Source organism: Streptomyces sp. NP-1717, from assembly GCF_022695985.1.
Classification (GTDB): Bacteria; Actinomycetota; Actinomycetes; order Streptomycetales; family Streptomycetaceae; genus Streptomyces.
The window spans coordinates 1-53,358 of sequence record NZ_JAAPBF010000011.1 but is presented as its reverse complement, the minus strand read 5'-3'; the positions used below and the strand labels follow the sequence as shown (position 1 = coordinate 53,358).

At 71.3% G+C, this 53,358-nt stretch carries 60 protein-coding genes (1 of these 60 only partly in view); 20 read left to right on the top strand and 40 right to left on the bottom strand.

Translation table 11 applies throughout. From position 1 onward, the window contains the following. From GXP76_RS04285 to GXP76_RS04255, 7 genes are all read right to left on the bottom strand, one after another. Positions 1-1,625 carry the 5' portion of a DoxX family protein gene (locus GXP76_RS04285; protein ID WP_242570051.1) on the bottom strand. The gene continues 118 nt to the left of window position 1, outside the view, so the window shows 1,625 of its 1,743 coding nt (coding positions 1-1,625); it begins with the start codon at positions 1,623-1,625; its stop codon lies off the left edge, out of view. A gap of 151 nt (positions 1,626-1,776) precedes the next feature. Next, on the bottom strand, positions 1,777-2,727 hold the full coding sequence (rlmB, locus tag GXP76_RS04280; protein WP_242570050.1) for a 23S rRNA (guanosine(2251)-2'-O)-methyltransferase RlmB: 951 nt from the start codon (positions 2,725-2,727) through the stop codon (positions 1,777-1,779). 165 nt (positions 2,728-2,892) lie between these two features. After that, the gene (gene cysS, locus GXP76_RS04275) at positions 2,893-4,311 is read right to left on the bottom strand and encodes a cysteine--tRNA ligase (RefSeq protein ID WP_242570049.1); all 1,419 of its coding nucleotides are present in this window, start codon (positions 4,309-4,311) and stop codon (positions 2,893-2,895) included. A gap of 193 nt (positions 4,312-4,504) precedes the next feature. Then, positions 4,505-4,909 (bottom strand): PPOX class F420-dependent oxidoreductase, encoded by a 405-nt coding sequence (locus tag GXP76_RS04270; protein WP_242570048.1) that lies wholly within the window; start codon positions 4,907-4,909, stop codon positions 4,505-4,507. Positions 4,910-5,049: 140 nt separating this feature from the next. Next, complete coding sequence (ispF, locus tag GXP76_RS04265) at positions 5,050-5,562, bottom strand: 2-C-methyl-D-erythritol 2,4-cyclodiphosphate synthase (protein WP_242570047.1); 513 nt, start codon at positions 5,560-5,562, stop codon at positions 5,050-5,052. Continuing rightward, complete coding sequence (gene ispD, locus GXP76_RS04260) at positions 5,552-6,298, bottom strand: 2-C-methyl-D-erythritol 4-phosphate cytidylyltransferase (RefSeq protein WP_242570046.1); 747 nt, start codon at positions 6,296-6,298, stop codon at positions 5,552-5,554. The genes ispF and ispD overlap by 11 nt, the downstream gene beginning before the upstream one ends. A 473-nt stretch (positions 6,299-6,771) precedes the next feature. Further along, positions 6,772-7,254 carry a CarD family transcriptional regulator gene (locus GXP76_RS04255; RefSeq protein ID WP_003953493.1) on the bottom strand — a complete coding sequence of 161 codons (483 nt, stop codon included), beginning with the start codon at positions 7,252-7,254 and terminating at the stop codon, positions 6,772-6,774. A 659-nt stretch (positions 7,255-7,913) separates the two neighbouring features. Between GXP76_RS04255 and GXP76_RS04250 the strand changes: the two genes are divergently transcribed. Then, positions 7,914-8,642 carry a DUF461 domain-containing protein gene (locus GXP76_RS04250; protein ID WP_242570045.1) on the top strand — a complete coding sequence of 243 codons (729 nt, stop codon included), beginning with the start codon at positions 7,914-7,916 and terminating at the stop codon, positions 8,640-8,642. Between the two features lie 97 nt (positions 8,643-8,739). Here the strand turns inward: GXP76_RS04250 and GXP76_RS04245 are convergent, their stop codons facing one another. Continuing rightward, positions 8,740-9,420 (bottom strand): response regulator transcription factor, encoded by a 681-nt coding sequence (locus tag GXP76_RS04245; protein WP_030353388.1) that lies wholly within the window; start codon positions 9,418-9,420, stop codon positions 8,740-8,742. Beyond that, a complete protein-coding gene (locus tag GXP76_RS04240) occupies positions 9,417-10,679 on the bottom strand; it encodes a cell wall metabolism sensor histidine kinase WalK (RefSeq protein ID WP_242570044.1) in 1,263 nt (420 codons plus the stop codon). Before GXP76_RS04240 ends, GXP76_RS04245 begins: the two co-directional genes overlap by 4 nt. A gap of 278 nt (positions 10,680-10,957) precedes the next feature. Between GXP76_RS04240 and phoU the strand changes: the two genes are divergently transcribed. Both phoU and GXP76_RS04230 read left to right on the top strand, forming a co-directional pair. Continuing rightward, entirely contained in the window at positions 10,958-11,638 is a 681-nt protein-coding gene (phoU, locus tag GXP76_RS04235; protein ID WP_078076550.1) for a phosphate signaling complex protein PhoU, read from the top strand. 177 nt (positions 11,639-11,815) lie between these two features. After that, the gene (locus GXP76_RS04230; RefSeq protein WP_242570043.1) at positions 11,816-11,965 is read left to right on the top strand and encodes a hypothetical protein; all 150 of its coding nucleotides are present in this window, start codon (positions 11,816-11,818) and stop codon (positions 11,963-11,965) included. 68 nt (positions 11,966-12,033) lie between these two features. On the opposite strand, the gene GXP76_RS04225 is transcribed toward GXP76_RS04230, so the two are convergent. Beyond that, the gene (locus GXP76_RS04225; RefSeq protein ID WP_078076549.1) at positions 12,034-12,795 is read right to left on the bottom strand and encodes a phosphoglyceromutase; all 762 of its coding nucleotides are present in this window, start codon (positions 12,793-12,795) and stop codon (positions 12,034-12,036) included. A 133-nt stretch (positions 12,796-12,928) separates the two neighbouring features. On the opposite strand from GXP76_RS04225, the gene GXP76_RS04220 reads away from it, so the two are divergent. Further along, entirely contained in the window at positions 12,929-14,338 is a 1,410-nt protein-coding gene (locus tag GXP76_RS04220; protein ID WP_242570042.1) for an MFS transporter, read from the top strand. 6 nt (positions 14,339-14,344) lie between these two features. On the opposite strand, the gene GXP76_RS04215 is transcribed toward GXP76_RS04220, so the two are convergent. The 3 genes from GXP76_RS04215 to mshA all read right to left on the bottom strand — a co-directional run bounded on the left by GXP76_RS04215 (position 14,345) and on the right by mshA (position 18,040). Beyond that, positions 14,345-15,976: a N,N-dimethylformamidase beta subunit family domain-containing protein gene (locus GXP76_RS04215; protein WP_242570041.1), complete on the bottom strand. Its 1,632-nt coding sequence runs from the start codon at positions 15,974-15,976 to the stop codon at positions 14,345-14,347. Between the two features lie 143 nt (positions 15,977-16,119). Then, entirely contained in the window at positions 16,120-16,704 is a 585-nt protein-coding gene (locus GXP76_RS04210; protein ID WP_242570040.1) for a YbjN domain-containing protein, read from the bottom strand. Further along, positions 16,697-18,040 (bottom strand): D-inositol-3-phosphate glycosyltransferase, encoded by a 1,344-nt coding sequence (mshA, locus tag GXP76_RS04205; protein ID WP_242570039.1) that lies wholly within the window; start codon positions 18,038-18,040, stop codon positions 16,697-16,699. The genes GXP76_RS04210 and mshA overlap by 8 nt, the downstream gene beginning before the upstream one ends. 241 nt (positions 18,041-18,281) lie before the next feature. On the opposite strand from mshA, the gene GXP76_RS04200 reads away from it, so the two are divergent. From GXP76_RS04200 to GXP76_RS04190, 3 genes are all read left to right on the top strand, one after another. Then, a complete protein-coding gene (locus GXP76_RS04200) occupies positions 18,282-19,133 on the top strand; it encodes a class I SAM-dependent methyltransferase (protein WP_242570038.1) in 852 nt (283 codons plus the stop codon). A gap of 201 nt (positions 19,134-19,334) precedes the next feature. After that, the gene (locus GXP76_RS04195) at positions 19,335-20,483 is read left to right on the top strand and encodes a C40 family peptidase (protein ID WP_242570037.1); all 1,149 of its coding nucleotides are present in this window, start codon (positions 19,335-19,337) and stop codon (positions 20,481-20,483) included. A gap of 314 nt (positions 20,484-20,797) precedes the next feature. Beyond that, entirely contained in the window at positions 20,798-22,081 is a 1,284-nt protein-coding gene (locus GXP76_RS04190) for a PP2C family protein-serine/threonine phosphatase (protein WP_242570036.1), read from the top strand. Between the two features lie 36 nt (positions 22,082-22,117). Here the strand turns inward: GXP76_RS04190 and GXP76_RS04185 are convergent, their stop codons facing one another. From GXP76_RS04185 to GXP76_RS04165, 5 genes are all read right to left on the bottom strand, one after another. Continuing rightward, positions 22,118-22,462, bottom strand: coding sequence for a DUF2516 family protein (locus GXP76_RS04185; protein ID WP_242570071.1), 345 nt, complete (start codon positions 22,460-22,462; stop codon positions 22,118-22,120). A 97-nt stretch (positions 22,463-22,559) separates the two neighbouring features. Next, positions 22,560-23,255 (bottom strand): hypothetical protein, encoded by a 696-nt coding sequence (locus GXP76_RS04180; protein WP_242570035.1) that lies wholly within the window; start codon positions 23,253-23,255, stop codon positions 22,560-22,562. A 17-nt stretch (positions 23,256-23,272) separates the two neighbouring features. Then, the gene (locus GXP76_RS04175) at positions 23,273-23,755 is read right to left on the bottom strand and encodes a helix-turn-helix domain-containing protein (protein WP_242570034.1); all 483 of its coding nucleotides are present in this window, start codon (positions 23,753-23,755) and stop codon (positions 23,273-23,275) included. Between the two features lie 97 nt (positions 23,756-23,852). Continuing rightward, positions 23,853-24,572 (bottom strand): ABC transporter permease, encoded by a 720-nt coding sequence (locus GXP76_RS04170; protein ID WP_242570033.1) that lies wholly within the window; start codon positions 24,570-24,572, stop codon positions 23,853-23,855. A 36-nt stretch (positions 24,573-24,608) separates the two neighbouring features. Continuing rightward, entirely contained in the window at positions 24,609-25,493 is an 885-nt protein-coding gene (locus tag GXP76_RS04165; protein WP_242570032.1) for an ABC transporter ATP-binding protein, read from the bottom strand. A gap of 162 nt (positions 25,494-25,655) precedes the next feature. Between GXP76_RS04165 and GXP76_RS04160 the strand changes: the two genes are divergently transcribed. Both GXP76_RS04160 and GXP76_RS04155 read left to right on the top strand, forming a co-directional pair. Beyond that, a complete protein-coding gene (locus tag GXP76_RS04160; protein ID WP_242570031.1) occupies positions 25,656-26,810 on the top strand; it encodes a sensor histidine kinase in 1,155 nt (384 codons plus the stop codon). Next, a complete protein-coding gene (locus GXP76_RS04155; RefSeq protein ID WP_242570030.1) occupies positions 26,807-27,409 on the top strand; it encodes a response regulator transcription factor in 603 nt (200 codons plus the stop codon). The genes GXP76_RS04160 and GXP76_RS04155 overlap by 4 nt, the downstream gene beginning before the upstream one ends. Positions 27,410-27,473: 64 nt before the next feature. Here the strand turns inward: GXP76_RS04155 and GXP76_RS04150 are convergent, their stop codons facing one another. Together GXP76_RS04150 and GXP76_RS04145 are read right to left on the bottom strand one after the other, a co-directional pair. Then, positions 27,474-28,388 carry a slipin family protein gene (locus GXP76_RS04150; RefSeq protein ID WP_242570029.1) on the bottom strand — a complete coding sequence of 305 codons (915 nt, stop codon included), beginning with the start codon at positions 28,386-28,388 and terminating at the stop codon, positions 27,474-27,476. Between the two features lie 119 nt (positions 28,389-28,507). Continuing rightward, positions 28,508-29,287: a sigma-70 family RNA polymerase sigma factor gene (locus tag GXP76_RS04145; RefSeq protein ID WP_308354092.1), complete on the bottom strand. Its 780-nt coding sequence runs from the start codon at positions 29,285-29,287 to the stop codon at positions 28,508-28,510. A 98-nt stretch (positions 29,288-29,385) separates the two neighbouring features. Here GXP76_RS04145 and GXP76_RS04140 point away from each other — a divergent pair, with 98 nt between their 5' ends. The 3 genes from GXP76_RS04140 to GXP76_RS04130 all read left to right on the top strand — a co-directional run bounded on the left by GXP76_RS04140 (position 29,386) and on the right by GXP76_RS04130 (position 32,346). Next, positions 29,386-30,159: an SDR family oxidoreductase gene (locus tag GXP76_RS04140; protein WP_242570028.1), complete on the top strand. Its 774-nt coding sequence runs from the start codon at positions 29,386-29,388 to the stop codon at positions 30,157-30,159. Positions 30,160-30,238: 79 nt separating this feature from the next. Next, entirely contained in the window at positions 30,239-31,399 is a 1,161-nt protein-coding gene (locus GXP76_RS04135; RefSeq protein WP_242570027.1) for a DUF4037 domain-containing protein, read from the top strand. 176 nt (positions 31,400-31,575) lie between these two features. Further along, entirely contained in the window at positions 31,576-32,346 is a 771-nt protein-coding gene (locus tag GXP76_RS04130) for a GNAT family N-acetyltransferase (protein WP_242570026.1), read from the top strand. Here GXP76_RS04130 and GXP76_RS04125 read toward each other — a convergent pair. Continuing rightward, positions 32,325-32,819, bottom strand: a complete 495-nt coding sequence (locus tag GXP76_RS04125) for a GNAT family N-acetyltransferase (RefSeq protein WP_242570025.1) — start codon at positions 32,817-32,819, stop codon at positions 32,325-32,327. The genes GXP76_RS04130 and GXP76_RS04125 overlap by 22 nt on opposite strands. Positions 32,820-32,966: 147 nt before the next feature. Here GXP76_RS04125 and GXP76_RS04120 point away from each other — a divergent pair, with 147 nt between their 5' ends. The 3 genes from GXP76_RS04120 (at position 32,967) to GXP76_RS04110 (ending at position 35,111) form a co-directional block, all read left to right on the top strand. Beyond that, positions 32,967-33,416, top strand: coding sequence for a cytidine deaminase (locus GXP76_RS04120; protein WP_242570024.1), 450 nt, complete (start codon positions 32,967-32,969; stop codon positions 33,414-33,416). Then, positions 33,416-34,321 carry an aminoglycoside phosphotransferase family protein gene (locus GXP76_RS04115; RefSeq protein ID WP_242570070.1) on the top strand — a complete coding sequence of 302 codons (906 nt, stop codon included), beginning with the start codon at positions 33,416-33,418 and terminating at the stop codon, positions 34,319-34,321. Before GXP76_RS04120 ends, GXP76_RS04115 begins: the two co-directional genes overlap by 1 nt. 145 nt (positions 34,322-34,466) lie before the next feature. Then, positions 34,467-35,111: a dihydrofolate reductase family protein gene (locus GXP76_RS04110; protein WP_242570023.1), complete on the top strand. Its 645-nt coding sequence runs from the start codon at positions 34,467-34,469 to the stop codon at positions 35,109-35,111. Between the two features lie 67 nt (positions 35,112-35,178). On the opposite strand, the gene GXP76_RS04105 is transcribed toward GXP76_RS04110, so the two are convergent. From GXP76_RS04105 to GXP76_RS04095, 3 genes are read right to left on the bottom strand one after another with little or no spacing between them, the layout of a single operon-like run. Continuing rightward, entirely contained in the window at positions 35,179-35,712 is a 534-nt protein-coding gene (locus tag GXP76_RS04105) for a GNAT family N-acetyltransferase (protein WP_242570022.1), read from the bottom strand. Positions 35,713-35,733: 21 nt separating this feature from the next. Next, positions 35,734-37,278 (bottom strand): carboxylesterase/lipase family protein, encoded by a 1,545-nt coding sequence (locus GXP76_RS04100; RefSeq protein WP_242570021.1) that lies wholly within the window; start codon positions 37,276-37,278, stop codon positions 35,734-35,736. A gap of 9 nt (positions 37,279-37,287) precedes the next feature. Further along, positions 37,288-38,130, bottom strand: a complete 843-nt coding sequence (locus tag GXP76_RS04095) for a TetR/AcrR family transcriptional regulator (RefSeq protein ID WP_242570069.1) — start codon at positions 38,128-38,130, stop codon at positions 37,288-37,290. Between the two features lie 153 nt (positions 38,131-38,283). Between GXP76_RS04095 and GXP76_RS04090 the strand changes: the two genes are divergently transcribed. Beyond that, positions 38,284-39,273, top strand: coding sequence for an ATP-binding cassette domain-containing protein (locus GXP76_RS04090; RefSeq protein ID WP_242570020.1), 990 nt, complete (start codon positions 38,284-38,286; stop codon positions 39,271-39,273). Between the two features lie 10 nt (positions 39,274-39,283). Beyond that, on the top strand, positions 39,284-40,054 hold the full coding sequence (locus GXP76_RS04085) for an ABC transporter permease (protein WP_374359795.1): 771 nt from the start codon (positions 39,284-39,286) through the stop codon (positions 40,052-40,054). A 61-nt stretch (positions 40,055-40,115) separates the two neighbouring features. Here the strand turns inward: GXP76_RS04085 and GXP76_RS04080 are convergent, their stop codons facing one another. Together GXP76_RS04080 and GXP76_RS04075 are read right to left on the bottom strand one after the other, a co-directional pair. Continuing rightward, the gene (locus GXP76_RS04080) at positions 40,116-41,051 is read right to left on the bottom strand and encodes a GntR family transcriptional regulator (RefSeq protein ID WP_242570018.1); all 936 of its coding nucleotides are present in this window, start codon (positions 41,049-41,051) and stop codon (positions 40,116-40,118) included. Between the two features lie 154 nt (positions 41,052-41,205). Next, the gene (locus GXP76_RS04075) at positions 41,206-41,916 is read right to left on the bottom strand and encodes an HAD family hydrolase (RefSeq protein WP_242570017.1); all 711 of its coding nucleotides are present in this window, start codon (positions 41,914-41,916) and stop codon (positions 41,206-41,208) included. 86 nt (positions 41,917-42,002) lie between these two features. On the opposite strand from GXP76_RS04075, the gene GXP76_RS04070 reads away from it, so the two are divergent. Next, on the top strand, positions 42,003-42,176 hold the full coding sequence (locus tag GXP76_RS04070; RefSeq protein ID WP_242570016.1) for a hypothetical protein: 174 nt from the start codon (positions 42,003-42,005) through the stop codon (positions 42,174-42,176). 37 nt (positions 42,177-42,213) lie between these two features. Here GXP76_RS04070 and GXP76_RS35805 read toward each other — a convergent pair whose 3' ends face one another. The 5 genes from GXP76_RS35805 to GXP76_RS04050 form a co-directional block, all read right to left on the bottom strand. Continuing rightward, positions 42,214-42,681, bottom strand: coding sequence for a hypothetical protein (locus GXP76_RS35805; protein ID WP_308354091.1), 468 nt, complete (start codon positions 42,679-42,681; stop codon positions 42,214-42,216). 47 nt (positions 42,682-42,728) lie between these two features. Continuing rightward, complete coding sequence (locus tag GXP76_RS35800) at positions 42,729-43,049, bottom strand: GntR family transcriptional regulator (RefSeq protein WP_308354090.1); 321 nt, start codon at positions 43,047-43,049, stop codon at positions 42,729-42,731. A gap of 146 nt (positions 43,050-43,195) precedes the next feature. Further along, on the bottom strand, positions 43,196-44,443 hold the full coding sequence (locus tag GXP76_RS04060; RefSeq protein ID WP_242570015.1) for a GNAT family N-acetyltransferase: 1,248 nt from the start codon (positions 44,441-44,443) through the stop codon (positions 43,196-43,198). Positions 44,444-44,518: 75 nt separating this feature from the next. Then, the gene (locus GXP76_RS04055) at positions 44,519-45,550 is read right to left on the bottom strand and encodes an asparaginase (protein WP_242570014.1); all 1,032 of its coding nucleotides are present in this window, start codon (positions 45,548-45,550) and stop codon (positions 44,519-44,521) included. Positions 45,551-45,596: 46 nt separating this feature from the next. Next, entirely contained in the window at positions 45,597-46,193 is a 597-nt protein-coding gene (locus GXP76_RS04050; RefSeq protein ID WP_242570013.1) for an ABC transporter substrate-binding protein, read from the bottom strand. Positions 46,194-46,328: 135 nt separating this feature from the next. On the opposite strand from GXP76_RS04050, the gene dtd reads away from it, so the two are divergent. Beyond that, entirely contained in the window at positions 46,329-46,766 is a 438-nt protein-coding gene (gene dtd, locus GXP76_RS04045) for a D-aminoacyl-tRNA deacylase (RefSeq protein WP_242570012.1), read from the top strand. 27 nt (positions 46,767-46,793) lie between these two features. Here dtd and GXP76_RS04040 read toward each other — a convergent pair whose 3' ends face one another. Genes GXP76_RS04040 through GXP76_RS04030 form a run of 3 tightly spaced genes read right to left on the bottom strand, consistent with a single transcriptional unit; the run spans position 46,794 to position 48,864 of the window. Further along, positions 46,794-47,774, bottom strand: a complete 981-nt coding sequence (locus GXP76_RS04040; protein ID WP_242570011.1) for a folate-binding protein YgfZ — start codon at positions 47,772-47,774, stop codon at positions 46,794-46,796. Positions 47,775-47,795: 21 nt separating this feature from the next. Next, positions 47,796-48,236: a Fur family transcriptional regulator gene (locus GXP76_RS04035; RefSeq protein ID WP_242570010.1), complete on the bottom strand. Its 441-nt coding sequence runs from the start codon at positions 48,234-48,236 to the stop codon at positions 47,796-47,798. Positions 48,237-48,291: 55 nt separating this feature from the next. Beyond that, positions 48,292-48,864 (bottom strand): FABP family protein, encoded by a 573-nt coding sequence (locus tag GXP76_RS04030; RefSeq protein WP_242570009.1) that lies wholly within the window; start codon positions 48,862-48,864, stop codon positions 48,292-48,294. 308 nt (positions 48,865-49,172) lie between these two features. On the opposite strand from GXP76_RS04030, the gene GXP76_RS04025 reads away from it, so the two are divergent. After that, positions 49,173-49,535 carry a DsrE family protein gene (locus tag GXP76_RS04025; protein ID WP_242570008.1) on the top strand — a complete coding sequence of 121 codons (363 nt, stop codon included), beginning with the start codon at positions 49,173-49,175 and terminating at the stop codon, positions 49,533-49,535. Positions 49,536-49,568: 33 nt separating this feature from the next. Here the strand turns inward: GXP76_RS04025 and GXP76_RS04020 are convergent, their stop codons facing one another. The 6 genes from GXP76_RS04020 to GXP76_RS04000 all read right to left on the bottom strand — a co-directional run. Next, positions 49,569-49,835 carry a DUF3099 domain-containing protein gene (locus GXP76_RS04020; protein ID WP_242570007.1) on the bottom strand — a complete coding sequence of 89 codons (267 nt, stop codon included), beginning with the start codon at positions 49,833-49,835 and terminating at the stop codon, positions 49,569-49,571. A gap of 131 nt (positions 49,836-49,966) precedes the next feature. Beyond that, positions 49,967-50,254, bottom strand: a complete 288-nt coding sequence (locus tag GXP76_RS04015; protein WP_143621054.1) for a DUF1416 domain-containing protein — start codon at positions 50,252-50,254, stop codon at positions 49,967-49,969. 60 nt (positions 50,255-50,314) lie between these two features. Beyond that, a complete protein-coding gene (locus GXP76_RS04010; RefSeq protein ID WP_023540668.1) occupies positions 50,315-51,154 on the bottom strand; it encodes a sulfurtransferase in 840 nt (279 codons plus the stop codon). A 145-nt stretch (positions 51,155-51,299) separates the two neighbouring features. Further along, entirely contained in the window at positions 51,300-51,407 is a 108-nt protein-coding gene (locus tag GXP76_RS35975; protein ID WP_355186991.1) for a putative leader peptide, read from the bottom strand. Positions 51,408-51,692: 285 nt separating this feature from the next. Then, positions 51,693-52,439, bottom strand: coding sequence for a DUF2993 domain-containing protein (locus GXP76_RS04005; RefSeq protein WP_242570006.1), 747 nt, complete (start codon positions 52,437-52,439; stop codon positions 51,693-51,695). Positions 52,440-52,561: 122 nt separating this feature from the next. Then, on the bottom strand, positions 52,562-53,358 hold a 797-nt coding region (locus GXP76_RS04000), incomplete at its 5' end, for a hypothetical protein (protein ID WP_242570005.1).

The window sequence follows — 53,358 nt, the reverse complement described above, 5'->3', positions numbered from 1 at the left end:
CCGCCGCCACCCGTCGAGCCGCCGCTCGTGGCGGGGCCCTGGCTGCTGGACGGCGGCGGTGCCTGCTGCTGCTGAGACGTCTGCGGGGGTGCCTGGCCGGTGCCCTGGGACTGGCTGGGCCGGCCGCTCGCACCGGTCTGGCCGGGCTCGCGGGCGGGGTTGCGGCCCGGCGTCGACTGCTCGGCCGACGGACCGCTGGTCTGGCCGGCCGTCGGCGCGGCGCTGCCGCCGTTCTGCCGGGCCTCGCCGGTGGGCGAGCCGGACGCGCTGCTCCTGCCGGACTTCTGCGGGAGCGGCGAGCCGGGGAGCTGGTTGACCGGGTTGTTCGGGCCGGGCACGGTCACCATCTCCGTGGACCGGACGGCGCCGCCGAGCATGGAGCCGATGAGCAGCGTCAGACCGATGACCACGGTCGCGACGACCGCGCCGCGGCGCAGGACGCGGCGCCGCAGTTCCCTGAGCGGGGAGCGCGGGCCGAGCTTGCGCCAGGCCTCGCCGGCCAGGCGTCCGTCCAGGGAGTAGACGGGGGCGCCCGCGATGATCAGCGGGGACCAGGCGGCCAGGTAGATGATGTCGGGCGCGTCGTAGACGGGAACGGTGCGCCAGCTGACGGTGAGGATCAGCGCGGCCGAGAGCAGCGCCCCGAAGCAGGCGGCGAGGCGCTGCCAGAGGCCGAGGACGGTGAGGACACCGGCGACGACCTGGAGGAACGCGACGCTGAGTCCGGCGCCGACGGGGTGGGAGAGGGCGAAGTCGCGCAGCGGTTCGGCGAGTGCCCACGGCTGGAGCGAGGTGAGCCAGGTGACCATGGAGCCGCGCTTGCCGCCGTCGAAGTAGACGGGGTCGCAGAGCTTGCCCATGCCCGCGTAGATGGAGATGAGGCCGAGGAAGACGCGGAGCGGCAGGAGCACCACGCCGAGGTTCATGCGGCGGCCGGGGTAGTAGGCGTGCCGTACGGCGGCCTCCGACGCCGAGAGGTCGCTGCGCTCTCCGCGCGGGTCGTCGTCGTAGTCGGGGCCGTCGTGGCCACGGCGTTCGCGTTCGTGGTCGCGCTCGTACTCGAAGTCGTCGCGGTCGTCGTGCCCGCCGCGGTGGCGCGCGCCGCCGGTGCCGTAGGTGTCGTACTCCGGTGCGTCGTACGCGCCGACGGCCTGCCGCATGGGAGGCAGCAGGGGGGCGTCGGTCCCGCCGCCGGGGTGCGGTACGCGGGGGGTCGGCATCGTGTCGTCGCCCAGGTCGATGCGCGGGATGACCTGGGTGGAGCCGGCGACGCCCGCCTCGTAGGGGCCGCGCGGTGCTTCGGCGAGGGCCGCGCCCGCTGCTGTCGCGGAGGAGTTCCGTACGGCCTGGAGGAGCCCGGTGGCTCCGAGGTCGCCCGGTTCCGACCTGCCGCTCCAGACGACGGGGGCCCGGCGGCGGGCCGCGCCTCGGGGGCGGCTCATCGCGGGGATCCGCGCGGTGTCCGCCGTGGCGCGTACGGGGCTGGGGCGCTGGCTCGTTGCGAGCTTCACCCGAAAGCTGGCGTGGTTCACGATGACCTGCGCGGGATCGCAGTCCACCTTGACCATGCTCAGCGGGGGCTGTTCGTCGAACCCGGGCCGGGGCGTTCTGGTGTCCACACTCATCTAACCGAGTGACTTGTGTTTAGGACACTGCCTTGACGGCCGGGAAATGTCCGAGACCCGTCAAGAGTGGCGGGACGGGGACATCTGTACGAAGGGTGCGTCGTACCGCCCCGGCGCGGTGCCCGTCGCCGGGCCCGCGCCGCCGGGCCGCTCAGCCGCGCCGGCGGGCCGCCTCGTACAGCACCACTCCGGCGGCGACGCCCGCGTTCAGGGATTCGGCGCCGCCCGGCATCGCGATGCGCACCCGGTAGTCGCAGGTCTCGCCGACCAGCCGGGACAGGCCCTTGCCCTCGCTGCCGACCACGATCACGACGGGGCCGCCGAGCGCCGGGAGGTCGCCGACCTCGGTGTCGCCGTCGGCGGCCAGACCCACGACGGTCAGACCGGCCTTCTGGTAACCCTCCAGCGCGCGGGTGAGGTTGGTGGCGCGGGCGACGGGCGTACGGGCGGCGGTGCCGGCCGAGGTCTTCCACGCGCCGGCGGTCATGCCGGCCGCGCGCCGCTCGGGCACGACGACGCCGTGACCGCCGAAGGCGGTGACGGAGCGGACGACGGCGCCGAGGTTGCGCGGGTCGGTGATGCCGTCGAGCGCGACGATCAGCGGGTCCTCGCCGTCGTCGAAGGCGGCGGCGGCCAGGTCCTCGGGGTGCGCGTACTCGTACGGCGGGACCTGGAGCACCATGCCCTGGTGGTTGAGGCCGTTGGTCATGCGGTCGAGCTCGGGCCGGGGGGCTTCCATCAGGTGGATGCCACCGCGGTCGGCGGCGAGCTGAAGGGCCTCGCGCACGCGCTCGTCGTTGTCGATGTACTGCTGTACGTAGAGCATCGTCGCCGGTACGCCGTCGCGCAGCGCCTCGAAGACGGGGTTGCGGCCGACGACCATCTCGCTGGTGCCCTTGCCGCCGCGCCGGGTGACCTGGCGGCGTGCGGTCAGCTTGGCCTTGGCGTTGGAGACACGGTTCTGCACATGGCCCTTGCGGGCGGACGCGGGCGGCGTCGGGCCCTTGCCCTCCAGGCCGCGGCGTCGCTTGCCACCGCTGCCGACCTGCGCGCCCTTCTTGTTGGACGTGCGGCGGTTCCTGCGTTGGCTGTTCCCGGCCATGACCTACCTGTTTCGTTGCTTCCGTCGGTTCGTGAGAACTTCACTTCGTTCACGCGAGTGTGCCGCCCGGCGGCCGGACAGCACAATCGGGGCCCCCGGTCGAGGCCCCGCGGCACCCGGACCGCCCGGCGCCTCCTCTTCAGGAGGCCGTGGTGTTCGCCCCGCTCAGCGGGGGCCCAGCGTCCACCGCGGGCCGGCCGGGCCGTCCTCGATGACGAGTCCGGACTGCTGGAGCCGGTCCCGGATGGCGTCCGCCGCGGCCCAGTCCTTGCGGCCGCGTGCCGACTCGCGCTGGTCGAGCACCAGCCGTACGAGGGTGTCGACGACTCCGTGCAGGCTCTCGCGCCCGTCGGGGCCGTCCCCGCCGGCGCCCGCTCCCGTCCAGTGTGCGTCCAGCGGGTCCAGACCGAGAACTCCGAGCATCGCGCGGACCTCGGCGAGGCGGGCGACCGCCGCTTCCTTGTCGTCGGCGGCGAGTGCCGAGTTCCCCTGCCGGACGGTGGTGTGGATGATCGCGAGGGCCTGCGGTACGCCCAGGTCGTCGTCCATCGCCTCGGCGAAGGCGGGCGGCACCTCGTCGGCGGGCTCCACGGTGTGGCCGGCCAGTTCGATGACGCGCTGGACGAAGCCCTCGATCCGCCCGAAGGCGGACTCGGCCTCGCGCAGGGCCTCCTCGCTGTACTCGATCATCGAGCGGTAGTGCGGTGTGCCGAGGTAGTAGCGCAGGACGATGGGCCGCCAGTGCTTGACCATCTCGCTCACCAGGACCGAGTTGCCGAGCGACTTGGACATCTTCTCGCCGCTCATGGTGACCCAGGCGTTGTGCACCCAGTACTCGGCGAACTCGTCGCCGTACGCCTTGGCCTGCGCGATCTCGTTCTCGTGGTGCGGGAAGACCAGGTCGAGGCCGCCGCCGTGGATGTCGAAGGCGCTGCCGAGGTACTTGTGCGCCATGGCGGAGCACTCCAGGTGCCAGCCGGGGCGGCCGGGACCCCAGGGGGTCTCCCAGTACGGCTCGCCGGGCTTGACGGCCTTCCACATCGCGAAGTCGCGCTGGTCACGCTTGCCGGTCTCGCCCTCGCCGGAGGGCTGGCGCAGATCGTCGATGTCCTGGTTGGAGAGCTGGAGGTACTCCGGGAAGGACCGCACGTCGAAGTAGACGTTGCCGTCGCTCGCGTAGGCGTGACCGCGCTCGATGAGGACGCGCATCATCTCGATCATCTCGGGGACGTGCCCGGTGGCGCGCGGCTCGTAGGTGGGCGGCAGGCAGCCCAGCACGTCGTAGCCGTCGTTGAAGGCGCGCTCGTTCTCGTACCCGATCGCCCACCAGGGGCGGTTCTGCGCGGCCGACTTGGCGATGATCTTGTCGTCGATGTCGGTGACGTTCCGTACGAAGGTCACGTCGTAGCCGCGGTGGGTGAACCAGCGCCGCAGGATGTCGAAGTTGAGCCCCGACCTGATGTGTCCGATGTGCGGTGCGGCCTGCACGGTGGCACCGCAGAGGTAGATCGAGACACAGCCCGGGACGAGCGGGGTGAAGTCACGGATCTGCCGGGCGCCGGTGTCGTACAGCCGAATGGTCACCCGACAAGGGTAGTGCTCCGGAGGCAGTGCACCGGGCCCCTTGGGGAGACGGGACACCGAAGCGTGACGTTGGAACCGTCCGACGGCCCTCGTCAGGGGCTGTTCGGACGGCTGTCGTGGAACACCACCGGGCACTGTCCGATGACGGACAGTGCCCGGTGGTCGCCCGGAGGGCGTCGGACGCGGCCGGCGGTCAGATGCGGCCGACGACCTTGCGCGGGGTTATCCGGACGACCACGCGCTCGTCGTCCTGGGCCGCGTTCGCGTTGAACTCGCCGTACGTCTTCCCGACGTACTTCACGGCCAGCTCGTCGATGAGTTCCTGTCCGCCCTCCGTGGTGAGGGTGGCCGACCCGCGGATCTCGGCGTACGAGTACGGGGCGTCGAAGGGCTGGAGCATGACCGTCACTCGGGGGTCGCGCCGCAGGTTCTCCTCCTTACGACGGCCGACGGTCGTCGAGATGAGGATGTCGTCGCCGTCGCGCTTCACCCATACCGGCGACACCTGGGGGCTGCCGTCGGGCTGGATGGTGGCGATCGCGACGAAGACGGGGCTGTCGAGGAGCTCCTTGAGCTTCTCGGAGAGAGCGACTGCCATCGATGCTGCCTTCCTGAGGAGGGGTGCGCGGGAGGGGTACGCCGTGGTGCGCGTACCCCTCGATGACTTCTCAACCGATGCCGGCCTCCCGGTATTTCGGGTCGGGGCACTCGGTGTGGGCGGATCTGCCCGCCCGCGGGTCAGCGGGCGCGCACGAGCAGCGCCGTGGCGATCGCGGCCAGGCCCTCGCCGCGCCCCGTCAGCCCGAGCCCGTCGGTGGTCGTGCCGGACACGGAGACGGGCGCGCCGACGGCCTCCGACAGCACCTTCATGGCTTCGTCGCGGCGCTTGCCGATCTTCGGCCGTACGCCGATGACCTGGACGGCGACGTTCCCGATGACGAAGCCCTCGGCGCGGACGATCCTGGCCGCCTCCTTGAGGAGGGTGACGCCGGAGGCGCCGGACCATTCGGGCCGGGAGGTCCCGAAGTGCGCGCCGAGGTCTCCGGCGCCGGCCGCGGAGAAGAGCGCGTCACAGGCGGCATGGGCGGCGACGTCGCCGTCGGAGTGGCCGGCGAGGCCCTGGCCGGCGTTCTCGGGGCCGTCCCAGAGCAGACCGGCGCACCACAGCTCGCGCCCGGCCTCGAAGGCGTGCACGTCGGTGCCGATGCCGATCAGCGGCAGACCGGCGGGCGGTACGGACTCAGAACCCATCGTTGGCCCTCCTGCGGGCGAGTACGGCCTCGGCGAGCACCAGGTCCAGCGGGCGGGTCACCTTGAACGCCTCCTCGTGGCCCGGCACGACCACGACGGGCGCGCCGAGCTGTTCGACGAGCCCGGCGTCGTCCGTCGCGCCCTGGCCGGCGAGCGGCACGGTCAGGTGCGCGCGTACGAGCGTGTCCCGGTCGAAGCCCTGCGGGGTCTGTACGGCGCGCAGCCTGGCCCGCTCGGGGGTGGCGACGACGGGCTCGGGCTGGTCCTTCTCCCCGGGCTCGACCTCTTTGACGGTGTCGGCGAGCGGCAGGGCGGGGACGACGGCGGGCGCTCCGGCCCGTACGGCGTCGACCACCGCGTCCACGGTGTCGACCGGCACGAGCGGCCGGGCCGCGTCGTGGACGAGGACGGTGGTGATGTCGTCCGGCAGGGCCTCCACGCCGAGCCGTACGGACTCCTGGCGGGTCTCGCCGCCCGGTACCACGAGGTAGTCGGTGCGCGTGGGCAGTGAGTGCTCGTCGAGGAGCAGCTTCACCGCCGCCGCGTCGTCGGGCGGGGCCACCACGACCACGAGGGAGACCGCGCGGGAGGCCGCCATGGCCCGTACCGCGTGGACCAGCATCGGGGTGCCGCCCAGGGTGCGGAGCGCCTTGGGGGCGCCGGGGCCGAGCCGTATGCCACGGCCCGCCGCGGGGATCACGGCGGCGGTGCGGTGTGGGCTCGATTCGTCTGACATCGGTTGCACTCCGGCAGGTTTGTTTCCTCGGCCGACATGGGTATGGCCACAGCGTGCCGGGCGCGGCGCCTTGACCGGACCCTTCCGTGACACTGGTTGAGACCAGCTGCGCCAGCTGCCCGGGCCCGGCACACCAGGATCGGGCGCAGGCGCGTGTGTCGGATTCGAGTACGGATACGGGGACTGCGGGGAATATTCGGTTGTGACGTGGTGTCACATCCGAGTAGATCCTAGGGCCGGACGAGGCTCGTGAAGAGGTCCCGCCGAAGAGATTTTCATTTCCCGGGATCTGCTGACTCCTCCGGGCATGCCGCAGTGCCCGGCGACACAGCGTGTGAATCACTGCTGGTCAGCGGGCACCGCGGCATTGATGCCTGGTCCTGCTTCACGCCCGGCTGCTGCTCCGCGTCCGTGCGCGCGTGGCGCGCACATCGACCGCGTACGACAGCCGGGGCGTCCGGGTCAGGCCCCGGTCAGGACGCGAGGACCTCGTCGAGCAGAGCCTCGGCCTTGTCCTCGTTCGTGTTCTCCGCGAGAGCCAGCTCGCTCACCAGAATCTGGCGCGCCTTGGCGAGCATGCGCTTCTCACCTGCGGAGAGTCCGCGCTCTCGCTCCCGACGCCAGAGGTCACGGACCACTTCGGCGACCTTGATGACATCGCCGGAGGCGAGCTTCTCAAGATTTGCCTTGTAGCGCCGGGACCAGTTCGTCGGCTCTTCGGCGTACGGTGCCCTGAGCACCTCGAAGACCCGGTCCAGCCCATCCTGACCGACCACATCGCGCACTCCGACGAACTCCGCATTGTCCGCCGGGACACGAACCGTCAGGTCGCCCTGGGCGACCTTGAGCACCAAGTAGGTCTTGTCCACGCCTTTGATCTGACGAGTTTCGATAGCCTCGATCAGCGCGGCCCCGTGATGGGGATAGACCACGGTGTCGCCAACCTTGAACGTCATGTGACAGGTACCCCTTCCGTGGCTATCCAGGGTAACACGGGAACGGCTTCTTCTGAATGGCGTTTTCGCAGGTCAGGGCGCATCTCGGGGCTTGACAACAGCAATGGGAACGTGCTGCGAGCGGCTTCCGGAACGAGGTATTCGCAGGTGGGAGCGGCTGCGAAGCCGGACAGAAACACACGTGTTCCACCGCCCCGAACCCCGCCACGATGGGCCGAACGTCCACATATGTCTGGTTCCGAAGGCTGAACTTCCCCTGCTCCGTTCGGATGTCGGTCACACGTGCGGACGGAAGTGCGAACGCAATCCGAATTTGATCACCGGCGGTTTACGAAGCTATCCGGCGCTATTCGTAAGGAATGTGTGTCGGGTCGGGGAATTGATCACCGGACTTATGTGAACGGCGTACTAAACATGCCGTGGCCACTTACTTTCGCCACGCTTAGCACCCCGCCCCGGACCTCACCGCGGACCTCACCCCGGTCTCACTGCCATCTCACTCCGGTCCCACCACCCGTCGCCCCCGCCGCGGGCCGGGTGCCGTAGAGGGCGGGTCGGGTGCGGGGCCGTGACAGGGGCTCGGTAACCTGGGCCGCTGAACCAGCGTTGAGCCGTCCTCAGCCCGTCCGCACGTACAAGTCCAAGGAGTTGCCGCCGCCGTGAGCCGCAGCCTTCGACGCGGCACCCTCGCCGCGTCTGCCATCGCGTTCTCGATCGCCTCGCTCGCCGCGTGCGGTGCCGGCAACAACGCGCAGACGCTCGGCGTCCGACCTGGCAACGCCTCGACCTCGATCGGCGACATCAGCGTCCAGAACGCCACGGTCGTCACTCAGCCCAAGGCCGCCACCGATGGCCCCGCCGTCATCACGGCGACGCTCTTCAACAACGGCGGTACCCAGCAGACGCTGGACGCCATCACGCTGCCGGGCAGCGGCAACACGGTGAAGATCACCCCGGTCAAGGGCAAGGGACCGCTCACGGTGCCCGCGGGCGGCTCGGTCCTGATCGGTGGCGAGGGCAACGCCTCCGCCGTGATCGAGACCGGCAACGAGCCGGCGCGCAACGGCGAAGCCCAGCGGGTCGTGTTCCAGTTCAGCGAGACCGGCGACGTCGCACTCGACGCCTTCGTGGTCCCCGCGACCGGCCCCTTCACGGGCTTCGGACCGAGCGCGCCGCCGTCGCCGACGACCGGCCCCTCGGAAGGGCCGAGCGGCACCCCGACCGACGGCGCGTCCGGCGCCCCCGGTGACGGGGGGGCGGACGACGGCGCCAACGGCGAGTCCGAGGCGCCGGGTGGCACCGCCGAGGGCGCGGACCAGGGCACCGAGGAGGGCGAGCAGTCGACCCCGACGGACTCCGCCTCGGCGTCCTCGGACACCGAGCACTGAGCGCCGGCCACCGGCCGTACGCGTGAGGGCGCCCACCGGAGTTCCGGTGCGGCGCCCTTACACGTGTGACCGCGGGTGAAACGTGGGGTTCGGCGGTCTACGGCTCGAACTTGTAGCCGAGACCGCGCACCGTCACCAGATACCGCGGCGCCCCCGGATCCGGCTCGATCTTGGCGCGCAGCCGCTTGACGTGGACGTCGAGGGTTTTGGTGTCCCCCACGTAGTCCGCGCCCCAGACCCGGTCGATGAGCTGCATACGGGTCAGCACCCGGCCCGCGTTGCGCAGCAGCATCTCCAGGAGGTCGAACTCCTTCAGCGGCAGGTCGACCTTGCCGCCGGAGACCGTCACGACGTGGCGGTCCACGTCCATCCGGACCGGCCCCGCCTCCAGGGCGGCCGGCGTGACCTCCTCCGGCTCGCCCCTGCGGCGCAGCACCGCGCGGATGCGCGCCACCAGCTCCCGTGAGGAGAACGGCTTGGTCACATAGTCGTCGGCTCCTATTTCCAGGCCGACGACCTTGTCGATCTCGCTGTCCTTGGCGGTCACCATGATCACCGGGACGTTGGACTTCCCGCGCAGCTGGCGGCACACCTCGGTGCCGGGCAGACCGGGCAGCATCAGGTCGAGGAGGACGAGATCGGCGCCGTTGCGCTCGAACTCGTCGAGCCCCGCGGGCCCGGTGGTCGCGATCGCGACCTCGAAGCCTTCCTTGCGGAGCATGTAGGAAAGGGCGTCGCTGAAGGATTCCTCATCCTCGACGACGAGCACTCGGGTCACGGAAGGACCTCCGGGGCAGGGATCTCAGTCGATTGTTCAAGATCGTTGACGTCGTGGTGAAAGCGGCGCTGGGCGTCTTCGTCCGGGCCGGTGGGTGTGCGGTCCCGTCCGGCGCCCGCCTCGGGGAGCCTCAGGGTGAAGGTGGAGCCCTGGCCTTCGGAGCTCCACATCGTGACCTCCCCGCCGTGCGAGGCGGCCACGTGCTTGACGATGGCCAGGCCGAGGCCCGTACCACCCGTGGCTCGGGAGCGGGCCGGGTCGACGCGGTAGAACCGCTCGAAGACGCGTTCCCGGTCCTTCTCGGAGATGCCGATCCCCTGGTCGGTGACGGCTATCTCGATCAGATCCCCGCCGGGCGCGGCCACGCGCCGCGCCGCGATGCCCACGCGGGTGCGGGCGGGGGAGTAGTTGACGGCGTTCTCGACGAGATTGCCGAGGGCGGCGGCGAGCTGGCCGCGGTTGCCCCAGACCCGCAGATCGGCGGCGCCTCCGGCGGCCATGGTGATCTGCTTGGTGGAGGCGGCGTGCCGGGACCTGTCGATGGCCTCGGCGACCAGTTCCTCCACCCGTACGGGCTCGGCGTCCTCCAGCGGGTCGTCGTTCTGCACGCGCGAGAGGTCGATGAGTTCCTGTACGAGATTGGTGAGCCGGGTCGCCTCGATCTGCATCCGCCCGGCGAAGCGGGTGACCGCCTCGGGGTCGTCGGAGGCGTCCATGACGGCCTCGGAGAGCAGGGAGAGCGCCCCGGTGGGGGTCTTGAGCTCATGGCTGACGTTCGCCACGAAGTCACGCCGGACCGCTTCGATCCTGCGCGCCTCCGTGAGGTCCTCGACCAGGAGCAGTACGAGACGGGAGCCGAGCGGCGCGACCCGGGCCGAGACGGCCAGGGCCTCGCCGCGGCCGGTGCCGCGCCGGGGAAGATCGAGCTCCACCTGGCGTATCTCGCCGTCGCGGCGGGTGTCGCGCGCCATGTGCAGCATCGGGTCGACGGCCAGCTTGCCGCCTCTGACGAGTCCCAGCGCGTACGCGGCCGAGCTGGCCTTGACGACCGAGTCGCTCTCGTCGAGCACGACGGCGGAGGAGCGGAGGACGGAGAGCACGGTGTCGACACCGGGCGGGAGGCCGGCTTCCGTATGCAGTGAGCTACGGGTGGGCCTGGCCTGGTCGCGCTCGCTCCAGCGGAACGCCAGCATGGCGATCACGCCGGTGCACGCCCCGGCGATCGCTGCCACTGCGGCGACTGCCGCGTTCACGTCCATGTATCCAGGTTATGCGCGGTCAGCGACACTCTCCCAGCCGTACAGGTGTCTTCTCGAACACTCGTCGCCCAGAGTTCACCGTGGAGAAAGTGCCGGTTCACTTGGGAGGGAGCATCCGGACTCCTGACGGCCCGAACGTGGGACCGTGGGGGTTCGACAGCCCCTACCCCTGACGGTCCGTCGCCGGTCCGTGCGACGAGGACGGTGCTGTTCGGGGGCCATTTCGACGTACTCGGACACCCCGGACCACCAGCAGGAAAATCCAGAGAGGGACACCCATGCGGGACGCGTACCACGAGGAACTTGACTCGATCGGCGAGGGCCTGGTCGAGATGGCCCGGCTGGTCGGGTCGGCGATCGGGCGCGCCACCACGTCCATGCTCGACGCCGATCTGAAGCTCGCCGAGAGCGTGATCGCCGGCGACCAGAAGGTCGACGACCTCCAGCACGACCTGGAGGCCAGGGCCATCGCGCTGCTGGCGCGGCAGCAGCCGGTCGCCACCGATCTGCGGATCGTGGTCACGTCGCTGCGGATGAGCGCGGACCTGGAGCGCTCGGGCGACCTGGCGCAGCACGTCGCCAAACTGGCCCGGCTCCGTTTCCCGGTCAACGCCGTGCCGCACGACCTGCACGCGACCATCCTGGAGATGGGGCAGCTCGCGCAGCGGCTGATGGCGAAGGCGGCCGAGGTCATCATCACCAAGGACGTCGATCTGGCGCTTCAGCTGGAGCAGGACGACGACGAGATGGATCTGCTGCACCGCACGCTCTTCCAGCACCTGATGGACGACCGCTGGAAGCACGGCATCGAGACGGCGGTGGACGTGACGCTGCTCGGCCGGTACTACGAGCGGTTCGCCGACCACGCGGTGTCGGTGGCCAAGCGTGTGGTCTACCTGGTGACGGGTGAGCACGCGGACGAGATCCAGCAGGCGGAGGCTCCGGTCGAAGGGGCCTGACGGCCGGGTGTGCCGCATGGGCTTCGTGGGACGGGGCCGTGGGGGGCGCACGGGGGCGTGCCGGGGTGGCATTGGGCGGCGCCTGCGCGCATGCGCCGTTGATGCGCCCGCCCCGGTGCCGGTGCAATGAACGGACACGCACCCACGTTCGCCCGTGCACACCTTCGAGGAGGAACCATGGCCAAGTCCCCCATGACCGATACCCAGCAGGAAGCGCCCGTCGAACGGGCGCGGCTGCCGATCCTCGGCGCCTGCGGCTGCGGCTCGGGCTGCGGCTGCGGCTGCCAGTCGGGCGCTCCGTGCGCCTGCGGGGGCAGCTGCGGCTGACACTGACAAGGGCCCGGTCCGGTGGTGAAGACCTCCACCCGGACCGGGCCCTGCTAATGGCTCGCGTACTACTTCTTCTTGCCCTGGTTCTTCACGGCCTCGATCGCGGCCGCCGCCGCGTCCGGGTCCAGGTAGGTGCCGCCCTGCTTGAGGGGGCGGAACTCTGCGTCGAGGTCGTAGGAGAGCGGGATGCCCGTGGGGATGTTGAGGCCCGCGATGTCCGCGTCCGAGACGCCGTCCAGGTGCTTGACCAGCGCGCGCAGGCTGTTGCCGTGGGCGGCGACCAGGACGGTGCGGCCCGTCAGCAGGTCCGGGACGATGCTGTCGTACCAGTACGGCAGCATGCGGACGACGACGTCCTTGAGGCACTCGGTGCGCGGGCGCAGCTCCGGCGGGATCGTCGCGTAGCGCGGGTCGTCGCTCTGCGAGAACTCGGTGCCGTCCTCCAGCTCCGGCGGCGGGGTGTCGTACGAGCGGCGCCAGAGCATGAACTGCTCCTCGCCGAACTCGGCGAGCGTCTGCGCCTTGTCCTTGCCCTGGAGCGCGCCGTAGTGGCGCTCGTTCAGGCGCCAGGAGCGGCGGACCGGGATCCAGGAGCGGTCGGCGGACTCCAGCGCCAGCGTGGCGGTGCGGATCGCGCGCTTCTGCAGGGAGGTGTGCAGGACGTCGGGGAGCAGACCGGCGTCCTTCAGCAGCTCACCGCCGCGCACGGCCTCCTTCTCGCCCTTGTCCGTGAGATTGACGTCCACCCAGCCGGTGAACAGGTTCTTCGCGTTCCATTCGCTCTCGCCGTGGCGGAGGAGGATCAATTTGTACGGTGCGTCGGCCATGGGTCCGAGCCTAATCGAACGTTTCCGATTGACGGTTGCCGTCAATTGACTGGCGGCTCGGTGACGCCCGTACGTAAGTTGCGGTTGGCCGATCGGCCACTTACCACGCCGGAGTCCTCGGGGGGAACGCCGCATGTCCATCGCCGCACTGGGACGCTCCGCGGGGGAGAGCGTCAGAAGGAGCGTCGCGGGGTTGCCGCGTGAGTTCTGGTGGCTGTGGACGAGCACGCTGGTCAACCGGCTGGGCGCGTTCGTCACCACCTTCATGGCGTTGTACCTGACCGTGGAGCGCGGCTACTCGGCGTCGTACGCCGGTCTCGTCGCCGCGCTCCACGGTCTCGGCGGTGTCGTCTCCGCGGTCGGCGCGGGCGTGATGACCGACCGGCTCGGGAGGCGGCCCACGCTGCTGATCGCGCAGTCGTCGACGGCCGCGTCCGTGGCGCTGCTCGGCTTCGTGCAGGACCCCGTGGGCATCGCCGCCGTCGCGTGCCTGGTCGGCATGACCTCCAACGCCTCGCGCCCCGCGGTGCAGGCGATGATGGCGGACATCGTGAAGCCCGAGGACCGGGTGCGGGCGTTCTCGCTCAACTACTGGGCGATCAACCTGGGGTTCGCGGTCTCGGCGGGGGTGGCTGGCTTCATCGCCGAGTACAGCTATCTGGCCGGTTTCCTCGGTGAGGCGGCGCTGACGCTGGCCTGCGCCGTGCTGATCTACGTCAAGCTGCCCGAGTCCCGGCCCGAACGCGTCCTCGTGGACGGCCGGAGCGCGCCGGAGACCGGGATGGGGACGGTCCTGCGGGACGGCCGCTTCATGGGTGTCGTCGGGCTGTCGTTCGTGGTCGCGCTGATCTTCCAGCAGGCGTTCGTGGGGCTGCCGGTCGCGATGGGCGCGGACGGGTTCAGCAGTTCCGACTTCGGGATGGTCATCGCGTTCAACGGCGTGCTGATCGTGGCGCTCCAGATCCCGGTGACCCGATTCATCGAGCACCGCGACACCCGCCGGCTGCTGATCCTCTCCTCGGCGCTCGCGGGGTACGGCTTCGGGCTGACGGCCTTCGCCGGGTCGCTGGCCCTCTATGTGCTGGCGGTGTGCGTGTGGACGCTGGCCGAGATCGTCAACGCGCCGACGCAGACCAGCCTCGTGGTGCGGCTGTCACCGGTCGACGGGCGGGGCCGCTACCAGGGCATGTACACGATGTCGTGGGCGGTGGCCGGTCTGGTCGCGCCGCTGATGGCGGGTTTCCTGATCGACCACTACGGCGCCGACTGGCTGTGGGGCGTCTGCGCGGTGCTGGGCTCGGTGGCGGCGGGCGGCTACTGGCTGCTGATGCGGGCGCTGCCGGCGGACGAGGCCGACCTCGGTGTGGTGGTGGACGGGAACGCGGCGGACGCGAACGGGGTGGACGGGAACGGGGCGGACGGGAACGCGGAGGACGCGAACGGGGCGGTGAGGAGCGGGCCGGACAAGGGGGCCGAACCCGTCGCGGATGCGGTCGTGCCGGGCAGGGCGGCGGTGTCGGGCGAGGCGACCGAACGGCTGTGAGATCGCTCAGATCACCGGGGCCGAGGACCGGCTCTCCGCCGCCGCGTCCCCGTACACGCTCCGCACGTTGTCCTTGGGCGCCGGTCTGGTCCGTCCGGCCGGGCCCTCCGCGAAGGCGCGCAGCACGTTCTCGGTGGTACGGGTGACGAATGCGCCGGTGCGCGCGTCCATCCCGTGATTCCGCCCGTTCTCGCCGCTCCCCGCCATGAGGCCCTCGACCCACCGCATCGTCCCGGAGGCGAAGACGCCCGCACCGCCGGGGACGGTGTAGTACGCGGAGTCCGCGTGGCTGTCGCGCCCTTTGCAGACCAGCGGGGAGTGCGCGACGATCTCCAGCGGCGACGGCGTGGGCTGTCCCGGGGTCACCCGGTCGTACTCCACGCCGACCAGGTGGTCGAAGGAGTCGCCGCGCCGCACCCCGGTCCCCTCGAAGATCCAGTGGTCCGCGCCGTGGACGACGTAGGGGGCGTCGGTGGGGAAGCCCTCGTACAGCACGCCGGTCAGGGACGATTCCGGGTCGGCGGCGGGGGGCACGCGGAAGTCGGTGGTCGCCATGGTGCGGTGCTCGACGAGGTACGGATCCTTCTCGTGGTCGGTCTTGAAGCAGACGACCGTACGGACGGGGCCGCCGTCGCCCTCGCGCTCCAGCCGGATGCGGCGGAAGCAGGTGTTGGCGCCGAGGAAGGCCAGATTGGTCCCGGAGTCACGGGCCCGGGTGACGTGCTCGCGCTGCTCGGGGGTCCAGTACTCGTCGTGCCCGAGCGAGACCACGCACCTCGCGCCGCGCAGCACCGAGGGGGCGAGGTGGATGTCGATGCCCGTGGTGTACGCGAGCGGGATGCCGAGGCGTTCGGCGAGGACCACGGCGGCGCGTTCGTAGGTCAGGAACTTGTCGGCGCCGTATCCGTCGTACGGCCGGTCGAAGCTGACGGCCAGTGAACGGGTCCCGTACGCGCCGTCCTTGCCCTCGTAGAGGTTGTAGCCGCCCCACAGGTTGTACGCCTGCCAGGTCGCGGGCGCGTGCATCAGCAGCGTCCGGCCCGCGGCACCCGGCGAGCGGACGATCAGCGGGACGTACCGCTGGTGTCCGCTCGACGCGTCCAGCCGCAGCAGGTAGGCGCCCTCGGGCCAGCCGTCGGCGCGGACGGCGAGGGTACGGTCCCAGTCCGCCCGCACGGTGTCGGTGAAGGTGTCCAGGCGCGGGTCGCGCTGGACGCGGCCGGCCACCCGGTCGGACTGCCAGACCAGCCGGGCCCGGGCGCCGCCGTACCAGCCGACGCGGTAGGCGCGGACCCGGAAGCCGGGCGCGGTGGTCGAGACGTACAGGCCGAACTCGTCGCCCGGCTCCACGCTCACCGCGTCCGTGTACCCCTCGATCGCCCCGGGCGGTCCGACGGACCGGATGCGCCAGTCGGGGCTGCCGGACCGCGCCCGCTCGGCGGCGGCGTCGGCGTCCGTCGAGTCGGCGCCGGTACGGCTCGGCGCGGCCTCGGGGCCCTCGCCCGCCGGGGAGTCGCAGCCGGTCACCGCGCCCACGGCGATCCCGGCGGCCCCGGCCGCGGCGGCGCCCAGAAAACGGCGGCGGTCCAGTCGCCCGGCGTGCTCGCCGTCCCCCTGGTTCGCCGCTTCGTCGCCCATCGGCCCGTCCCACGCGTCCTGCCCACGTGCTGCCCGTGCGCTGCCTGTGTGCTGTCAGCTCGATCCTCGGTGGGCGCGGGCCGGCGGGCGACCCCGGAAGGGCCGAATGTGCTCGGACCGTATGCGTGCAGGAGGGGGACGGCTCAGCCGGTCGGCCGGGCCGGGTCCGGCTGCCCCGTGAGATGGCTGAAGGCGTCGAGGTTCCGCGTGGACTCGCCCCGGGAGATCCGCCACGCGTACTCCTTGCGGATCGCGCTCGCGAACCCCAGTTCCAGCAGCGTGTTGAAGGAGCCGTCGGCCTCTTCGAGTACGGAGCCCAGCAGCCGGTCCACCTCGTCCTCGCCGACGGCGGACAGCGGCAGCTTGCCGGAGAGGTAGATGTCGCCGAGCCGGTCGACCGCGTACGCCACCCCGTACAGCTTGAGGTTGCGCTCCAGCAGCCAGCGGTGGACGCCTTCCTGGTTCTCGTCCGGGTGCCGGATGACGAAGGCGTTGACGGAGAGGGAGTGGCGGCCCACGCGCAGGGAGCAGGTCGTGGAGAGCTTGCGGGTGCCGGGCAGCGTCACGACGAACGCGCCGGGCTCGGGGCTCTCCCACTTCAGCCCGGAGTCGCCGGCGGATTCCAGGGCCCGTTGGACGAGGCCGGTGGCGTGGACGGCCCCGGTGGCGGGGTCCGTCCCGGCGTAGGAGGTGCTTCCGTTCGCGTCGGCTCGCGCTTCGTCAGCCATGGTGCGAGCGTACGCGACCTCGGTGATCATGTACGGCGGCCGTGTAGACGTCCGCCGTCGCCGACGCCGCCGTGTCCCAGCCGAAGGACTGCGCGTGCCGCGAGGCCGCCAGCCCCATCCGGTCCACGAGTTCGGGCCGGTCGACGAAGCGGGCGAGCGCCTGGGCGTACGCCTCCGGCTCGTGACCGGGGATCAGGAAGCCGGTCTGGCCGCCCCGCACCGCCACCGGCAGACCGCCCACGGCGGCCGCGACCACCGGGGTCCCCGCCGCCTGCGCCTCGATGGCGACGAGCCCGAAGGACTCGCTGTACGACGGCATGACCAGCACGGACGCCGCGCGGAACCAGTCGGCGAGCCCTTCCTGACCGACCGGTGGACGGAACCGTACGACATCGGCGATACCGAGTCTGGCCGCGAGCTTGTGCAGCCCTTCGGGCTTCGCGAGACCGCTGCCGCTCGGGCCGCCGACGACCGGGACGACCAGCCTTCTACGGAGGGAGGGTTCACGGTCCAGCAGGACGGCCACGGCCCGCAGCAGGATGTCGGGTGCCTTGAGCGGCTGGATACGGCCGGCGAAGAGGGGGACGAACGCGTCCTGCGGGAGCCCGAGCCGGGCGCGCGCCGCCGCCCGGCCGTCGGCCGGGGTGAAGAGGTCGAGGTTCACACCGGGGTGGACGACCGCGACCTTGCCGGGTTCCGCCTCGTAGAAGCGGACGAGTTCGTCGGCCTCCTCGGCGGTGTTCGCGATCAGCCGGTCCGCGGCGCGCACGATCTGCGTCTCGCCGATGACCCGTGCCGCCGGTTCGGGTGTGTCGCCTTCGGCGAGCGCGGCGTTCTTGACCTTGGCCATGGTGTGCATGGCGTGTACGAGGGGCGCGCCCCAGCGCTCGGCGGCGAGCCAGCCGACATGGCCGGAGAGCCAGTAGTGGGAGTGGACGAGGTCGTAGTAACCGGGGCGCTGACCGGCCCACGCCTGCATCACACCGTGCGTGAAGGCGCACAGCTGGGCGGGCAGCTCCTCCTTCGCCAGGCCCTCGTAGGGACCGGCGTCCACGTGCCGTACGAGCACGCCCGGCGCCAGCTCCACGCTCGGCGGCAGCCCGCCGGTGGTCGAGCGCGTGAATATCTCGACCTCGATGTTGATGTCGGCCAGCCGCTTGGCCAGCTCGACGATGTAGACGTTCATGCCGCCCGCGTCGCCCGTGCCCGGCTGGTGCAGCGGGGAGGTGTGGACGCTGAGCATGGCGACCCGCCGCGGTTTGCGGGGGTGGCCGGGGATCCGGAGCCGGGGTGGTGACACCAGGGTGCCGGCAAGCCTGGACACGTACTGGCTCACGTCGAAGGACCTCTCGCTCGGAGCATGGCAAGGAGAGGGCGTGGGGTGACCCTCTGGGACGCGGCAACACCGGAATCGCCTCTTTCATTTCCGGCTTTACCGAATCATTGCCGTTGAGTGCTCAACCCTGGCCGGGGATGCCGGGGACCCGGCGGGTGACGGGAGCGGTGGGGAGCCCGTAACGGCGGTCGGCGTCGGCCGCGTCGTCGGGCTCGTCCGCCGCGTCGTTAGGCTCGGCCGCATGCCCGCGCGCCCGTCCTCCTCGCCCCGCCGCCCCGTGGGCACGGTCACGCGCGGTACGACCAACCCGAACCGGCTGCGCCGCATGGACCGCTGGATCGCCGCCGTACACGGCCCCGCCCTGCGCCGCTCGGCCGATCCCGTCGCCGTCGACCTCGGGTACGGCGCCGCGCCCTGGACCGCCGTCGAACTGCTGAGGCGGCTGCGCGCCGCCGAGCCGCGCACCGAGGTGGTGGGCGTCGAGATCGAGCCCTCGCGGGTCACGGCGGCGCTTCCTTACGAGGAGGACGGGCTCAGCTTTGTCCACGGCGGTTTCGAGACCCCGCTGCCGGACGGCCGCAGGCCGCTGCTGATCCGGGCAGCGAACGTCCTGCGGCAGTACGAGGAGAGCGAGGTCGCGGCCGTCTGGGAGCGGTTGCGCGCACGCCTCGCGCCCGGCGGGCTGCTGGTCGAGGGGACGTGCGACGAGATCGGGCGGCGCCATGTCTGGGTCGCCCTCGGTGAGGAGGGTCCGCGCACGGTCACCTTCGCGACCCGGCTCGGCTCGCTGGACCGCCCCTCGGACCTGGCCGAGCGGCTGCCGAAGGCGCTGATCCACCGCAATGTGCCGGGCGAACCGGTGCACGCGTTCCTGCGGGACTTCGACCGGGCGTGGGCCGCTGCCGCCCCGTACGCCTCGCTGGGCGCGCGGCAGCGGTGGATCAGGGCCGTACGGGATCTGTCGGCGGACTGGCCGCTGGCCGGCCCGGCGGCGGGTGGCGGCGCGAGCAGATGGCGGCAGGGAGAGGTGACGGTGGAGTGGACGGCGCTGGCGCCGGGTTCCGGCGAAAGGGACGCGCCCGGGGGAACGTGAGCGGCGGGCCGTTCGTCCCTGAGGGGTAGACACGACCGCGGGCCGGTAACGCCCTCTGTCGTTCCGGGGGCCGGCATGGCACGATCACGTCGGCGGGGAACAGTTACTGACAGTAAGTCAGATGTATTCGGCCTTACGTGTTCGGAAAGTTTCGAGTGTCGGCAGAGCAGTCGCCGAGGCAGTTGTCCGGAGGGGGAGCTTGTGAACCGACGCCGCTGCGTCAGAGTCGCGATCACGGTCGTCTGCGCTCTGTCGGTGCTCACGTCACCGGCGTTGCTGAACCAGGCGTACGCGGCTCCCGCGTCTCCCGCCTCCCCGGCATCGCCCACATCGCCGACCGACCCGCCTGTCGCGCCCCGGCCGTTCGACCGGTCCCTGCCGCCCGGCGCGGACGGCAAGACCCCCGCCGCGGACGACTCGAAGCTCGAAGCGGTACGCAGGAAGATCGACGGGCTGTACGGCAGGGCGACCTCGGCCACCGACGCGTACAACCTCGCCGAGGAGCGCGCCGACAAACAGTCGGCCGAACTGGTCAGGCTGGCCGGCGAGATCGTCAACGGCCAGGTCCGGATCGACAAGCTCAAGCAGCAGGCGGGCGCCGCGGCCCGCGCCCAGTACCGCGCGGGCGGACTGCCGCCCGAGGCCCAGCTGATGCTCACCGACGACCCCCAGCTCTTCCTGGACGGGGCGGGCAGGGTCCAGCGGGGCCAGAAGGCGACCAGGGACCTCCTCGGCCAGATGACCAAGGCCCAGGACGACTTGACGGCGTACACGAAGAAGGCCGGCGCCGAGTGGACCAAGCTCGAAGCCAGCCGGGTCAAGCAGGCGAAGGCGAAGAAGGAGATCCAGCGGCAGATCAAGGCCGCCAAGAAGATCGAGGCGGGGCTGGAGAAGGAGGAGCGCGACCGGCTGCTGATGCTGGAGCAGGAGGACGCGGCCAAGGCGCAGGCGGCCTGGCTGAGTTCGGGCGCGCTCAAGGACATCAACGGCGAGGCCAGCGCGCAGGGCAAGAAGGCGATCGAGTACGCGATGGCGCAGGTCGGCAAGCCGTACGTGTGGGGCGCCGAGGGGCCGTCGTCGTTCGACTGCTCGGGGCTGACCTCCGAAGCGTGGTCGGCGGCCGGCAAGGTGATCCCGCGTACCTCGCAGGAACAGTGGCGGCTGCTCCCCCGGGTCCCCCTGGCGGACATGCGGCCCGGCGACCTGATCATCTATCACGACGACGCGAGCCATGTGGGCATGTACGTGGGCGACGGCTCGATCGTCCACGCGCCGCGGCCGGGCCGGCACGTGACGCTGACGGGGGCCGGCTCGATGGTGATCCTCGGGGTCGTCAGGCCGGACAAGTAGGAGCGGCGCCGGGCCGCCCACTCCGCACTTCTCGGACCGCTTCGCCTCTTCTGTGGCGCGATTACCCCATTCGTCCCCGGCGGCTCTCCGCCGCTCTCCTCCCACGTGATGTTTGTCATGGCCGTTTCGAGCCGCCCCGGCGCACCGATCGCGCCGGATGCGTGGTGGGAAGCGGCATATGACGCGGGTTCTTCTCCGCGCGGCGTTCCTTACGCCATTCCTTTCCGGCGCCGGCTACCGCTAAGGTCCCGGTCGGTGGGGCGTCGATCGTCGCCGCATCGCGCCCCCGGGGGGAGGGAAGGACTCACAGACCGATGGCCGTACCTGTACCTGTGCCGCGACAGCGCACGGGCTCGACAGTCGAGAGTGCGCCCGCCCGGGAGACCGCCGGCGGCGACCTGACGCTGCTCGTCATCGAGGACGACCCCGCCGGCACCTTCAGCGCACCGGAACTGCCCGACGCGGCAGGCACCCGGGTCCGTATCCGCACCGCGCGCAACCTCACCGAGGCCGAGCGGCTGCTCACCGACGACATCCAGTGCGTCCTCGTGGATCTCGCTCTGTCGGGCCCGGACGACGGCGACGACGACGGACTCGCGCCGCTCCGGCACGTGCTGCGGCTCGCGCCCCGCCACGCCGTACTCGCGCTGGCCGCCGAGGGGGACAGCGAGCGCGCCGCCGCGGCCGTACGGGTGGGCGCGCAGGACTTCCTCTTCCGCGAGGAGCTCGACAGCCGGCTGCTGAGCCGCGCCATCCGCTACGCCGTCGAACGCAAGCGCGCGGACGTCGCGCAGCGCCAGCTCACCGAGTCCCGGCTGCGGGCGCAGGAGAACGCCCGGCTGGAGCGGGGGCTGCTGCCCACCCCTCTTCTCCAGGGGTCGAACCTGCGGTTCGCCTCCAGATACCGGCCCGGCCGCTCCCGCGCCCTGCTCGGCGGCGACTTCTACGACACGGTCCGTACGCCCGACGGCACGGTCCACGTGATGATCGGCGACGTCTGCGGCCATGGCCCGGACGAGGCCGCGCTGGGGGTGGAGCTGCGCATCGCCTGGCGGGCGCTGACCTTCGCCGGGCTCAGCGGGGACATCCTGCTCTCGACGCTCCAGAAAGTGCTGGAGCACGAGCGGGAGAGCGAGGAGATCTTCGCGACGCTCTGCACGGTCGACATCGCGCCCGACGGCCGGCGGGCCGGGCTCTGCCTGGCCGGCCACCCGTCCCCGCTGGTCGTCCGCGCGGGCCGGGCGCCCGAACTCCTGCCGTACGACGAGGGCGGCCCCGCGCTCGGTCTGCTCCCGCGCGCCCGCTGGCCGCGCCGGGAGGTGGACCTGGGTGAGGCGTGGAGCCTGATGATGTACACCGACGGGCTGATAGAGGGCCACGTCGGGGCGGGCAAGCAGCGGCTGGGCCAGGAGGGCATGGTCGAGGTGATCGCCGCCCAGCTGGCGCGCGGCCTGAGCGGCGAGGAGCTGCTGGAGGCCGCGGTGGCTCAGGTGCGCGAGCTGAACGGCGGCGAGCTGACCGACGACGTGGCCGTACTGCTGCTGGACCGAGGGCGGGTCGAGGAGCACGCGCCCGTCTCACCGCACGGTGGCCGCTGACCCCGGCTCCCCCGGACCCGCTTCAGAGTTCTCCGCTCACCGGCCGCCGTTGTACGGCCCGTAGGGACCGTCGCTGCTGGAGCCGCCGCGGCTCCGGCCGCCACCGCCGCCGCCGGCCTGCCTGATCGCGGGGCGCACATCGACGAAGTACACGATGACCGCGATGAGCCCGATGATCGGCAGGAAGGACAGGAGCGGGAAGATCAGACTCACCACGAGCGAGATCCCCAGAATGATCAGCCAGAACGGCTTGGTCTGCTTGTCCGCCGCGCGGAACGCGTCCTCACGCCGGATGAACGCGTCGACCAGCGCGAAGCAGGCGAACACGATCAGCGGAATGCTCAACATGGCCACGAGACCGTCGAAGCCGGCCATCAACACGTTGCCCACCGCCTGTTTCTGTCCGAATCATGTGCCGACAAGGTACCCGTACAACGGACCGGACACCCGTGGGGTGCCCGGTCCGCCGATATCCCTGTCACTTGCCCGCGGGCGGCGTGGCCTTCTTGGCGGCGGCCGGCTTGCGAGCGGCGGGCGTCTTCCTGGCGGCGGGCTTCGCCCCGGTGGCCTTGGCCTCCGGCTTGGCCGCCTTCGTCTCGCTCCTGACGGCGGGCTTCGCGGGCGCCGACTTGGCGGGGGCGGTCCTGGCGGACGCGGGCTTGGCCTGGGCGGGCTTCGCCTGCGCCGGCTTCGCGGGAGCCGACCTCGGCGTCTGCTTCGTGCCGGGCTCGACGGCGATGGCGATCTCCGTCATCTCCTCCGCGGCGTCACCGCGCCAGTTCCGTACGGACTGCTCGCCGCGCTCGGCGACCTTCTCGTACGTCTCACGGGCCCTGACCGCGTACTCCGCGGCCACGCCCACGCTGCGCAGCGCCAGGTCCTGAGCGGTCTCGCCCAGCTTCTTCAGGTCGGTGTCGAGCGAGCCGAGCACCTCGGTGACCTTGGACTGGACGGTGGTCTGCGCCTCCCTGGCCTGGGAGGCGACCTTGTCCTGGACGATCTTGGGGTCGGTGTTCCGCACCGCGTCGATACGGCCCGGTGCCTCCGCGCGCAGCTGCTCGATCAGCCCGGGAACCTTCTTGGCCTGCTCGACGGCGAGATCCGCCGTACCGGCCGCGAAGTAGAGGGGGGTCGGGTCGCTGAACGTCTTGCGCAGGTCATCGGCGATGGCCATGACTGTGGTCCTCCGGATCAGTGTGAGGGTGGGGTGACGGCACCGCCGCCGGCCGTACCGGGCGCGTCCCCGCCGACGTCCCCGCCACCGGTTCCGGCGCCCTTACCGGCCGGTCCCGCGGTCGCCGCCGGTTCCGTGCTCTCAGTCTCCGTGCCGGGCCCGTTCTCCTTGCGGAAGGACTCGTAGATCTGCAGGAGCACCTGCTTCTGCCGCTCGTTGATCGACGGGTCGGCGAGGATGACGGCACGCGTCTCCAGCTCCTCGCGCTCCCGCTCGTCGAGCATCCCGGCCTGCACGTACAGCGTCTCGGCGGAGATCCGCAGCGCCTTGGCGAGCTGCTGCAGGATGTCCGCGCTCGGCTTGCGCAGACCGCGTTCGATCTGGCTGAGATACGGATTGGACACCCCGGCGGCTTCGGAGAGCTGCCGCAACGACAGCTGCGCGTTGCGCCGCTGCTCGCGCAGATACTCACCGAGATTGCCGACGTTGAGTGATGCCATGACTCCAGGGTGCCCACTCTTGCTAACTTTTGCAAGCACCCGCTTGCAAAAGTGTTCCACGCAACAGACGGCCCTCACCCCCGAGCCGGTGCCGCCGTCAGCGGCGGGGTTCCCAGCGGAAGAAGCGGGAAGCCAGCAGAATCGCCGCGACGACCCAGCCCAGAGTGGGCAGCAGCAGGAGCAGGGAGTCCGTCACGGGGACTCCGCCGTTCCAGGCGTTGATGGCCAGTTCGGTGGCCGAGCCGCCGGGGAGCAGGCGCTTGAACAGGGTCATCTGCTCGGTGCCTGCGATGCCCACCCATGTGGTGACGGCGATGGCGCCGAGGCTGATGGGCAGCGTGGTCACCTGGGCGTGCTCGGGGGAGTTCGTCACTCCCGCCGTGGCCAGTCCCAGGCCGAGCATCATGGCCACCGTCGAGACGACCGCCGCCACCAGCAGGAGAACGTTGGACGGTGCGCCCGCGACCGCCGCCAGCACCGTGAGGATCACGGTCACCTGGACGACCGCGAGGACCGTGACCGGGAGCAGCAGCCCGCAGAGAATGCCCGCGTCGCTCGCCGGGGTGGAACGCAGCCGCTTGAGGAAGAGGTTCTGCCGGCGTGAGGCGAGCGTGGTCACCGTGGTGGCGTAGAGCCCGAACGCGGTGACGGTGAACATCACCACCGCCGCGATGTACCCGAGGCTGTACAGGTCCGCGAAGGTCTCGTGCCGGTAGACGAAGAACGCGCAGGCCGCCACGGGGATGATGAAGCTGTTGAGCAGCACCAGCCGGTTCCGGGAGATCTGGGTCAGCTCGCTGTGCGCGATGGAGAGCATGGTGAAGGTCCTCTTCTGGGAAGTTCCGGGAGTGGTCTATTCGCTGCCGATGGAGCGGAAGACGTCGTCGAGGCGGGTCGGTCCGGCCTGGAGTTCCCGCAGCTCGATCCCGTTGGTGTGCGCCCAGCCGAGGAGGGCGTACAGGTCGTTCTGGAGGCCGAAGGTCTCGATGAGGAAGTTCCCGCCGCTGTCGCGCGCCGCCCCGAGGGGCAGTGCGGGTGCGGAGGCCGGAAGGGAGAAGCGGATGGCGGCGGGCAGGGTCCGTGTCAGCTCGGTGACGGTCCCTTCCTGGTGGAAGGTCCCCTTGTGCATGAGCCCGATACGGTCGGCGCGCTGCTGGGCCTCTTCCAGGTAGTGCGTGGTGAGCACGATGGTGGAACCGTCCTCGCGCAGTTTGTCCACGGCGTCCCACACGGCGTCCCGGGACTGGATGTCCAGACCGGTCGTCGGCTCGTCCAGGAAGATCAGCTCGGGGCTCCCGTACACGGCGGTGGCGAAGTCCAGACGCCGCTTCTCGCCTCCGGAGAGCTGGGAGACCAGGGTGCCGGCCTTGTGTGTGAGGTCGACGATGCTGAGCACCCGTTCGACCCTGTCCGTGCGCTGGGAGAGCTTTCCGATCAGCCGGACCGACTCCCGTACGGTCAGATCCGGGGAGAAGCCGCTCTCCTGAAGCATGATGCCCATCCGGGGCCGTACGGCGCGCCGGTCGCGCGGGCTGTGCCCGAAGACCCGGACGGTGCCCGAGGTGGCCTTGCGGTGGCCCTCGACGGTCTCCAGGGTCGAGGTCTTGCCGGCCCCGTTCGTGCCGAGCAGCGCGTACAGCTCCCCCTTCCCCACCTGGAAGGACAGGTCTTTCACGGCGTGGAAGTCGCCGTAGCTGAGGTTCAGACGTTCAACGTCGATGACTGGTGTCGAGGTCATGCCTCCATCCCAGCCGTGATCACGGCTGTCCGGCAGTGCGTCCTGTCATCACTCGCCATGACATTCCTCGTGGCGCACGCATGACACGGTGTCACTGGCGCCACCCGCGGCGCCGGACGAATACTGGCCGGACCCCCGCCGTTCCATCCCGGAAAGCCGCACATGGACACCAGCCCCGCGCACATGGGACACACCGCGACGACGCACGGGCGGCTGCGCGGGTGGAACCTCGCCGTGTTCCTCCCGCCGCTCGCCGTCGTCGGGGCGGTGCTGGTGGCGGCCGACGCCCGGAACTGGTGGGAAGCCACCGTCCTGGCCCTGGGCGTGGTGGCGGCCCTGGTGGTCCTCGAACGCTGGACGGCGGGCGACACCGCGCGTGTCGTACTTCCGTGCCTGATCGTCACCGCCGCGGTGTGGCCGTTCGGCGTGCTGGTGGCCGACAGCCACCGGGCGTTCTACGGCATGACGATCGTGGTCCCGTTCTTCGTGGCCCGGCTGCCGCGCCACCGGGGCGCGGCGACCGCGGGACTGGCCGCGTTCGTCGCCGCCGTCGGCGCGGCCAAGCTGCTGGAATCGCCGGACGACGTTCCCGGTGTACTGCTCCGGTACGTCCTCGTCCCCACGGCGATCGTCGTGGTCGCGACCTGTCTCATGTTCGCCAACCGGCGGTTCTACGAGATCATCGAGGAGGCGCGGGAACGCGAGGCGGAGCTGGCCGTCTACCGCGAACGCGTACGGTTCGCCGGCGACCTGCACGACATCCAGGGCCACACGCTGCATGTCGTGAAGCTGAAGATCACGCTCGCCGAGAAGCTCGTGCGCCGTGACATCGGGCGCGTGGAGGAGGAACTGCGGGAGGTGCACGCCCTGGTCAGCGACACCATCGCCCAGACGAAACAGCTCGCCTACGCACAGCGGCGGCTCAACCTGTCCGTGGAGCTGGAGAACGCGAAGAACCTCTTCGAGGCCGCGGGCATCCGTGTGCGCGTCAACCGTGAGGGCGCCGTGGACGAGAGGGTCGACGGGCTGCTCGGCCAGGTCCTGCGCGAGACGACGACCAACATCCTGCGCCACGCGCAGGCCACGCGCGTACGGATCACCCTCTCGCGGTCGGGCATCAGCATCGTCAACGACGGCGCGCCGGACGCTCCCCTGCCGGGGCTCGGCGGACTGGCCACTCTCAGGGAACGCGTGGGCGACAGCGGAGGCGAGCTGACGGTGGAGCAGGAGAACGGGCGCTTCCTCACGGCCGCCGAGTTCCCCCACCTGGGCGCGGCGACGCCGCGCTCCGCGGCGCGGAAGGACGACGACCGATGACCACCGTGGTGCTCGCCGACGACGAGGCCCTTCTCCGTAAGGCGCTCGCGGCGCTGCTGACCCTGGAGGGCGAGATCACCGTGGTCGCCGAGGCCCACGACGGCGAATCGGCCGTACGGGCAGCGCTGCGGCACCGGCCCGACGTGCTCGTCATCGACCTGGAGATGCCGGGTGTGGACGGACTCGGCGCCGTCGAACAGATCCGCAGGGAGCGCCCGGACCAGGTGGTCCTGATGCTGACCCGCCACGCCAGACCCGGGGTGCTCCGCAAGGCCCTGAGACTCGGGGTCCAGGGCTTCGTCAGCAAGTCGGCGGAGCCCGCGCACATCACCTCGGTCATCAACACGCTGCACGCGGGCAGGCGTTGGATCGACCCGGACGTCTCCGCGCTCGCCGTCGTGGACGACTGCCCGCTCACCGACCGGGAGATCGACGTCCTGCGGGCGACCGGCGACGGGTACTCCGCCGCCGAGATCGCCACCCGCCTGCACCTGGCGGAGGGGACCGTACGCAACTACCTCTCGCACGCCATGCAGAAGACCCAGACACGGACCCGGCACGAAGCGGCGCGGTACGCGCGGGAACACGACTGGCTGTGAGCGCGCACGTCCGCGACCCGCGCTCGTGGGCGCGGGTCGCGGACGTCGGCGCAGGTCGGCGGGGTCAGACGGTCGTCGTCTCCCGTCCCTGTTGCTCCTTCTCCACCAGCGGCTTCACCGGCGCCTGCTTCTCGGGCTCCCGCTTCTCCGGCGCCGGCTCGGGGGCCGGAGCGGAACGCAGCGCCTTCGAGGCCGCGTCGACGGCCTGGGCCGTTTCGGCGGGTGTGGCGCGCTCCAGGAAGCGGAGCAGTTCGACCGGGAACGGCAGAACCAGCGTGGAGTTCTTCTCGGCCGCAACGGCCACCACGGTCTGGAGCAGCCGCAGTTGAAGCGCGGCGGGCTGGTCGGACATCTGCCCGGCCGCCTCCGCGAGCTTCTTCGACGCCTGAAGCTCCGCGTCCGCGTTGATCACTCGTGCACGGCGCTCACGGTCCGCCTCGGCCTGTCGCGCCATCGACCGCTTCATGGTCTCCGGCAGCGACACGTCCTTGATCTCGACCCGGTCGATCTGTACGCCCCAGCCGATGGACGGGCTGTCGATCATCAGCTCCAGGCCCTGGTTCAGCTTCTCGCGGTTCGAGAGCAGATCGTCCAGGTCGCTCTTACCGATGATCGACCGCAGTGAGGTCTGCGCCATCTGCGAGACCGCGAACCGGTAGTCCTCGACCCGGATCAGCGCGTCCGCCGCGTCGACCACCTTGAAGTAGATCACCGCGTCGACGCGCACGGTGACGTTGTCGCGTGTGATGCCGTCCTGTGCGGGGACGGGCATCGTCACGATCTGCATGTTGACCTTGCTCAGCCGGTCCACGAACGGGGTGATCAGCTGGAATCCGGGCCCTCGGATGCCCTCGCGCAGCCGGCCCAGACGGAAGACCACGCCGCGCTCGTACTGCTTGACGACGCGGGCGGACGCCATCGCGAATATCGCACCCACGACGATCACCGCTATGACCGCTATGACCAGTCCCTCGACCATGATGACCCCCTGATGCCAGACGAAGGTCCCACTTACAAAGATATGCCTGAAATGACCGAATGGGCGATCGGCGAGGCGTCGTCCCTGCCGGCGACCGGATAAGGTCCGGGCCGGCCGGCTCACCGCCCGCCGGGGGCCATCACCAGGCCCGGCCACCCGTTCACCAGCGCGGGCTGGGTGAACCTGACCCGCTCCGCGGCCATCGAAGCGCCCTTGCCCACCTGATGGGCACCCCGGAGCAGCAGCGGTGCGGGAGTGGGGCCGGCCGCCCGGTCCGCGCGCAGGATCACGTCCGCGTCGAGCAGCGTGACCAGCGCCTCGAAGTCTCCGCCACGGGACGCCGCCAGGAACGCCTCGACGACCTGGCGGCGGCGCGCCAGATCCGCTTCGGGCACCGGCGAGGCCCCCTTGACCCGGCGGCGCGCGCGGCTCGCGAGCTGCCGCGCCGCCGCCGGGGTGCGCTCGATCAGCGGTGCGATCTCGTCGAAGGGCACGGCGAACATGTCGTGCAGGACGAACGCCAGCCGCTCGGCCGGCGTTAGCGTGTCGAGCACCACCAGCAGAGCCAGCCCGACGGATTCGGCCAGCAGCGTCTCCTCCTGCGGGTCGTACGTCTCCGCGCGGGCACCGGCCGGGTCCGGTCCGCCCGGTGCGTCGAGCGGTTCCTCGCGCCGGGTGGCCCGCGTACGCAGCATGTTGAGGCACACCCGCGCCACGACGGTCGTCAGCCAGCCGCGCAGGTTCTCGATCGCACCGGCGTCGGCGCCGCTGAGGCGCAGCCAGGTCTCCTGGACGGCGTCGTCGGCCTCGCTCGCGGAGCCGAGCATCCGGTAGGCGACGGCGCGCAGACGGGTCCGGTCCTCCTCGAAACGCTCCAGAAGCCAGGTGCTCTCGTCCATCACGTCACATTCCTCGTTCGCCGGGTGTCATCGCGGTAGACCCTCTCAACCCGGCCGGCGCGGCCGGGACACCAGATCCACGAGAGCTTGGAGAAACCATGACGTCATCGATTCTGGTCACGGGCGGCACGGGCACCCTCGGTCGCCTTGTCACCCCTCTGCTGCGCGAGACCGGTCACCGGGTGCGGGTGCTGAGCCGGCACGCCCGGGCGTCCGAGGGCGGCGTCGAGTACGTCGCCGCCGATCTGCTCAAGGGCGAGGGGATCGAGGCCGCGCTGGACGGCGCCGAGACCGTGCTGCATCTGGCGGGGGCCGCCAAGGGCGACGACAAGGCGACGGGGAATCTGACGCGGGCCGCGTCGCGTACCGGCGTACGGCACCTGGTCTACATCTCGGTCATCGGCGCCGACCGGATTCCGCTCGGCTATCCCAGAGCCAAGCTGGGCGCGGAGCGGGCCGTGGCCGGTTCCGGGCTGCCCTGGACGACGCTGCGGGCGGCCCAGTTCCACGACCTGGCCCTGACCATGGTGCGCGGCATGGCGAAGCTGCCGGTGGTCCCGGTCCCCGGCGGCCTGCGGCTGCAGCCGGTCGACGCCCGCGACGTGGCGGAGCGCCTCGTGGAGCTGACCCTGGGCGAACCGGCCGGCCGCGTGGCCGACCTCGCCGGGCCGAAGGTGTACGGGCTCGGGGAGTTGTGCGGCGGCTACCTGCGGGCGAGCGGAAAGCGCCGGCCGACGGTTCCGCTCCGGATTCCCGGCAAGGTCGGCCGCGCGTACCGGGCCGGGGAGAATCTGACCCTCGACGGGGCCGACCTCGGGCGGCGCACCTGGGAGGAGTTCCTCGCGGAGCGGGTGGGCGGCGCGGCGCGCTGAGCCGGACGGGGAGCACGGGGAGCACGGGCCCGCGCATATCAGGTGGCCGAGGCCCGCCGGCCTCCTGCACAGTGAGCCCGTGAACCGCGAACGCTCCCCCCTGGGCGCCGGCTTCCTCCCCGGTCTCGAACTGTCGCGCATCCTCTACGAGGAGGCCGTGCGGCCCGTCCTCGACAGCGCGTACCCGGGGCTGCGGTACGCCGCCGCACGGATCGGCTCCGGGTCGGAGGTGCTGGGGTTCGACACGGCCCGCTCCGCCGACCACGAGTGGGGGCCTCGGCTGAATCTGTTCCTCGCGCCGGACGACGCCGCCCGGCACGGGGCCGAGCTGAGCCGGCTGCTCGCGGAGCGGCTGCCGAAGCACGTACGCGGCTGGCCCACGCACTTCCGGCACGCCGACCCCGAAGTCCCCATCGGCCACATGGAGTTGACGGACGGCGCGGTCAACCACCGGGTGTCGGTCGACGACCTCGGCGACTGGCTGCGCGCCCGGCTCGGTGTGGCCGCGGTGGCGGGGCGGGCGCCCACGGTCCGCGACTGGCTCGCGATGCCGCAGCAGCGGCTCGCGGAGGTCACCGGCGGCGCGGTGTTCCACGACGGTCCCGGCGCACCGGGCACGCACGGCACGCTCGGCGCGGTACGGGAACGGCTGGCGTGGTATCCCGACCAGGTGTGGCGCTATCTGCTGGCCTGCCAGTGGCAGCGGATCTCCCAGGAGGAGGCGCTCGTCGGCCGGTGCGCCGAGGTGGGTGACGGACTCGGGTCGGCGGTCGTCGCGGCGCGGCTGGTGCGCGATCTGATGCGGCTGTGCCTGCTGCTGGAGCGGACGTACGCCCCGTACGGCAAGTGGCTGGGCACCACGTTCGGGCGGCTCGCGGTCGCCGGCGATCTGAGCCCGTCGCTGGCGGGAGCGCTGGCCGCGACAAAGTACCCGGCGCGGGAGCGGCATCTGTGTGACGCGTACGAGTACGTGGCCGGGCTCCAGAACACCACGGGGCTCGCGGCCCCGGTGGACCCGGCCCGCCGGCCGTACCACAGCAGGCCGTTCCAGGTTCTGCACGCCGAACGCTTCGCCGGGGCCCTCGCGGCGACCGTCACCCACCCCGAACTGCGTGATCTGCCGCTGACCGGCGGGGTGGACCAGTGGGCGGACAGCACGGACTTCCTCGGGCTGAGCGGGCCCCGGCGCGCGGCGGTCGACGCGCTCGCGCGTCCGGAGACCCGCGGCGTCGGCTCCTGAGGGTACGGAAGAACGCCCGTACGTCACCCGGCGGGACGGGGCGGGGCTCCTAGGGCGTGTTTCGAAAGTCCCGCCTGGCTCGGCCAGTCCCACCCGTTGAGAATGGGGATCCGCGCGGGGACGAAGCGCGGAGAAGTCGGTCGCGCCACGGCCGTGTTCCGCCCTACCGTCGCGGTATGGACCTGGACCCCGACATCCGTCAGGCGGCCTCGGCAGTGCCCCGTGCCCGCGCGCTGTGGAGTGAACTCGCCGGTGTCCCGGTCGAGTTCACCTCCCCCACCGCCGTCGTGATCGCGCCCGGCTCCCGCCTCTGTCCGCCGGGATGGGCCGGGATCGTACGGATCGGTGACGCCGCCGTCGTCACCGCGCCCGACGCGCGGGGCGCCGAGGCACTGCGCGGGGCGGTACGGGAGCTGGCGTACGCGGAGCTGGTCGACCCCGTCCGGCTCGGCGAGGCGCTGAGCGGTACGGGCGCCCCGGTGCTCGACGTGCTGGGACCCGCCACGCTCTCCTACCTGGACCGGGACGCGCTCGTCCCCGCGCCTCCCCGGGAGGCCGGTACGGCCGTCGAGCGGGCGGCGCCGGGCGACATCGCGCTGACCGCGCTGCTGGCGGGTGCCGGGCAGGGCGACGCGGACGAGAGCGGGCTCGACGAGATCACCTCACCCGCGTTCCTGCTCCGCGAGGGCAACGGCGCGGGGGCCGGGGACGTGGTGGCGGCGGCCGGTTATGTGACCTGGCCGCGCTCGGTCGCCCATGTGTGCGTCCTGGTCGCCCCGCACCGGCGGGGCCGGCGGCTGGCGGGGACCGTGGCGTCGGCCGCGGTGTCGCACGCGCTCGACGCGGGTCTGCTGCCGCAGTGGCGGGCCCGGCCGTATCCGTCGCGGAGGGTGGCCGCCGCCCTGGGTTTCCGGGAGCTGGGCGCTCAGCTCAGCGTGCGGATGTAGGTCGTGGCGGGGCGACCGCCGATCTCGGTCTCGCCGGTGGCCACGAATCCCGTGCGGTCCAGCACCGCGCGCGAAGCGTGGTTGTCGTGGGTCGTCATCGCGCGCAGCGAGGTCAGCCCGTACTGCTCCGCCGCCAGGACGCAGACCGAGCGGACGGCGTCCGTCGCCAGGCCCTTGCCCGCGGCCTTCTCCGCCATCCGGTACCCCAGCTCGGCCGACCCGTCCGCCACGTCGACGAGGTTGAAACGCCCGATCACCTCGTCCGTCGTGCTGCCGTCGCCGCTGACCAGCACATGGAAGTAGTGCAGCCCCGCGCCCTGCTCGGTGAGCAGATCGCCGTGCCGTGCGGCGAAATCGGTGAAGTAGGAATCGCCCCGGTCGGAGATCGAGGCGGCGAAGTAGGCCCGGTTCTCCTGCTCGAATGCGAGCAGTGCCGGAGCGTGGTCGAGTCGGAGCAGTTGAAGTTCGGGCATGTACGCACGCTACCCGGCGGCGGCCGGGTCATGGCTGGGGATTTTCGCCCTGCGGCGCACGTCAGGGGCGTGTGCCGGTTCGCACCCGGGCGCCGGGGTGCGTTATCCGGTGGGGCCGCAGACGGCCCGCGAGTACCGTTTCGCCGTGTGACTGCTGACCTCGATCACGACCTCGACGACTTGGATCCCGACCTCGCGGAACTCGTCGGAGCGGCGACCCGGCTCGTCGTGGCCCGCGCAAAGGGCGACGACCACACCGTGGCCTGCGCCGCCCGCGACCGGGACGGCCGGATCATCACCGGTCTGAACGTGTACCACTTCACCGGCGGCCCCTGCGCCGAGCTGGTGACGATCGGTGCGGCGGCCGCCGTCGGCGCGTACGACCTCACCACCGTCGTGGCCGTCGGGAGCGACGGCCGGGGGGTGCTGCCGCCGTGCGGGCGCTGCCGGCAGGTGCTGCTGGACTACTTCCCGCGGATCGAGGTCGTCGTGGGGACGGAGGACGGCCTGCGGGCCGTGCCGGTGCGGGAGTTGCTGCCGTACGCGTACGAGTCCGTCCCGGACAGCGCGGGCCCGGACCCCACGGACCCCGCATGATGCACGCCGACGAGGTCCCGACCGATGTCGCGCTCGTGCGCCGGCTGCTCGCCGCGCAGTTCCCGCAGTGGGCCGCACTGCCCGTCGAGTCCTTCCCGTCCAGCGGCACCGTCAACGCCGTGTACCGGCTCGGTGACGACATGGCCGTACGGCTCCCCCGTATCGAGGGCGGTGTCGGGGACCTGGCAAAGGAGCGGGCCTGGCTGCCGCGGCTCGCCCCGCACCTGCCGGTGCCCGTCCCCGCCGTCCTCGGCGCGGGCACACCGGCCGAGGGGTACCCGTGGCCGTGGTCGGTCCACCGCTGGCTCGACGGCGCGCACCCGGAGGCCGGGCAGCTCACCCGGCCCGCCTCGATGGCGGCGGACCTGGCCGGCTTCGTCAGGGCGCTGCGCCGGATCGACCCCGCGGGCGGGCCGCCCGCCCACCGGGGCGGGACGCTGTCCGAGCAGGACGACGAGACGCGCGACGCGCTCGGACGACTCCGTGCGCTGGGCGGCGTCATCGACACCGAGGCGGCGACCGCGGCCTGGGAGGTCTCCCTGCGGGCGCCCCGGTGGGACGGGCCGCCCGTGTGGATCCACTCCGATCTGATGCCGGGCAATCTGCTGCTGGACAGTGCGGGGAGCGGACGCCTCGGCGGAGTCATCGACTTCGGCACCGTGGGGGTGGGCGAACCCGCGTCCGACCTGATCCCCGCGTGGAACCTCCTCCCGGCCGGTGTACGGGACGGTTTCCGCGCCGCTCTGGCCGCCGACGACGCGACGTGGGCGCGCGGGCGCGGCTGGGCGCTGTCGATGGCGCTCATCCAGCTGCCGTACTACCTCCACACGAACCCGGTACTCGCGACGAACGCGCGGCATGTGATCACGGAGGTTCTGACGGATCACGCGGCGGCGTCGCGGTAGGAATGCCGGAGGAACCGGAGAGAACCCGCGGAGAGCCGGAGAGAAAGCCGCCGGCCGCTGTCGATCCGGCCGTGTCCCGTTCGACGTCCTGGTGTGGGGCGCTTCGCCACACGTGGACGCGGCAGGACCGGACGAGGAGAAACACATGGATCAGCTGCTGAAAGTCATGAACTTCACCGTCTCCAGTGACGGGATCGGTGCCGGTGAGCACCAGACCCTCGAAAGGCCGTTCGGCCACGTCGATCCCGGGCGGCTGTTCGCCTGGGCCGGCGCGACGGCGAGCTGGCCCATGCGGACCGCCCCCGGCGGCAGCAGGGGCCTCGACGACTACTTCACGCGGGACTTCGCACGCAACATCGGCGCCGAGATCATGGGCCGCAACAAGTTCGGACCCCAGCGCGGGCCGTGGCAGGACCACGACTGGCGCGGCTGGTGGGGTGACGAGCCCCCGTTCCACACGCCGGTGTTCGTCCTGACCCACCACGAACGTCCTTCGATCACGCTCTCCGACACCACGTTCCGCTTCGTCGACGCCGACCCGGTCACCGTCCTCGAACGGGCGCGGGAGGCGGCGGAGGGCAAGGACGTCCGGCTGGGCGGCGGGGTCACCACCGTCCGGGAGTTCCTCGACGCCGACCTCGTCGACACCCTGCACGTGGCGGTCGCACCGGTGGAACTCGGGTCCGGTCTCCGTCTCTGGGACTCACCCGACGACCTGCTGGACCGTTTCCATCTGGAGGTCGTCCCCAGCGCGAGCGGCGTCGCGCACCACCTGTTCTGGCGGAGGTAGCGGCGCGCGGAGGCAGCGGCGAGGGTCGCGCGGCCGGCGGCTGCTTTCGCTGAGGCGTTCGTGGTGCTCAGCCCTCGTACTCCGTGAGGTCGATGGAGTGGATGTTGAGCGCGAAGCCGTACTCGGGGTGCTTCGTCTCGCGGTCGAGGACCATGTCCAGCTTGCCCAGCACGTTCTCGGACCGCTCGTCGCCGAGCCGGTTCACGGCGACCACACGGTCGAGGCCCCGGTCCTGGAGGGCGAACTCCAGGACCGCCTGGGCGGCCTCGGAGGCGTAACCCTGGCCCCAGAACTGGGCGCCGAGCCGCCAGCTGATCTGTACGTCGGGCAGCACCTCGGGCAGATCGCCGGGCAACGAGAGACCGGTGAGGCCGATCAGTTCGCCGGAGGCGAGGAGTTCGACCGCGAAGAGCCCGAAGCCCTCCTCGTCCCACTCCTCCTCCCAGCGCTCGATGTCCTCGGCGGTCTCGGCGAGGTCGCGGACCGAGCCGTCGCCGATCCAGCGCATGACCTCCGGGTCCGAGTTGATCTCGGCCATGGGCGCGAGGTCGTCGTCGGTCCAGCGGCGGAGGAGGAGGCGGGGTGTGCGGATCTCGGTCATGCGCCCATCCTGTCAGGCCCGTCAGGGGTGGACACGGGCGTAGTCGGCCGTCCGCCACGCGGCGCGGAAGTCGCCGTGCAGACCCCCGTCGCCCGCCTCCCCGGCCCCCGAGCCCCAGATCCGTACGTGCTCCGGCCCGCCGTCCGGGTCCAGCGGCTGCCAGCCCGGGTCCCCGGTCGCGGCGAAGTCCGCCCACGCCCGCACCATGCGGTGCGACAGCTCGTGGTCCTCGGGGAGCGGGGGGCCGCCGATGAGGAAGGCGAGTCCGGGGTCGGCGAGGGTGCCGAAGGCGAAGGGCACGTCGGCGCAGTGCCAGGGCCGTACGACGCCGCTGTCCGTGACGCGCCGCCTGGCGAAGCGCGACAGATACGTCCGGCCGCCGCCGCCCGCGGCGCGGGCGTGGCGCTCGGCGAACCGGCTGCTGTACTCGCCGAAGGACATGTCACCGTAGATCGCGAGGTACAGGTCGAGCACCGGCGCGTCGGGCATCAGCGCCCGGTATGCCGGTACGAGATCGCCGGGCAGCCCGAAGTCCGCCGCGAACTCGTCCAGTTGACGGTCCGTCGTGATCCTCTTGCTGCTGCCGACCGCGTCCAGCAGCCAGTACTCCTCGGTCGTGTGGCAGACCAGCAGGTCGACGTCGGCGCGGTCCGCCGGACCGACGGCGAGGGGGTCGGCGGGCAGCAGGACCCCGTCCGCGACCGGGCCGTACAGCACCGGGTCGTAGTGGCGCGCGCCCGCCGCCGGATCGGCGCGGAAGTCGGCGACGACCTGGTCGGACGCGCGGACCAGGTCGTACGGGGAGGCCGTCGCCAGCGCCTCGGCGGTGGCCGGGACCCCTGCGGCGGCGGCCACGCGGCGCGTGGTCTCGGCGGCGAGCCGTGGCGGGTGGACGGGGCCGACCAGGCTGTGGGCGACGGCGCGGCGGAACAGCCCGCGCGCCCGCTCCATCACCGTCAGACAGGCGACGGACGTCGCCCCCGCCGACTGCCCGGCGACGGTGACGTTGGCCGGGTCGCCGCCGAAGGCCGCGATGTTGTCGCGCACCCATTCCAGGGCGGCGATCTGGTCGAGCAGACCGCGGTTCGCGGGGACGTCGGAGCCGGCGACTCCCGAGCCGGGGACATGGCCGAAACCCTCGAAGCCGAGCCGGTAGTTGAGGGTGACGACGACCAGTCCGGCGCGGACCAGCGCCGTACCGTCGAAGTCCGGCTGGGCGGACGCGCCGAAGGTGTACGCGCCACCGTGGATCCAGACCAGTACGGGCCGCGCGCCCGCACCCTCTTCCTCTCCCTCCCCCTCGCGCGTCCAGACGTTGAGGTTCAGCACGTCCTCGTCGCCGGGTGACCACGCCGGCATGCCCGGAAGCTCGGCCGACTGCGGCGCGATCGGCCCGAAGTCGGCGCACTCCCGTACGCCCCGCCAGGCGGGCGCGGGCCGGGGCGCCTTGAAGCGGTCGGCGCCGAACGGCGGTGCGGCGTAGGGGATGCCGAGCACCGCGACCACGCCGGAAGCGGTCCCACGACCTCGTACCCGCCCGTTGGCTGTCGAGAAGAGATGATCCACGCGCGCACTTTATGCGACGGGTTTTGCGCCCTTTTCACCGCCGCGCCCGCCCGCGCCCCCGCCCACACCGCTGTCCCCGCCGCGCTCGCGCACCAGCAGGTCGATGCCGTCCAGCATGCGATCGAGGCCGAAGCGGAACTCGTGGTCGGGGCTCTCCGGTTCCTCCGGTACGTCCAGCACTCCCGCCGCCAGCATCTCCGCGACGGACGGGAAGCGCGCCGGATCGGCCAGCCTGCGCAGCGTGTGCCCGTATCCGGCGAGTACGGCCTCCGCCGATCGGCCGCTCGCCGTGACGGCGGCGGCCAGGTCCGCCATCAGCGTCGCCTCGTGCCGCACATGGCCGTTGACCATGAGGATCACCGACAGCTTCTCGCTCCAGTCGAGCCGGGTCCCCTCCAGGGCGACCAGCCCCCACTCCCACCAGGCGACCATCCGGGGCGTGGCGGGCGGGCTGGAGATCGGGATACGGAGTGCCCAGAGGTTCTGGTAACAGATCCGGCGCATCTCCCACGCCCACTCGGCCATCGCCGTACGCCAGCCGGTGCCCGGCGCGGGCGGTGGCGGCGGGTCGCCGATGATCGCTTCCTGCATCAGTACGTACAGCTCGTCCTTGGCCGCCACGTACCGGTAGAGCGACATCGGCGAGACACCGAGCTTCTTGGCGATGCGGCCCATCGAGACCGCGGGCAGTCCCTCGGTGGCGGCGACGGTGACCGCCGTGTCGACGATCCGCGCCAGGCTGAGACCGGGTTTGCGGCCCTTCGTCGGGCGCGCGCGCAGTCCCCAGGCGGCTTCGATGCTGGGCGGCAGCCCCGTACCGCCGTCGCCGCCGTCCCCCGCGCTCTCCCCCATGGCCTCGTCCGTCACGTCCGCGCCTCCGCCTTCCCCAGCTCGTGCCGCCGTTCCCGCTTGACGCCATCCTAGTTATGCGTAACCCTTACACATCAAGCGTAAGGGTTACGCATAAGGCGTCAAGCCAGCACGCACGACGGAGGAACGGTGGCCATGAGCCCCCAGAGACGAGCGATCAGCGCCATCGGCCTGGAGAAGTCCTACGGGCGCGGGGACGGGCGGGTGAAGGTGCTCGACGGCGTCGACCTGACCGTCGAACGCGGCACGGTCTTCTCCCTCCTCGGCCCCAACGGAGCCGGCAAGACCACCGCCGTACGGATCCTCGCCACGCTCGCCGAGGCCGACGGCGGCACGGCGCGGGTGGCGGGTTACGACATACGGACCCAGCGGCGGCAGGTGCGCCGGGCGGTGAGCCTGACCGGCCAGTTCGCGTCGGTCGACGAGAAGCAGACCGGCGAGGAGAACCTGCGCATGATGGCGCGCCTCCACGGCCTGTCACGCGCGGACGCGCGCCGCCGGGCCGCCGACCTGCTGGAGCGCTTCGACCTCACCGCCGCAGGGCGGCGGCTCACCCACACGTACTCCGGCGGCATGCGGCGGCGGCTCGATCTGGCCGCCGGGCTGGTGGGCGAGCCGGAGGTCATCTTCCTCGACGAGCCGACGACCGGGCTCGACCTGCGCAGCCGGCAGGAGCTGTGGCAGGTGGTGCGCGAGCTGTCGGCGGCGGGCTCGACGGTCTTCCTCACCACGCAGTACCTGGAGGAGGCGGACCAGTTGGCGGACCGTATCGCCGTGCTCGACGGCGGCCGGCTGGTCGCCGAGGGCACGGCGCCGGAGCTGAAGAGCCGGGTCTCCGGACACCGTCTCGACCTGGTGCTCGCCGACGCGGCGGCGTACGAGCGCCTCGCCCCGCTCGCCGTGCGGCGCTCCCCCGACACGCTCACGCTCGGCCTCCCGACGGACGGCACGGCGGCGCGGGTACGGGCGCTGCTCGACGAGGTCGATCCGGCGCGCCGCGACATCGTGAGCTTCGCCGTGCACAGCGTGACGCTCGACGACGTGTTCATGGCCCTGACCGGCCGCGGCACGGCGCCCACACCCGCCACCGACCCCCTGACCAGCGAGGAGCCGACCCATGTCTGACGCGGCGACGATGTCCCCGGCCGGCCGGGCGCTCACCAACACCCTTGTCATGACGGGCCGTTCGATCCGGCTGAGCAGCCGCAACGTCGACGCCGTCTTCACCTCGCTCATGCTGCCGGTCATGCTGATGCTGATCTTCGTCTACCTCTTCGGCGGCGCCATCGACACCGGCTCGGGCGGGCCGTACGTCTCCTACGTCGTGCCCGGCGTGCTGCTGCTCTGCGCCGGCTTCGGCTCGTCCGGCACGGCGGTGAGCGTCAACGAGGACATGAAGGGCGGCATCATCGACCGCCTCCGCTCCCTCGACGTCGGCGGCGCCGCGTTCCTGGCGGGCCATGTCGCTTCGAGCACCGTCCGCAACGTCGTCTCGACGGTCCTGGTCCTCGGCGTGGCCCTGCTGATCGGCTTCCGCCCGAACGCGACCCTCCCGGCCGCCCTCGCCGCGGCGGGCCTGCTGCTCGCCTTCATCGTGGCGATCTCCTGGCTGGCGGCGGCGGTGGGCCTGCTCACCAAGTCCCCGGAGGCGGCGGGCGCCTTCTCCTTCTTCATGATGTTCCTGACCTACCCGAGCAGCACCTTCGCCCCGATCGCCGCCATGCCGGGCTGGCTCCACGGCTTCGCCTACAACCAGCCGGTGACCCCGGTGATCGAATCCCTCCGCGGCCTCCTCCTGAACCGCCCGGTGGGCTCGGACCCCTGGGTGGCGCTGGCCTGGTGTGCGGGGATTCTGCTGGTGGCGGTGGGGATGTCGGGGCGGCTGTTCAGGAACCGGACGGCGTGAGACGGTGCCGTCGAAGCCGACAGCACACGCGTCGCCGAATCGGGAAGTTCGCGCAGTTCGCTCATCGGCCGGGCGGATACATCTTGAGCATGCCGTGCGCATGACGCCAGAGCCCGTCGAACATGGCCTGGAATTCGGTGAAGTAGAGATGCCCCTGAGTCTCGCTGTCGGATGCCGAGTGATAGAAGAGATTGCTCTGCAGCCCAAGAACATCGAGAGCCAGAACCACTGAGTCGTCGTCCAGGATCATGTTGCGCGGCGCCAGCGTATAGAGCCCGAACAGCAGCGTTTCGTTGTTCAGGACGTAGAACTTGACCGTGGGGGTCAACTCGACGCGTTTGATCTCCAACCGGACGTCGGTGGTCGACCTGTCGCTGTCGCGAACCATCAGGATCTTGTTCTTCAGCGTGGTCAAGTGCTCGTCGGCGCTCCGCCGCCAGCGCTCGAAGGGGCGGCTGTCGCCCTGGTCCACTGCCGCTGGATAGGCGAGCGGGAAATCTCCCGAGGGGACCAGAAGGCGCAGCGTAATACTGTCGGGCCGCAGATCGCCCCGGCCCACCGCGTCGAGTTGCTTTCCGAGGTGGCGGCCCAGCGACTCGGTCGTGAGGGAGTAGGCGTCCAGTGTCACGTCCTTCGCCAGGAACGCCCGCTCGATGACTGATTCGAGGCTGTGCGCGCCGGCCTCCTCGCGACGCGCGTCCGTGTGGATCTGCCGGCTGCGGACGACGGAGGTCTCGTCCGCCTCCTCACCCGGAGCCGGAGCCCCCTGCGTCCGGGTGACCTCGGACCTCGCGCCCTGCCGCGTCTTGATGAACCCTTCACTCTCAAGCCGGTCCAGGGCGCCCTTGATCGTCTCTCGGGAGACCCCGAACTCGTCGGCGAGCAAGCGCTGGGAGGGCAATTTCTCCCCCAGCGGATAGACCTGATCCTCGATCCGCGCCCTCAACTTGTCGGCGATCTGCAGGGGTAGTGGGATGCTCGGCCGCTCAGTAGGCATCTCAGCACTCTACAACCGGACCAGCCACTTTGGATAGTTTCCAGCCAACTTGCCTATCTGGACTGCCAATCGCCGCAGATTCCTGCCTTACTTGCAGACAAGTAGTCCAGTTGCCAGGCAGGTTCACTCCGGCATCGGAGACATCATGGCTGCTTCAACGCTCTGCCAGCTCCGCGACCTCACGCCGCACCACATCCAGACTCCGAACGATCAGCGGCTCGGACACACCGGCGCCACGCAGTTCGCGGTACTTCCGCTCGTTGCGGGCGTACCCCACGAACGGCACCCCGGCCGCGTCCGCCGCAGCCGCGTCCGAGGCCCCGTCACCGATCATCAGTGCCTCCGAAGCCGGCAGCCCGAGCCCGTCCAACGCGCGCAGCAGCAGATCGGGGTGGGGCTTGAGCAGGTCCATGTCCTCGACCCGCCCGTGGACATGAGCGGCGCCGAAGCACGGGAGAAGGTTTCTGCGCGCGAGGTACGGGCGGGCGGCGTCGGCCGAGTTGTTGGTCGTCACCGCGAGACGGCGGCCGAGCCCCGCGAGCGTTCGGATCAGCGGACCCGCCCCCAAGGTCGGTTTGGCGGACTGGGCGGCCCGTACCTCCTCCTCGGTGAACAGGGTGTGCAGTACCCCCAGGAGCGGGTGGCCGGGCCTCTCGTTCGCGAACAGCCGCAGGACGCGGAAGGGGTCCCGGGTCGACAGCAGATCGTCTCCCAGCTCTTCGGCCGGAATGTCCCGCAGGATGCGCTTCACCAACCGCTCGGCGACGCCTCCTGCCGGGCGGCAGGCGAAGAGACGGCACACCGGACCGTCGAAGTCGAAAAGCACACACCGGGCCCCGGAGAGCCGATCACCAATGTCGGTCACGGCGGCACCCTATCCGGCGACTCCTCATGGGTCGCGGCCAGTCACGCGGGCGCGGGCCCGCACACACCGTCCCTGAAGGAGGGGCCATGTCGCCTCTGATCGGCTTCGTGTTGGAGCAGTTCGTCCAGTGGAAGTTCGGCACGGCGGGAGGGCTCGCGCTGCTCCTGCTTCTCGTCGGATTCAAGATCAAGAACTCCACATGCGCCGGCATCGGCGCGATCGTCCTCGCCCTGCTGGCCATGCAGCCCGGCATGGGCTGACGAGGTGGGGGAACCGCTCCGGTCCGGTGACAGACCGTCAGCCGAGCACCAGGTCGGTGGCGATGGTCGTCCAGAGCGCGTCGAACCAGGCCTGCGACTGCACCACGAACGCGTGGTCCCGACGGGCCTGGCCGTCTCCCGCGCCGAACGAGAAGAGCGGCGACACTCCCCCCAGCGCGTCGTACATCGCCACCGGCTCCGGGCCGATCCGTTCCTCGCGCTCCGTGACCTGGTAATAGGCGAACAGCGCCTCCGTGCCGTTGAGGAGGTACAGCTTCACCGGCGGGGTGAAGGGCAGCGCCTTGAACTGGATGTCCACGTCGATGCCGTGCACACCGCCGAGCCCCCGCAGATGGTCGCTGAGGACGATGCCGTGCGCGTTGCGCTGTGCCAGCCAGCGGCGGTGGACGGGATCGGGCTCCTCGGGATCGCTGATCATCCGGGGGAAGGCCAGGTCGATGTCCCTCTTGGGCAGCAGCACGCGCACCGTGATCGTGCGCGGCACGGATCCACGGGTGTGGATGAGGGTGCGCTGCTCGCCGAGGGCCGCGCTCAGCGACTCGGCCGTGAGGACAGCGCGTCTATCCGGACGTCGTCGGCGCCGAAGGCCGCGCTGATCCGGGGGCCCAGCGCGACCATCGTCTGCCGGGGCGTGCCGTCGGCCGCCTCCGTGCGGGAGGAGCGGGCGGCGACGCGGGCCGGGGATCCCCGGGTGACCTCGGTGAGCAGCCCCTCCTGCTGAAGGATCCGCAGGGCCTGCCTGACCACACTGCGCTGGACTTCGAACTCCTGGACCAGGAGAGCCTGTGTCGGCATGGGCGAGCCGGCTTCGAGTTCGCCGGACTCGATCCGCTCACGGAGGATCCTCGCCACGTCGTCCAACGTGAGGTGGCCCGTGCCGTCGTGTGGACTGCGCTCAGAAGTCACCCAACGAAGCTACAACTCCGCCCCACCGAAAGGGAGATGGCGGGACGCCCGGCCACAAGCCGGTGAATATCCGAATACACCGGCCACCCTTCTCAGAACACGTCCGGGCACCAAGGCCGGCGTGAGGTGCGGAACAGGGTGTCCGTGCGGGATGCCGCGCCCGGGGTTTCCTCCGTCACCGTGCCCAGCGCCGCCAGCCGGACCGCCGATTCGTCGCCCAGGTACAGCGCACCCAACTCCCGTACGTCCAGCGCCAGATCGGCCGACCTCGTCGTCGGGACGCAGGTCGTTCCCGTCGGGGTCGCGTCCAGGCGGTAGCGGCCCGAGGCGAAGGACGAGCGGTCGTGGATGTCCAGGACCAGGGTGCCGGACGTCGCGTACGTGCGGGATTCCAGCGCCCGTACGGTGTCGAGGATCCGCACCCACAGGAAGTCCGCCTGGGTGACGATCCTGGCCGCGCGCGGGTCCGGGAGGAAGAGGGGGAGCAGGTCGTCGGGGGCGCGGTAGCCCGTGCGGACCGTGGTGATCCAGTCGATCGAGCAGACGTAGCGCCACAGCGCGCGCTCCGCCGCCGTCGTCACGGCGATCGCGTCGAGCACCGTCGCCGTGTTCAGCGGCTGCTTGGCGTCGCCCCACACCTCGTCCGCCTTGTACGTCAGCAGGCCCTCCACCTCGCCCGACGCCGAGCGGTACACCGCGTGGAACGGCTCCGTCCAGGGTGCGCCGTACGAGGTGGCCGTGCCCGTGAGGACCTGCCACCAGCGCTCGTTGCGGCTGATCATGCCGTGCCGCTGGGAGCGCAGCCGGTCGTGCAGTTCGGGGCCCAGCTTCGTCACGTCCCCGGCGTCGGCCAGATCGACCCGGCCGCCGTCGTCCGGCTGTCCGGACGCGCGCGGGTCGAGGCCGGCGCGCGGCACGTCGATCGACCAGTCAGTGATCCAGGCGGCCGGGCCGAAGCCGTACCGCCCGTAGATCGGGTACTCCGCCGCGATCAGCGTGGAGACGACGTCGCCGCGCTCCTTCGCCTCCGCCAGATCGTCGTTGATCATGCGGCTGAGCAGCCCGCGGCGGCGGTGCGTGGCCGAGACCGTGACGTTGGAGATCGCGCCGGCCGGCAGCGGGGCGCCGCCGACGGCGGTCAGTTCCTGCGGGAAGCTGCGGTACGTCGCGACACAGCGGCCCTCGTCGAACGCGCCCCGCATCCGGAGCGGGTCCATGTACGCCCTGCGGTCCGCGACGTTCTCCTCGCTCACCGTGGGCGGCCGGAGAAAGCCGGTGTTCAGGGCGCTGAGCCAGGCGGGGAAGTCGGATTCGCTGATCACACGGACGTCGATGGCCATGCTCGTACGCTAAACACAGGCGGGGCAAAATGTCCTGCGGATTTCCGCCGCTTGCCCACCGGAGGTTGCGGGCGATCAGAACGCCGCGCGCACCCGGCCGACCTCCGCGTCGCCTCCCAGCAGCGGCACCCGCCCGATCCGCTTCAGCACCGGTCCCTCGACCCCCAGCAGCCCCAACGCCCGTGCCAGCACCGGCCCCAGCGCGCGCAGGCCGCCGTCGTCGACCTTGAACGCCAGCGCGCGGCCGTCCTCCAGCGCCACCGCCTGCACCGCCTCCGCGCCCATCTTCGACAGCGCGCCCGGCACCTCGCGCATCAGCCAGGTGTCGGCCCTGCGCGTACCGGCGACGTACGACGGATGCGCCCGCATCGCGTCCGCCACCCGGCGCTCGGCCGAGCCGGGCTCGGCGAGGACGAAGTGGCGGAAGGCGCGGGCGAGTCCGGTGAGGCCGATGGCCATCAGCGGGGCGCCGCAGCCGTCCGTACCGACCGCCGCGACCCGCTCCCCCGACGTCTCCTCGACCACCGTGGCCACGAGCCGCTGCAACGGGTGGGACGGCTCCAGATACGTGTCCAGCGGCCAGTCGTTGCGCACACAGGCCGCCAGCATCGCCGCGTGCTTGCCGGAGCAGTTCATGGTGACGCGGTCCCGGATGCGTCCGGCCGCCAGATACGCCTCGGCCTCGACCCGGTCCAGCGGCAGGTCCGCCGGGTTCAGCAGATCGTCCGCCGTCAGCCCGGACTCGGCGAGCATCTTCTGTACAAGGGCGAGGTGGAAGTCCTCGCCGGAGTGACTCGCCGCCGCCAACGCCAGCCGCTCACCGGACAGTTCGACGCCCGCGCGCAGCACGGCGGCGGCCTGGAGGGGCTTGTTGCTGGAGCGCGGGAAGACCGGCACGTCCGGGTCGCCGAGCGCGAACTCCACACTGCCGTCGGCCGCGAGCAGCACCAGCGAGCCGCGGTGCCTGCCCTCCACGAAGCCGGACCGCACGATCTCCGCGAGGACGGGGGACCCGGTGGTGCCCTCCGTCGCGGTCCCGGCCCCGGCCCCGGTCACGGCACCGGTGGTGGCCCCGGTCGTGGGCGTCGTCGTCCTGCGAGTCGTCATCAACGGGCCTTCCGGGCGGGGACCGCTCCGGAAGGCAGCCACGGCGTTACGTGAGCAGGTCGTCTACTTGTGCTTCGCCTTCACGGTACCTGCGGGCGATCTCCGCGCTGCAATCGTCCGCCGTCCGCTGGAGATCGTGCCGGCGCTTCGAAACCTGCTGCTCGTGGCGGACCAGCCGGCCCATCGCGGCCCTCAACTCCCCATCCGTACGGGCCTCCAGGTCGGACAGCTCCACTTCGGCGAGCGCCTCGGCGGCCAGCAGCCGGAACTCCTCGTTCCGCGGTGTGGAAAGAGTCACATGCCGGGCGGATGACCGGTGGGGGGAGGGGGCGTCGGCCAGGATCTCGGAGAGCCGGTGCACCACCGGCGTCTCGGGCGCCGAACGGCGCGCCAGCTCGGCCCGCAGGATGTCGATCCGGCCCTGGAGCAGCCGGCGCAGATAGCTGAGGTCGGCCTCGTCGCGCGTCGCGTCCCGGCGCAGGGCGCGCAACTCGGGCAGCCGCAGGGCGTTCTCACCACCTGTGCCCCCCGGTGCGGGGCGGTGGACCGTCGCCGCACCGGCACTCGCACCGGCGCCCTCGCCGGACGCCGTACTGCCGATCGGTACAGGGCCGGGCGACTGCCCGGCACCAGATGTGCTCATGCCTGCTTACTTCCCCTCGCTCCGCCTGCCTGCATCGTGCCACTCCTGCACGTGCACCTGCAGGCGATCTGCACCCGTTCGGCCCTGGACGGGCGCCGGACGGGACACGAACAGGGCCCGGATAGGTTGGCCCGTATGCGAGCAGTGGTGCAGAGGGTGGACGGCGCGAGCGTCGCCGTGGTGACCGATTCGGGCAGCGAGACGGTCGGCGAGATCGTGGGCGAGGGACTGTGTGTGCTGGTGGGAGTCGCCCACGAGGACACCAGGGAGAAGGCGGCCCAACTGGCCCGCAAACTCTGGACGCTACGGATCCTGGAGGGCGAGAAGTCCTGTTCCGAGGCGAACGCCCCGCTCCTGGTGATTTCGCAGTTCACTCTCTACGGGGACGCCCGCAAGGGCCGCCGCCCCACCTGGAACGCCGCGGCGCCGGGCGCGGTGGCCGAACCGCTGGTGGACGAGGTCGTGGCGCGGCTGCGTGAACTGGGGGCGACCGTCGAGACGGGCCGGTTCGGAGCTGACATGCGCGTCTCGCTCACGAACCACGGCCCGTTCACGGTGCAGTTGGAGATGTGACAGGTCGGCGGTCCCGGGCCGGAGGGCTCAGGCCTCCACGACCACTTCCTGCGACGCCGCCGTGTTCCCCGCCATCAGCGGCGCGTCCACCGGCACGTTGCGCTTGACCAGTGCCAGCGCGATCGGCCCCAGCTCGTGGTGGCGGGCCGACGTCGTGACGAAGCCGAGCTGGCGGCCCTCCTCGCCGTCGGCGGCGAGCCGTACGGGCGTGCCGTGCCCGGGCAGCACCACCTCGCTGCCGTCCAGGTGCAGGAAGACCAGCCGGCGCGGCGGCTTCCCCAGGTTGTGGACGCGCGCCACGGTCTCCTGGCCCCGGTAGCAGCCCTTCTCCAGATGGACGGCGCTGCCGATCAGGCCCAGCTCGTGCGGGATGGTCCGGTGGTCGGTCTCGAAGCCCAGGCGCGGCCGGTGGCCCTCGATACGCAGGGCCTCGTACGCGAGGATCCCGGCCGGCGGGCCGTTCTCCCGGGCGTACGACTCCAGGTCGGCGCGCGGCAGGAAGACGTCCCGGCCGTACGGCGTCTCCCGTACGACGGCCCCCTCCGGCACCTCGGCGATGGACCCGGCGGGGACGTGGACCACGGCGAAGTCCTCCGTACGGTCCGCGACATCCACGCGGTAGAAGAACTTCATCGACTCCAGGTAGGCGATCAGCGCCTCCCGCGTGCCCGGCTCGACATGCGCCCACACGGTCTCGCCGTCGTCCACGAGATACAGCGCGTGCTCGATGTGGCCGTTCGCGGAGAGGATCAGGGCCTCGGTCGCCCGGCCGGCGGGCAGCTCGCTGACGTGCTGGGTGATCAGCAGATGGAGCCAGCTCAGCCGGTCCTCGCCGGTGACGGTGACGACGCCGTGGTGCGAGAGGTCGACCAGGCCCTTGCCGTCGGCGAGGGCGCGTTGTTCGCGGAACAGATCGCCGTAGTGCGCGGCGACACCTTCGTCCTGCCCTTCGGCGGCCACGGCACCGGGCAGGGAGAGGAGCGGGCTGGTCGTTGAGTGTCGCTGCATGACGACAAGCGTACGACCGCTCTAGGATCCGTCGCTCGCCGCGGCACGGGCGGTGCAGTCGCGGCACGTCCCGAAGATCGCGAAGTGCTTCATGTCCGTCGAGAAGCCGAACGTCTCACGCAGCTTGTCGGTGAAGTCGGCGGCGACGGAGACATCCGCCTCGATGACGTTCGTACAGTCCCGGCAGACCAGATGGATGTGGTGGTGCCGGTCCGCGAGGTGGTACGTCGGCGCGCCGTGCCCCAGGTGCGCGTGCGAGACGAGGCCCAGCTCCTCCAGCAGCTCCAGCGTCCGGTACACGGTGGAGATGTTCACACCGGACGCGGTCCTGCGCACTTCGCACAGGATGTCGTCCGGCGTCGCGTGTTCCAGGGTGTCGACGGCTTCGAGGACAAGCTGGCGCTGCGGGGTCAGGCGGTAGCCGCGCTGCCTCAGGTCACTCTTCCAGTCGGTGCTCACCACGCACCCAGTGTAGGCAGCGCCGCCCCGATCGCCCCAGGGAGAACGGAGGGCACGCCTACTTGAAGAACGCGATGCCGTCGTCCGGCAGATCCCCCAGGTCCTTCGCCCAGGCCGCGACCTGCTCCGGCGTGACGACCTTCTTCAGGTGCGCCGACATGTACGCGCGCAGCGGGACCTCGGGGGTGGACTTCTCGCCGACCCACATCAGATCGCTCTTCACATAGCCGTAGAGCCGCTTGCCGCCGTTGTACGGGCCGGCGGACGCCGTACGCGCGACCGCGTCCGTGACGAGGTCGATCTGCGGCTTCTGGTCGGCCAGCTCCCCGTACCAGATCTCCACGATGCCCTGGTCACGCACCATGACGACCTCGACCTTGCGGTCCTGGTCGATGCGCCAGTAGCCGGACTCGGACTCGATGGGGCGGATCTTCTCGCCGTCGGAGCCCAGGGCCCAGGTGTGCGAGGTGTACTCGATGAAGTCCCGGCCGTCGTGGCTGAAGGAGACTTCCTGGCCGAAGTTGGCCTTCTCCTCACCGGGGAAGTCGAAGACACCCACGCCCTCCCAGTCACCGAGAAGGAAGGCGAGCGGGACAAGGCCCGGGTTCAGGTCGGACGGGATCTCGATCATGGCAGCTCAGGCGATCTGTAGGGATGGGAGTGGTCGGGTGGGAGGACCGGGGACCGGCCCCGGTCAGTTCTGGCCCTGGTAGAGCTTCTTCACGACCAGCACGGTGAACGCCAGGATCGCCACCGCGATCAGGGCGAGCAGGGCGGAGAAGAAGTTCTCAAGCACGGGGTGCTCCTCGGAGAGCGTCGGGGCGGTGAGTGGCCGGTCCCCAGCGTAATGGGTGGGGACCGGCCCGTTCTCTGCGAGGTGCGACCGGCCGGGCGCCGCGCGTCAACGGGGTTGTACGGGCGCGCATTACAGTTCGGGACATGGCGAAGAAGCTCGTGATCAAGGTAACCGCAGGCGCCGACGCCCCCGAGCGCTGCTCCCAGGCGTTCACCGTGGCGGCGGTCGCCGTGGCCAGTGGTGTGGAGGTCTCCCTGTGGCTGACCGGGGAGTCGGCGTGGTTCGCCCTGCCGGGCCGGGCCGCCGGGTTCGAGCTGCCGCACGCCGCGCCGCTGCCGGATCTGATCGAGTCGATCCAGTCGGCGGGCCGGATCACCCTCTGTACGCAGTGCGCGGCGCGGCGCGAGATCTCGGAGGAGGACGTGCTGGAGGGCGTACGGATCGCGGGTGCGCAGGTCTTCGTCAGCGAGGCGATGGCGGACGACGCGCAGGCGCTCGTGTACTGACGGCCCGCGCCGGCTGCCCGGGCCCGCGCGGCGTCATTTCGGCGGCGGCTTCTTCTTGCCGTCCAGTTCGTCCCACCACTCGTCCGACTTCGGGTCGCCCGACGGGTCGTCCCACCAGCGGTCGTCCGGTCCGCGCGCGTTCGCGATCATCGCCGCGACCGGCGGGACGACCATGGCCACCACGCACATGCCGATCGCCACCGGCACCGACCACAGGCGCACGAACGCCCAGGCGCTGACGAACAGGGCGATGCATCCGCCCATCAGCACGAAGTAACGGCGACGGCGTCGCGTGTACATACATCGAGCTTAACGACGGCACGGAGGACCGCACCCCGTCTCAGGAAGCGTCCAACCCCCTGGGGTGCGGCCCTCCGGCCGATCATGTCCCGCGTTCGGCCCGGCAGCGGCCGTACGGCCGCGAACCGGACTCAGACCGCGATGGCCACCTCGGCCAGCCCACCGGTCTGCGCGACGACCGTACGGTCCGCCGTGCCGCCCGGTACGAGCGCGCGCACGGTCCACGTGCCCTCGGCCGCGTAGAAGCGGAACTGTCCGGTCGCCGAGGTCGGAACCTCCGCGGTGAATTCTCCGGTCGAGTCCAGCAGGCGTACGTAACCGGTGACGGGCTCGCCGTCACGGGTCACGGAACCCTGGATGGTGGTCTCACCGGGCTTGATCGACGAGGCGTCCGGGCCGCCGGCCTTCGCTCCGCACATATGGGATCTGTCCTCCGGGTCAGGCAGGTGGTCTCGCGGGACGGTGTCGCGCGGGCTGGACTACTTGGCGGGGCCGAGTTCGATCGGCACGCCGACGAGGGAGCCGTACTCGGTCCACGAGCCGTCGTAGTTCTTGACGTTCTCCTGGCCGAGCAGCTCGTGCAGCACGAACCAGGTGAGCGCGGAGCGCTCACCGATGCGGCAGTAGGCGATGGTGTCCTTCGCCAGGTCGACCTGCTCCTCCTCGTAGAGGGCCTTGAGCTCGTCGTCCGACTTGAAGGTGCCGTCGTCGTTGGCGTTCTTCGACCACGGGATGTTGCGGGCGCTCGGCACGTGGCCGGGGCGCTGCGACTGCTCCTGCGGGAGGTGCGCCGGGGCGAGCAGCTTGCCGCTGAACTCGTCGGGCGAGCGGACGTCGACCAGGTTCAGGCTGCCGATCGCGGCGACGACGTCGTCACGGAAGGCGCGGATGGACGTGTCCTGGGCCTTGGCCTTGTACTGCGTGGCCGCGCGCTCGGGCACCGCGTCGACCAGGTCGCGCGAGTCCAGCTCCCACTTCTTGCGTCCGCCGTCGAGGAGCTTGACGCCCTCGTGGCCGTAGAGCTTGAAGTACCAGTAGGCGTAGGACGCGAACCAGTTGTTGTTGCCGCCGTAGAGGATCACGAGGTCGTCGTTGCCGATGCCCTTCGCGGACAGGAGCTTCTCGAAGCCCTCCTGGTCGACGAAGTCGCGGCGCACCGGGTCCTGGAGGTCCTGCTTCCAGTCGATGCGCACGGCGTTACGGATGTGGTTCTTCTCGTACGCCGAGGTGTCCTCGTCGACCTCGACGATGACGACCTTCGGGTCGTCGATGTGGGCCTCGACCCAGTCGGCGTCTACCAGGACGTCGCTGCGGCTCATGTGTTCTCCTCCGGGGCAGTGTGCGGCGGGTGGTGCGGGCGGCGGCGCCTTCCGGGCACGGGGGCGCGGCGGGCTGCGTACGGCACGGGGTGGCCCTGACGTGGTCGAAGGGCCGGAGAGAGGTGGCGGGGCGGACGCGTCCCGCTCAGACGGTGCGACAGAGCATGGCGGCGACGCGGCACAGGTCGACTGCCCGCCGCTTCGTGAGGTTCGCCTGTCCCCGCTGCTGGAGACCGCTGATGAAGCACTGCATGCGTCCGATCGTAGGGACGGATACGGTGCGATGTCACCGGTGTGTCGAATCGTGAGACGGGATCGTCCGAGATGTGGGACCAGTGGGCGTTCCCGGCGGCCCGGACCTGGCCCCCGGGCCTCTCGTACCGCTGTTCCATCTACGGGATGGACATCCGCGTCTCACGATACGGCGGGGAGGGTGGAATACGCCCTTCTGCCCGGTTGCCCGCCGGGGAAGCCCGCGGCGCCTGAAGCCCGGCCGCCTGCCCGCCCGGCCGCTCGCCGGTGGTGGGGCCCGCGCGCGTCAGCCGGTGAGGTCCACGTCCTGGCCCGTGCCGGAGAAGCGCAGACCGTCCTGGGTCGCCGTGACCTTGTCGAGCTTGATCGTCGACGGCAGTCCGTCGATCGTCAGGTCGTAGTCGACGACGTCCTTCAGCTTGTCCTCGACACCCGGCACCGGCAGGCTCGGCAGGTCCTCCGCGCGCAGCCGGACCTTGTCCCCGCCGTCCAGCGAGACGGTGCTGTACGCCGTGAAGTCGTCCCGCAGCAGACCCTTGAAGGCGTCGGGCACGTCGATGCCCGCGCCCTCGACCAGATCACCCAGCGGACCCGAGACCTTGACCTGCCCCTTCGCCGCCCGCTCCGGCCCGGCGTAGCCGACCGTCGCTCCCTTGGGCGCGGACTTGGTGAGGTCCTCGTACGAGATCAGCGCCGAGCCCTCGGCGCTGCCCGCGACCGCCGACGAGAAGGTGCTGTTCACCTTCACGTCCCGCAGTTCGGCCTTCACCTCGGTCACCTCGACCTCGCGGCCCTCGGTGGTGGCGGTTATCCCGCCGACGCTGACCTCGATCTCGTCCAGCTTCGAGTTCGCCACCTGGGTGAGGAAGGGGAAGCCCTTGATCGAGACCTCGGGCTCACGGCCGAGGCCCTGGCTGCTCCTGATCTTGCTCGCCGCCTCGGTCTCGGCGAAGTACACCGCGGCCCGGTCGACGGCGATGAACAGCCCGCCGAGGATCACGACGAAGATCAGCAGAATTCGCAGTGCGCGCATTGCTCGGTGTCCCCCACCCTGGTCGTACCGGCCCAGCCCCCGTGACGCCGTGAGCCTAATGGGTCGACGCCCGGAGCGGCGGTTCGGTTCCTGGGGCGGCCCGCCTCAGCCGCCGGACGGGCTCACAGGGCCCGCCCCAGCAGGTAGATCGCGGGGACCGCGACCGTCAGCGGCAGCGCCACCCCGGCCGTCATGTGCACGAAGCGCGACGGGTAGTCGTAGCTGGCCACCCGCAGCCCGATCAGCGCGCACACCCCGGCGCCGAGGCCGAGCAGCGCGCCCTGGCCGCCGATGTCCGTCAGCCCGCCCGCCGCGACCCCGGCGCCCGCGCCGGCCGCGAGCGCGACCACGACCGAGACGACGCCGGGCAGCGGGAGCGCGCGGGCGACGGTCGCGGCGGCCACGGCGAGCGCGCCCACCGTCACCGCGTCCGGCACGGCCGCGAGGTTCCCGGTGGCGATGATGGCGAGCGCTGCCGAGGCGACGGTGGCCATCAGGCCCTGCATCCGTTCGTCGGCGCCCGCGTAGCTGCGCAGTTGCAGGACGACCGTGAGCAGCACCCACGCGCCGAGCGTGCCGAGGATGGCCGCGAGCGCGTGGTCGTCACCGACGGACAGGACGGCGACGTCGGCGACGAGCGCGCCCGCGAAGGCGAGCGCGATGCCCTGGCGGGCGGGCCACATGCCGTTGAGCCGGAACCAGCCGGCGGCGGTGACCGCCTGGAGGACGACGAGCGGGACGACCAGCGCGTACGGGCCGACGGCCGCGCCGCCCGCGAGCAGCAGGGCCAGCACGGCGGTCAGCCCGGCGGGCTGGATACCGGGCGGGATGATCGGCGACCGGCCCTCGGCGCGGGCGCGCTGGGCATCGGTGATGCGGGCGTTGCCCATGGTGGTGGGCGGGCTGTAGCCGCCGTCGG

Excerpts from the sequence above, each read along its gene's own strand:
- GXP76_RS04085 (WP_374359795.1), top strand. The coding sequence starts at position 39,284 with ATGTCCCCGGCCGGCCGGGCGCTCACCAACACCCTTGTCATGACGGGC.
- GXP76_RS04140 (WP_242570028.1), top strand. The coding sequence starts at position 29,386 with ATGACGTCATCGATTCTGGTCACGGGCGGCACGGGCACCCTCGGTCGC.
- GXP76_RS04210 (WP_242570040.1), bottom strand. The coding sequence starts at position 16,704 with ATGGCTGACGAAGCGCGAGCCGACGCGAACGGAAGCACCTCCTACGCC.
- GXP76_RS04165 (WP_242570032.1), bottom strand. The coding sequence starts at position 25,493 with ATGACCTCGACACCAGTCATCGACGTTGAACGTCTGAACCTCAGCTAC.
- GXP76_RS04255 (WP_003953493.1), bottom strand. The coding sequence starts at position 7,254 with ATGACGTTCAAGGTTGGCGACACCGTGGTCTATCCCCATCACGGGGCC.
- ispF (WP_242570047.1), bottom strand. The coding sequence starts at position 5,562 with ATGGGTTCTGAGTCCGTACCGCCCGCCGGTCTGCCGCTGATCGGCATC.
- GXP76_RS04130 (WP_242570026.1), top strand. The coding sequence starts at position 31,576 with ATGGACCTGGACCCCGACATCCGTCAGGCGGCCTCGGCAGTGCCCCGT.
- GXP76_RS04170 (WP_242570033.1), bottom strand. The coding sequence starts at position 24,572 with ATGCTCTCCATCGCGCACAGCGAGCTGACCCAGATCTCCCGGAACCGG.
- GXP76_RS04015 (WP_143621054.1), bottom strand. The coding sequence starts at position 50,254 with ATGTGCGGAGCGAAGGCCGGCGGCCCGGACGCCTCGTCGATCAAGCCC.
- GXP76_RS04200 (WP_242570038.1), top strand. The coding sequence starts at position 18,282 with ATGCCCGCGCGCCCGTCCTCCTCGCCCCGCCGCCCCGTGGGCACGGTC.
- GXP76_RS04215 (WP_242570041.1), bottom strand. The coding sequence starts at position 15,976 with ATGGGCGACGAAGCGGCGAACCAGGGGGACGGCGAGCACGCCGGGCGA.
- GXP76_RS04105 (WP_242570022.1), bottom strand. The coding sequence starts at position 35,712 with ATGACCGAGATCCGCACACCCCGCCTCCTCCTCCGCCGCTGGACCGAC.
- GXP76_RS04180 (WP_242570035.1), bottom strand. The coding sequence starts at position 23,255 with ATGGCCATCGCCGATGACCTGCGCAAGACGTTCAGCGACCCGACCCCC.
- GXP76_RS04025 (WP_242570008.1), top strand. The coding sequence starts at position 49,173 with ATGGCGAAGAAGCTCGTGATCAAGGTAACCGCAGGCGCCGACGCCCCC.
- GXP76_RS04095 (WP_242570069.1), bottom strand. The coding sequence starts at position 38,130 with ATGGGGGAGAGCGCGGGGGACGGCGGCGACGGCGGTACGGGGCTGCCG.
- GXP76_RS04145 (WP_308354092.1), bottom strand. The coding sequence starts at position 29,287 with ATGGACGAGAGCACCTGGCTTCTGGAGCGTTTCGAGGAGGACCGGACC.
- GXP76_RS35975 (WP_355186991.1), bottom strand. The coding sequence starts at position 51,407 with ATGCAGTGCTTCATCAGCGGTCTCCAGCAGCGGGGACAGGCGAACCTC.
- GXP76_RS04155 (WP_242570030.1), top strand. The coding sequence starts at position 26,807 with ATGACCACCGTGGTGCTCGCCGACGACGAGGCCCTTCTCCGTAAGGCG.
- GXP76_RS04270 (WP_242570048.1), bottom strand. The coding sequence starts at position 4,909 with ATGGCAGTCGCTCTCTCCGAGAAGCTCAAGGAGCTCCTCGACAGCCCC.
- GXP76_RS04175 (WP_242570034.1), bottom strand. The coding sequence starts at position 23,755 with ATGGCATCACTCAACGTCGGCAATCTCGGTGAGTATCTGCGCGAGCAG.
- ispD (WP_242570046.1), bottom strand. The coding sequence starts at position 6,298 with ATGTCAGACGAATCGAGCCCACACCGCACCGCCGCCGTGATCCCCGCG.
- GXP76_RS04060 (WP_242570015.1), bottom strand. The coding sequence starts at position 44,443 with ATGGCCATCGACGTCCGTGTGATCAGCGAATCCGACTTCCCCGCCTGG.
- GXP76_RS04010 (WP_023540668.1), bottom strand. The coding sequence starts at position 51,154 with ATGAGCCGCAGCGACGTCCTGGTAGACGCCGACTGGGTCGAGGCCCAC.
- GXP76_RS04050 (WP_242570013.1), bottom strand. The coding sequence starts at position 46,193 with ATGAGCACATCTGGTGCCGGGCAGTCGCCCGGCCCTGTACCGATCGGC.
- dtd (WP_242570012.1), top strand. The coding sequence starts at position 46,329 with ATGCGAGCAGTGGTGCAGAGGGTGGACGGCGCGAGCGTCGCCGTGGTG.
- phoU (WP_078076550.1), top strand. The coding sequence starts at position 10,958 with ATGCGGGACGCGTACCACGAGGAACTTGACTCGATCGGCGAGGGCCTG.
- GXP76_RS04090 (WP_242570020.1), top strand. The coding sequence starts at position 38,284 with ATGAGCCCCCAGAGACGAGCGATCAGCGCCATCGGCCTGGAGAAGTCC.
- GXP76_RS04125 (WP_242570025.1), bottom strand. The coding sequence starts at position 32,819 with ATGCCCGAACTTCAACTGCTCCGACTCGACCACGCTCCGGCACTGCTC.
- GXP76_RS04240 (WP_242570044.1), bottom strand. The coding sequence starts at position 10,679 with ATGGACGTGAACGCGGCAGTCGCCGCAGTGGCAGCGATCGCCGGGGCG.
- GXP76_RS04220 (WP_242570042.1), top strand. The coding sequence starts at position 12,929 with ATGTCCATCGCCGCACTGGGACGCTCCGCGGGGGAGAGCGTCAGAAGG.
- GXP76_RS04115 (WP_242570070.1), top strand. The coding sequence starts at position 33,416 with ATGCACGCCGACGAGGTCCCGACCGATGTCGCGCTCGTGCGCCGGCTG.
- GXP76_RS04020 (WP_242570007.1), bottom strand. The coding sequence starts at position 49,835 with ATGTACACGCGACGCCGTCGCCGTTACTTCGTGCTGATGGGCGGATGC.
- GXP76_RS04230 (WP_242570043.1), top strand. The coding sequence starts at position 11,816 with ATGGCCAAGTCCCCCATGACCGATACCCAGCAGGAAGCGCCCGTCGAA.
- GXP76_RS04160 (WP_242570031.1), top strand. The coding sequence starts at position 25,656 with ATGGACACCAGCCCCGCGCACATGGGACACACCGCGACGACGCACGGG.
- GXP76_RS04190 (WP_242570036.1), top strand. The coding sequence starts at position 20,798 with ATGGCCGTACCTGTACCTGTGCCGCGACAGCGCACGGGCTCGACAGTC.
- GXP76_RS04055 (WP_242570014.1), bottom strand. The coding sequence starts at position 45,550 with ATGACGACTCGCAGGACGACGACGCCCACGACCGGGGCCACCACCGGT.
- rlmB (WP_242570050.1), bottom strand. The coding sequence starts at position 2,727 with ATGGCCGGGAACAGCCAACGCAGGAACCGCCGCACGTCCAACAAGAAG.
- GXP76_RS04040 (WP_242570011.1), bottom strand. The coding sequence starts at position 47,774 with ATGCAGCGACACTCAACGACCAGCCCGCTCCTCTCCCTGCCCGGTGCC.
- GXP76_RS04030 (WP_242570009.1), bottom strand. The coding sequence starts at position 48,864 with ATGATCGAGATCCCGTCCGACCTGAACCCGGGCCTTGTCCCGCTCGCC.
- GXP76_RS04080 (WP_242570018.1), bottom strand. The coding sequence starts at position 41,051 with ATGCCTACTGAGCGGCCGAGCATCCCACTACCCCTGCAGATCGCCGAC.
- GXP76_RS04070 (WP_242570016.1), top strand. The coding sequence starts at position 42,003 with ATGTCGCCTCTGATCGGCTTCGTGTTGGAGCAGTTCGTCCAGTGGAAG.
- GXP76_RS04005 (WP_242570006.1), bottom strand. The coding sequence starts at position 52,439 with ATGCGCGCACTGCGAATTCTGCTGATCTTCGTCGTGATCCTCGGCGGG.
- GXP76_RS04225 (WP_078076549.1), bottom strand. The coding sequence starts at position 12,795 with ATGGCCGACGCACCGTACAAATTGATCCTCCTCCGCCACGGCGAGAGC.
- GXP76_RS04150 (WP_242570029.1), bottom strand. The coding sequence starts at position 28,388 with ATGGTCGAGGGACTGGTCATAGCGGTCATAGCGGTGATCGTCGTGGGT.
- GXP76_RS04110 (WP_242570023.1), top strand. The coding sequence starts at position 34,467 with ATGGATCAGCTGCTGAAAGTCATGAACTTCACCGTCTCCAGTGACGGG.